General features: G+C 62.3%; 58 protein-coding genes and 1 pseudogene (2 of these 59 only partly in view). 25 read left to right on the top strand and 34 right to left on the bottom strand.

Annotated elements, in window-relative coordinates; all coding sequences use genetic code 11:
• The 4 genes from AB7783_RS13310 to AB7783_RS13295 all read right to left on the bottom strand — a co-directional run.
• Window positions 1-1,118, bottom strand: partial view of a serine hydrolase domain-containing protein gene (locus AB7783_RS13310; protein WP_441277882.1) — the 5' portion only. Its footprint begins 79 nt before the window's first position; the window shows 1,118 of its 1,197 coding nt (coding positions 1-1,118); it begins with the start codon at window positions 1,116-1,118; its stop codon lies beyond the left edge, outside the window.
• The gene (locus tag AB7783_RS13305; RefSeq protein ID WP_441277881.1) at window positions 1,115-2,023 is read right to left on the bottom strand and encodes a PhzF family phenazine biosynthesis protein; all 909 of its coding nucleotides are present in this window, start codon (window positions 2,021-2,023) and stop codon (window positions 1,115-1,117) included. Before AB7783_RS13305 ends, AB7783_RS13310 begins: the two co-directional genes overlap by 4 nt.
• Before the next feature lie 114 nt (window positions 2,024-2,137).
• Entirely contained in the window at window positions 2,138-2,884 is a 747-nt protein-coding gene (locus AB7783_RS13300; RefSeq protein WP_441277880.1) for a helix-turn-helix domain-containing protein, read from the bottom strand.
• A 196-nt stretch (window positions 2,885-3,080) separates the two neighbouring features.
• Window positions 3,081-3,560: a PaaI family thioesterase gene (locus AB7783_RS13295; RefSeq protein ID WP_371419948.1), complete on the bottom strand. Its 480-nt coding sequence runs from the start codon at window positions 3,558-3,560 to the stop codon at window positions 3,081-3,083.
• Between the two features lie 222 nt (window positions 3,561-3,782).
• Between AB7783_RS13295 and purL the strand changes: the two genes are divergently transcribed.
• Window positions 3,783-5,990, top strand: a complete 2,208-nt coding sequence (gene purL, locus AB7783_RS13290) for a phosphoribosylformylglycinamidine synthase subunit PurL (protein WP_441277879.1) — start codon at window positions 3,783-3,785, stop codon at window positions 5,988-5,990.
• A 176-nt stretch (window positions 5,991-6,166) separates the two neighbouring features.
• Here the strand turns inward: purL and AB7783_RS13285 are convergent, their stop codons facing one another.
• The 3 genes from AB7783_RS13285 to AB7783_RS13275 all read right to left on the bottom strand — a co-directional run bounded on the left by AB7783_RS13285 (window position 6,167) and on the right by AB7783_RS13275 (window position 8,830).
• Window positions 6,167-7,126, bottom strand: coding sequence for a 2-hydroxyacid dehydrogenase (locus AB7783_RS13285; protein ID WP_441277878.1), 960 nt, complete (start codon window positions 7,124-7,126; stop codon window positions 6,167-6,169).
• Between the two features lie 59 nt (window positions 7,127-7,185).
• Window positions 7,186-8,358: an acyltransferase family protein gene (locus tag AB7783_RS13280; protein WP_441277877.1), complete on the bottom strand. Its 1,173-nt coding sequence runs from the start codon at window positions 8,356-8,358 to the stop codon at window positions 7,186-7,188.
• A 109-nt stretch (window positions 8,359-8,467) separates the two neighbouring features.
• Window positions 8,468-8,830: a DUF427 domain-containing protein gene (locus AB7783_RS13275; RefSeq protein WP_441277876.1), complete on the bottom strand. Its 363-nt coding sequence runs from the start codon at window positions 8,828-8,830 to the stop codon at window positions 8,468-8,470.
• A 181-nt stretch (window positions 8,831-9,011) separates the two neighbouring features.
• Here AB7783_RS13275 and AB7783_RS13270 point away from each other — a divergent pair, with 181 nt between their 5' ends.
• Together AB7783_RS13270 and AB7783_RS13265 are read left to right on the top strand one after the other, a co-directional pair.
• Window positions 9,012-9,248: a BolA family protein gene (locus tag AB7783_RS13270; protein ID WP_068735968.1), complete on the top strand. Its 237-nt coding sequence runs from the start codon at window positions 9,012-9,014 to the stop codon at window positions 9,246-9,248.
• Window positions 9,249-9,312: 64 nt separating this feature from the next.
• A complete protein-coding gene (locus AB7783_RS13265; RefSeq protein WP_349636619.1) occupies window positions 9,313-9,624 on the top strand; it encodes an endonuclease domain-containing protein in 312 nt (103 codons plus the stop codon).
• A 160-nt stretch (window positions 9,625-9,784) separates the two neighbouring features.
• On the opposite strand, the gene egtD is transcribed toward AB7783_RS13265, so the two are convergent.
• Both egtD and egtB read right to left on the bottom strand, forming a co-directional pair.
• Window positions 9,785-10,750 carry an L-histidine N(alpha)-methyltransferase gene (gene egtD, locus AB7783_RS13260; protein ID WP_089265017.1) on the bottom strand — a complete coding sequence of 322 codons (966 nt, stop codon included), beginning with the start codon at window positions 10,748-10,750 and terminating at the stop codon, window positions 9,785-9,787.
• A 43-nt stretch (window positions 10,751-10,793) separates the two neighbouring features.
• On the bottom strand, window positions 10,794-12,029 hold the full coding sequence (gene egtB, locus AB7783_RS13255) for an ergothioneine biosynthesis protein EgtB (RefSeq protein WP_441279692.1): 1,236 nt from the start codon (window positions 12,027-12,029) through the stop codon (window positions 10,794-10,796).
• Window positions 12,030-12,388: 359 nt separating this feature from the next.
• On the opposite strand from egtB, the gene grxD reads away from it, so the two are divergent.
• The 4 genes from grxD to AB7783_RS13235 are packed head-to-tail and all read left to right on the top strand — an operon-like array spanning window position 12,389 to window position 15,872.
• Complete coding sequence (gene grxD / locus AB7783_RS13250; protein ID WP_068736311.1) at window positions 12,389-12,724, top strand: Grx4 family monothiol glutaredoxin; 336 nt, start codon at window positions 12,389-12,391, stop codon at window positions 12,722-12,724.
• The gene (locus AB7783_RS13245) at window positions 12,724-13,266 is read left to right on the top strand and encodes an O-acetyl-ADP-ribose deacetylase (RefSeq protein ID WP_093757278.1); all 543 of its coding nucleotides are present in this window, start codon (window positions 12,724-12,726) and stop codon (window positions 13,264-13,266) included. The genes grxD and AB7783_RS13245 overlap by 1 nt, the downstream gene beginning before the upstream one ends.
• A 46-nt stretch (window positions 13,267-13,312) precedes the next feature.
• Window positions 13,313-14,611, top strand: a complete 1,299-nt coding sequence (locus AB7783_RS13240; protein ID WP_441230146.1) for a serine hydrolase domain-containing protein — start codon at window positions 13,313-13,315, stop codon at window positions 14,609-14,611.
• Window positions 14,592-15,872 carry a serine hydrolase domain-containing protein gene (locus AB7783_RS13235; RefSeq protein ID WP_441277875.1) on the top strand — a complete coding sequence of 427 codons (1,281 nt, stop codon included), beginning with the start codon at window positions 14,592-14,594 and terminating at the stop codon, window positions 15,870-15,872. Before AB7783_RS13240 ends, AB7783_RS13235 begins: the two co-directional genes overlap by 20 nt.
• Before the next feature lie 171 nt (window positions 15,873-16,043).
• On the opposite strand, the gene AB7783_RS13230 is transcribed toward AB7783_RS13235, so the two are convergent.
• The 7 genes from AB7783_RS13230 to purB form a co-directional block, all read right to left on the bottom strand.
• Window positions 16,044-17,111 carry a threonine aldolase family protein gene (locus tag AB7783_RS13230; RefSeq protein WP_441277874.1) on the bottom strand — a complete coding sequence of 356 codons (1,068 nt, stop codon included), beginning with the start codon at window positions 17,109-17,111 and terminating at the stop codon, window positions 16,044-16,046.
• A 247-nt stretch (window positions 17,112-17,358) separates the two neighbouring features.
• Complete coding sequence (gene rpsD, locus AB7783_RS13225) at window positions 17,359-17,976, bottom strand: 30S ribosomal protein S4 (protein ID WP_441277873.1); 618 nt, start codon at window positions 17,974-17,976, stop codon at window positions 17,359-17,361.
• Window positions 17,977-18,285: 309 nt separating this feature from the next.
• Window positions 18,286-19,056, bottom strand: coding sequence for an HpcH/HpaI aldolase family protein (locus AB7783_RS13220; protein ID WP_441279691.1), 771 nt, complete (start codon window positions 19,054-19,056; stop codon window positions 18,286-18,288).
• A gap of 17 nt (window positions 19,057-19,073) precedes the next feature.
• A complete protein-coding gene (locus AB7783_RS13215) occupies window positions 19,074-19,481 on the bottom strand; it encodes a cupin domain-containing protein (protein ID WP_184518352.1) in 408 nt (135 codons plus the stop codon).
• An 82-nt stretch (window positions 19,482-19,563) separates the two neighbouring features.
• Window positions 19,564-20,355 carry a glutamate racemase gene (murI, locus tag AB7783_RS13210; protein ID WP_184518349.1) on the bottom strand — a complete coding sequence of 264 codons (792 nt, stop codon included), beginning with the start codon at window positions 20,353-20,355 and terminating at the stop codon, window positions 19,564-19,566.
• A gap of 321 nt (window positions 20,356-20,676) precedes the next feature.
• Complete coding sequence (locus tag AB7783_RS13205) at window positions 20,677-21,231, bottom strand: MOSC domain-containing protein (RefSeq protein WP_441277872.1); 555 nt, start codon at window positions 21,229-21,231, stop codon at window positions 20,677-20,679.
• An 82-nt stretch (window positions 21,232-21,313) separates the two neighbouring features.
• Entirely contained in the window at window positions 21,314-22,624 is a 1,311-nt protein-coding gene (gene purB, locus AB7783_RS13200) for an adenylosuccinate lyase (protein ID WP_120292744.1), read from the bottom strand.
• Window positions 22,625-22,830: 206 nt separating this feature from the next.
• On the opposite strand from purB, the gene AB7783_RS13195 reads away from it, so the two are divergent.
• Entirely contained in the window at window positions 22,831-23,589 is a 759-nt protein-coding gene (locus tag AB7783_RS13195; protein WP_089265008.1) for a DUF3800 domain-containing protein, read from the top strand.
• A gap of 80 nt (window positions 23,590-23,669) precedes the next feature.
• Here the strand turns inward: AB7783_RS13195 and AB7783_RS13190 are convergent.
• The 3 genes and pseudogenes from AB7783_RS13190 to rpe all read right to left on the bottom strand — a co-directional run.
• A pseudogene (locus AB7783_RS13190) lies at window positions 23,670-23,851 on the bottom strand (ribulose-phosphate 3-epimerase); the annotation flags it as partial.
• On the bottom strand, window positions 23,851-24,639 hold the full coding sequence (locus tag AB7783_RS13185) for a DUF2259 domain-containing protein (protein WP_441277871.1): 789 nt from the start codon (window positions 24,637-24,639) through the stop codon (window positions 23,851-23,853). The pseudogene AB7783_RS13190 and the gene AB7783_RS13185, both read right to left, overlap by 1 nt.
• Before the next feature lie 541 nt (window positions 24,640-25,180).
• Window positions 25,181-25,882, bottom strand: coding sequence for a ribulose-phosphate 3-epimerase (gene rpe / locus AB7783_RS13180; protein ID WP_441277870.1), 702 nt, complete (start codon window positions 25,880-25,882; stop codon window positions 25,181-25,183).
• A gap of 279 nt (window positions 25,883-26,161) precedes the next feature.
• Here rpe and AB7783_RS13175 point away from each other — a divergent pair, with 279 nt between their 5' ends.
• Window positions 26,162-26,908 carry an EF-hand domain-containing protein gene (locus AB7783_RS13175; RefSeq protein WP_441277869.1) on the top strand — a complete coding sequence of 249 codons (747 nt, stop codon included), beginning with the start codon at window positions 26,162-26,164 and terminating at the stop codon, window positions 26,906-26,908.
• Here AB7783_RS13175 and AB7783_RS13170 read toward each other — a convergent pair.
• Window positions 26,873-27,124, bottom strand: coding sequence for a KTSC domain-containing protein (locus AB7783_RS13170; protein WP_441277868.1), 252 nt, complete (start codon window positions 27,122-27,124; stop codon window positions 26,873-26,875). The genes AB7783_RS13175 and AB7783_RS13170 overlap by 36 nt on opposite strands.
• Before the next feature lie 65 nt (window positions 27,125-27,189).
• Window positions 27,190-28,182, bottom strand: coding sequence for a P1 family peptidase (locus AB7783_RS13165; protein WP_441277867.1), 993 nt, complete (start codon window positions 28,180-28,182; stop codon window positions 27,190-27,192).
• 138 nt (window positions 28,183-28,320) lie between these two features.
• Here AB7783_RS13165 and AB7783_RS13160 point away from each other — a divergent pair, with 138 nt between their 5' ends.
• Together AB7783_RS13160 and AB7783_RS13155 are read left to right on the top strand one after the other, a co-directional pair.
• Window positions 28,321-29,055, top strand: coding sequence for a cytochrome c biogenesis CcdA family protein (locus AB7783_RS13160; RefSeq protein WP_231080061.1), 735 nt, complete (start codon window positions 28,321-28,323; stop codon window positions 29,053-29,055).
• Window positions 29,056-29,457: 402 nt separating this feature from the next.
• Complete coding sequence (locus tag AB7783_RS13155) at window positions 29,458-30,123, top strand: outer membrane protein (RefSeq protein ID WP_441277866.1); 666 nt, start codon at window positions 29,458-29,460, stop codon at window positions 30,121-30,123.
• Window positions 30,124-30,325: 202 nt separating this feature from the next.
• On the opposite strand, the gene AB7783_RS13150 is transcribed toward AB7783_RS13155, so the two are convergent.
• Window positions 30,326-30,988, bottom strand: coding sequence for a DUF3313 domain-containing protein (locus tag AB7783_RS13150; RefSeq protein ID WP_441277865.1), 663 nt, complete (start codon window positions 30,986-30,988; stop codon window positions 30,326-30,328).
• A gap of 84 nt (window positions 30,989-31,072) precedes the next feature.
• Complete coding sequence (locus tag AB7783_RS13145; protein WP_441277864.1) at window positions 31,073-31,651, bottom strand: DUF2147 domain-containing protein; 579 nt, start codon at window positions 31,649-31,651, stop codon at window positions 31,073-31,075.
• A 221-nt stretch (window positions 31,652-31,872) separates the two neighbouring features.
• On the opposite strand from AB7783_RS13145, the gene AB7783_RS13140 reads away from it, so the two are divergent.
• Window positions 31,873-32,547 carry a TetR/AcrR family transcriptional regulator gene (locus AB7783_RS13140; protein WP_068736006.1) on the top strand — a complete coding sequence of 225 codons (675 nt, stop codon included), beginning with the start codon at window positions 31,873-31,875 and terminating at the stop codon, window positions 32,545-32,547.
• Between the two features lie 154 nt (window positions 32,548-32,701).
• Here the strand turns inward: AB7783_RS13140 and AB7783_RS13135 are convergent, their stop codons facing one another.
• From AB7783_RS13135 to AB7783_RS13110, 6 genes are all read right to left on the bottom strand, one after another.
• Complete coding sequence (locus AB7783_RS13135; RefSeq protein WP_093756457.1) at window positions 32,702-33,817, bottom strand: branched-chain amino acid ABC transporter substrate-binding protein; 1,116 nt, start codon at window positions 33,815-33,817, stop codon at window positions 32,702-32,704.
• A 306-nt stretch (window positions 33,818-34,123) separates the two neighbouring features.
• Entirely contained in the window at window positions 34,124-35,233 is a 1,110-nt protein-coding gene (locus AB7783_RS13130; RefSeq protein WP_439088391.1) for a branched-chain amino acid ABC transporter substrate-binding protein, read from the bottom strand.
• A gap of 139 nt (window positions 35,234-35,372) precedes the next feature.
• Window positions 35,373-36,095, bottom strand: a complete 723-nt coding sequence (locus AB7783_RS13125) for an ABC transporter ATP-binding protein (protein ID WP_175365835.1) — start codon at window positions 36,093-36,095, stop codon at window positions 35,373-35,375.
• Between the two features lie 11 nt (window positions 36,096-36,106).
• On the bottom strand, window positions 36,107-36,937 hold the full coding sequence (locus AB7783_RS13120; RefSeq protein WP_089264997.1) for an ABC transporter ATP-binding protein: 831 nt from the start codon (window positions 36,935-36,937) through the stop codon (window positions 36,107-36,109).
• Window positions 36,934-38,256, bottom strand: a complete 1,323-nt coding sequence (livM, locus tag AB7783_RS13115; RefSeq protein WP_120292726.1) for a high-affinity branched-chain amino acid ABC transporter permease LivM — start codon at window positions 38,254-38,256, stop codon at window positions 36,934-36,936. The genes AB7783_RS13120 and livM overlap by 4 nt, the downstream gene beginning before the upstream one ends.
• A 10-nt stretch (window positions 38,257-38,266) precedes the next feature.
• Complete coding sequence (locus AB7783_RS13110; protein WP_089264995.1) at window positions 38,267-39,184, bottom strand: ABC transporter permease subunit; 918 nt, start codon at window positions 39,182-39,184, stop codon at window positions 38,267-38,269.
• 318 nt (window positions 39,185-39,502) lie between these two features.
• Here AB7783_RS13110 and AB7783_RS13105 point away from each other — a divergent pair, with 318 nt between their 5' ends.
• Together AB7783_RS13105 and AB7783_RS13100 are read left to right on the top strand one after the other, a co-directional pair.
• Entirely contained in the window at window positions 39,503-39,655 is a 153-nt protein-coding gene (locus AB7783_RS13105) for a hypothetical protein (protein WP_170849538.1), read from the top strand.
• Between the two features lie 238 nt (window positions 39,656-39,893).
• Window positions 39,894-40,508 (top strand): hypothetical protein, encoded by a 615-nt coding sequence (locus AB7783_RS13100; RefSeq protein WP_441277863.1) that lies wholly within the window; start codon window positions 39,894-39,896, stop codon window positions 40,506-40,508.
• Between the two features lie 12 nt (window positions 40,509-40,520).
• On the opposite strand, the gene AB7783_RS13095 is transcribed toward AB7783_RS13100, so the two are convergent.
• Genes AB7783_RS13095 through AB7783_RS13085 form a run of 3 tightly spaced genes read right to left on the bottom strand, consistent with a single transcriptional unit; the run spans window position 40,521 to window position 43,076 of the window.
• Window positions 40,521-40,910, bottom strand: coding sequence for a carboxymuconolactone decarboxylase family protein (locus AB7783_RS13095; RefSeq protein ID WP_120292724.1), 390 nt, complete (start codon window positions 40,908-40,910; stop codon window positions 40,521-40,523).
• Between the two features lie 13 nt (window positions 40,911-40,923).
• Complete coding sequence (pcaD, locus tag AB7783_RS13090) at window positions 40,924-41,703, bottom strand: 3-oxoadipate enol-lactonase (protein WP_231080065.1); 780 nt, start codon at window positions 41,701-41,703, stop codon at window positions 40,924-40,926.
• Window positions 41,704-41,726: 23 nt separating this feature from the next.
• On the bottom strand, window positions 41,727-43,076 hold the full coding sequence (locus AB7783_RS13085; RefSeq protein WP_441277862.1) for a 3-carboxy-cis,cis-muconate cycloisomerase: 1,350 nt from the start codon (window positions 43,074-43,076) through the stop codon (window positions 41,727-41,729).
• Window positions 43,077-43,287: 211 nt separating this feature from the next.
• On the opposite strand from AB7783_RS13085, the gene AB7783_RS13080 reads away from it, so the two are divergent.
• The 10 genes from AB7783_RS13080 (at window position 43,288) to AB7783_RS13035 (ending at window position 52,061) form a co-directional block, all read left to right on the top strand.
• Entirely contained in the window at window positions 43,288-43,734 is a 447-nt protein-coding gene (locus tag AB7783_RS13080) for an SRPBCC family protein (protein WP_089264991.1), read from the top strand.
• A gap of 171 nt (window positions 43,735-43,905) precedes the next feature.
• Window positions 43,906-44,391, top strand: coding sequence for a (2Fe-2S)-binding protein (locus AB7783_RS13075; protein ID WP_089264990.1), 486 nt, complete (start codon window positions 43,906-43,908; stop codon window positions 44,389-44,391).
• Window positions 44,392-44,437: 46 nt separating this feature from the next.
• Window positions 44,438-45,244 (top strand): FAD binding domain-containing protein, encoded by an 807-nt coding sequence (locus AB7783_RS13070; protein ID WP_089264989.1) that lies wholly within the window; start codon window positions 44,438-44,440, stop codon window positions 45,242-45,244.
• Window positions 45,245-45,282: 38 nt separating this feature from the next.
• Window positions 45,283-46,191: an AAA family ATPase gene (locus tag AB7783_RS13065; RefSeq protein ID WP_175365819.1), complete on the top strand. Its 909-nt coding sequence runs from the start codon at window positions 45,283-45,285 to the stop codon at window positions 46,189-46,191.
• A gap of 190 nt (window positions 46,192-46,381) precedes the next feature.
• A complete protein-coding gene (locus AB7783_RS13060; RefSeq protein ID WP_175365834.1) occupies window positions 46,382-47,548 on the top strand; it encodes a vWA domain-containing protein in 1,167 nt (388 codons plus the stop codon).
• Between the two features lie 11 nt (window positions 47,549-47,559).
• The gene (locus tag AB7783_RS13055) at window positions 47,560-47,889 is read left to right on the top strand and encodes an XdhC family protein (RefSeq protein WP_068736040.1); all 330 of its coding nucleotides are present in this window, start codon (window positions 47,560-47,562) and stop codon (window positions 47,887-47,889) included.
• Window positions 47,886-48,602: an XdhC family protein gene (locus tag AB7783_RS13050; RefSeq protein WP_120292711.1), complete on the top strand. Its 717-nt coding sequence runs from the start codon at window positions 47,886-47,888 to the stop codon at window positions 48,600-48,602. Before AB7783_RS13055 ends, AB7783_RS13050 begins: the two co-directional genes overlap by 4 nt.
• Window positions 48,599-50,203, top strand: coding sequence for an NTP transferase domain-containing protein (locus AB7783_RS13045; RefSeq protein ID WP_441277861.1), 1,605 nt, complete (start codon window positions 48,599-48,601; stop codon window positions 50,201-50,203). The genes AB7783_RS13050 and AB7783_RS13045 overlap by 4 nt, the downstream gene beginning before the upstream one ends.
• 155 nt (window positions 50,204-50,358) lie before the next feature.
• Window positions 50,359-50,685, top strand: a complete 327-nt coding sequence (locus AB7783_RS13040; protein ID WP_315844185.1) for a DUF4189 domain-containing protein — start codon at window positions 50,359-50,361, stop codon at window positions 50,683-50,685.
• A gap of 53 nt (window positions 50,686-50,738) precedes the next feature.
• A complete protein-coding gene (locus AB7783_RS13035) occupies window positions 50,739-52,061 on the top strand; it encodes an adenylate/guanylate cyclase domain-containing protein (RefSeq protein ID WP_441277860.1) in 1,323 nt (440 codons plus the stop codon).
• 8 nt (window positions 52,062-52,069) lie between these two features.
• On the opposite strand, the gene bcsS is transcribed toward AB7783_RS13035, so the two are convergent.
• Together bcsS and AB7783_RS13025 are read right to left on the bottom strand one after the other, a co-directional pair.
• Window positions 52,070-52,852, bottom strand: coding sequence for a cellulose biosynthesis protein BcsS (bcsS, locus tag AB7783_RS13030; RefSeq protein WP_441277859.1), 783 nt, complete (start codon window positions 52,850-52,852; stop codon window positions 52,070-52,072).
• Between the two features lie 193 nt (window positions 52,853-53,045).
• On the bottom strand, window positions 53,046-53,510 hold the full coding sequence (locus AB7783_RS13025; RefSeq protein WP_439064349.1) for a DUF488 domain-containing protein: 465 nt from the start codon (window positions 53,508-53,510) through the stop codon (window positions 53,046-53,048).
• Window positions 53,511-53,654: 144 nt separating this feature from the next.
• Between AB7783_RS13025 and AB7783_RS13020 the strand changes: the two genes are divergently transcribed.
• On the top strand, window positions 53,655-54,180 hold the 5' portion of the coding sequence (locus tag AB7783_RS13020) for a Bug family tripartite tricarboxylate transporter substrate binding protein (protein ID WP_175365811.1). It continues 437 nt past the right edge of the window; only the first 526 of its 963 coding nucleotides appear in the window; it begins with the start codon at window positions 53,655-53,657; the stop codon falls past the right edge of the window.

Raw genomic sequence — 54,180 nt, 5'->3', positions numbered from 1 at the left:
GAGAATTTTGCGACGACCATTTCGGCGCGCGGATTCACATAGAGATATTGCCCGTGAATGCCGAGCGCGAAGAATGCGCCGCTCGCATCGCCCGTCTGGTACCATTTGTTGCGATAGCGGCCTTCAGGCAGCCATTCGACGAATTTGCCCGCGCGCCAGGCCTCGGCGGAGCCGTTCGTGATCGTATCCGACACCCAATCCTGTGCAACGATCCGGCAGCCGTTTGCCATGCCGCCCAGTCGCATCATCTCGCCGATGCGGGCGAGATCGCGCGGTGTCATGCAGAAACCACCGCCGGTCCGGGCGCTGCCGGTCGCATCGACCGTAATATAGGCATCCTGCCGCGCGCCGAGCGGCTGCCACAAACGCGCGGCGGCAAAGTCGGCGAAACGCTGGCCCGAGGCGCGCTCGATCACCAGACCCAGCACGTCGGAATTCGGCGAGCAGTAGTGGAAGGGGCCCCCGTGATCGCCGGGGCCCTTTTGCAGCGTAGCGAGGAAAGCGATCAGTGAGTCCGGAGTATCTCCGGGCTTGGAGGGTTCGAGCAGGCCGGCGCGACGATATCTGGCGAAATCACCGCGGGGATCCTGATAGGTTTCCTCGAAATCCAGGCTCACCCGCATGTCAAGAACATCGCGGATGCGTGCATCCGCAAAAGCGGAGGATTTCAGCTCGGGCACGTAATGCGAGATCGTCTCGTCGAAATCGATCAGCCCGTCGCTGTATAAAATTCCCGCGACGATCGATGTCACCGACTTGCTCGCGGAGAACAGAATGTGCCGCGATGGCGCAGTAAAATTCGGCGCATGGTAATCTGCAACGACACGGCCGGATTTCATCACGACGAGGGCGTCGGTTGAGGTCCTGCGCAGAACGTCTTCGATCGTCGCGGTTTCTCCATCGGTGGAAAAAGCCTGCTTGATGAGGTCTCCGGCGTCTACGGACGGATCCTCGATCAGTCCCGGCACCGCAGGGATGTGCGCCGTCGGAATGAGCTCGGACACGTGACGGAATGCCCAGACATTCCAGGGGGGCTGACGCCAGTTATCGAGACGAACGTCGCTTCGCGCAAAGCCATAGTCGGCTTCGAAGGCCGATGGCTGTCCCTTGCTCGTCATGACGCAATCTTCTCGCATTCGGTGGGCTGAACGGCGCCGCCGAGCCAGCAGCCGTTGAGATCGCCGTCGTCGAAGCTGAAGCGCACCTTGATCGCGGAGGGGCGATTCATGGCGCGTCCCTGGCGAATGGTGATCTGGCGCTCCGACGCATCCACGATCCGGTTCGCGAGGAGACCGAAGGACAAAGCGGAGGCCGCAATGCCTGTTGCCGCATCTTCCGGATAGCCCGACGAGCTCGGAAACTGCCGCGCATCGATGACCTGCGCCTGCTGGTCGGAAACCGCGTAGGGATAGAGACCGGTGGAGTCGATGCCATTGCACAGGCGCTCCATCCTCGAGAAGTCAGGCTTGAGACCATCAAGGATGGACACGCTCTTCAACGGAATGAGGGTCTTGACCCGGCTGGTGCGTGCATTCTGGATCGGGAACGGCGCGAGACCGTCGGAGCCGATCCCGAGGACGTCAAGAATGTCATCGACGCTTCGGGGCGTATCGGGAAGCGGCTCGATAACACCCGCAGGCTGCGAGACCTCGACCGAGATATCCTGTTCGTCTGATTGGCTGATCCGCGCATGGACGCGGCCGCTCTTCGTCAGGATCGTGATCCGATCGCGCTGCAGCCGGCCGATCCGTTGAAGCAGCCATGTCGCGCCGACGGTGGCGTGTCCGCACATGGACATCTCATGATTGGGCACCCAGAAGCGAAATTCGAAATCGCAGTCCGAGTCCGGAGGAGGCGGTAATACAAATCCGCTCTCGTGACCGTAGGTACGCGCGACCTGCTGCATCTCCGCATCACTCATGCCGGCTGCGTCGATCACAATCGGGGCGGGATTGCCGCCCTGCGGACCTGCCGCAAAGACACTGACAAATCGAACCTGCGGTTCGGGAGATGTCGTCATCATGTTTGCACCCTCTAGCAGCCTCGCGCGTTCGCAAGACGCCTCAGCCAACGCTGCACGGAATTCACCGGCATCAAGCTACGGAGGATGTTGCTGCGGCGCGCGTTCCGGCGGGCCCTAGATTTTGATCGGCCGGGCCATGCGCTTGCGCATCTGGGTCGGCGACTGGCCATCGGCCCGGCGCATCGCGTGGGCCAGCGCCGCACCGCTGTCGAAGCCGACGCGGAGCGCGATCTCGCCGATCGGGAGATCGGTTGCTTTCAGCAGCTCGCTTGCATTGTCGAGGCGGACACGTTGCTGGAATTCGCCGATCGACGCGCCGGTCCCCGCGCGGAACAGTCGGGTGATGTGACGCCGCGAAACGCCGAACCGTTCTTCCAGGGCGTCGAGCGGAACATCCCGGTCGGCATGAAGGGTGAGATAGTCCCTCAGCTCCGCGACCAATGTCATGCCGTGTTCGCGATGTGAGGCACTGGATACGGCATCGCCGGTCAAAGCCTCGGCGATGCACTGAACGAGCAGGGCGGAGGACAGTTCGTGTCGGACATGGGCATTGCCATAGGCATGCCTGCCATCCCCGACCAGCAGCGCCTGCAGGGCGCGCAGTCTGTCTGACCGGCGAAACAGCCGGGTCGTTGATGTCCTGCGGCGGAATTCGCTCAGCGAGCCGTTCTCTCTTTCGAGGCGCTTCAGGACCGAGCCGGTTGCGTAGATCGCGACATGGCTGTGTGCACCGATACCCGCGCGCGTCTCATGCGCCTGGTTCGGCGGAACGATCGCGAACCGGTCCTGCGACAGCCAGCTGCCTTCACGTCCAGCTTCGTGCTTCAGCTCGATCGTCCCGCGGCTCGGCAGGATGAACATCAGGCAGTCATGCCAGTGCCACGGCATGGCGTAATCGCCGCGACCGGCGACAGCCGCGTGCTCGTCGTCCGCGGCGATCAGGAGATCTGCGTTTGCCGGATGACGCAGCCGTTCGAATGAACTCAGCATGTTCGGGCCCACATGTGTTGTCGACGAACCTAGCAGGGGGCGCCCATACCCGCCAATCGACGCCCGGTTACTCCGCCGCGATGGCCGCGGGCTTCGGGCGCTTCTTCACGCGCTTGATGGTGCCCGAGAAGGTCAGCAGCGAACGTTCGCCGGCTTTCAGGATTCCCCGCAGGAAGATCAATGAGCCGCCGATCCGGGTCATTTCGCCGTGGCATTCGACCAGCTCGCCTTCGCGGGCGGCATCAAGGAATTCGCAGCCGAACGAGACGGTGATGCCGGGGCCCTGCAGCTCGCGGGAGGCCAGCGCGAACAGGCAATAATCGGCGAAGGTCATGAAGCAGCCGCCATGGACGTTTTTCATGCCGTTGAGGTGCTTTTTCTCGACCCGGAAGGCGCAGCGGACGGAGCCGTCGGCCTCGACCTTGTGCCAGAACGGGCCGGAGACCGATTCGAAAGAATCCCGCTTCCAGGTGGTCCAGCCCGCAAATTCCCCCTCCGTCGCGGTATAGGCGTCGGCATGGAACGGGATGGTGGCATCGGCGGGCACATTCACGGTCTGAACTCCTTGGATTGGCTGCGAAAAGTGTTAAATCCGATCCATCCGGCGGGCGCAATCCGGCGCCGGCGCAGGGCCTTATGCAGGCTGTTTTTCGAGCAGTTCGGGCGTTGCCCGGGCAAAGCTTGGGACATGCGGGGAACGGGCCGGAATAGGCCTTTTCCGCATGCTCCGATCTCCCTATGAAGAAGCCTTACAGAGCCAAGAGACCCCATGACCGAGCCAAAGATCACTCCCGAACTCGTCGCCAGCCACGGCCTCAAGCCCGACGAGTATGAGCGCATTCTCAAGCTGATCGGGCGCGAGCCGACTTTCACCGAGCTCGGCATCTTTTCGGCCATGTGGAACGAGCATTGCTCGTACAAATCCTCGCGTATCCATCTGAAGGGGCTGCCGACCAAGGCGCCTTGGGTGCTGCAGGGCCCGGGCGAGAATGCCGGCGTCATCGATATCGGCGACAATCAGGCCATCGTGTTCAAGATGGAGAGCCACAACCACCCGAGCTATATCGAGCCCTATCAGGGTGCGACCACGGGTGTCGGCGGCATCCTGCGCGACGTCTTCACCATGGGCGCGCGCCCGATCGCCTGTTTGAACGCGCTGTCGTTCGGCGCGCCGGAGCATCCGAAGACCCGCCACCTCGTATCGGGCGTCGTCGCCGGCGTCGGTGGCTATGGCAATTCCTTCGGTGTGCCCACCGTGGGCGGCCAGACGCGTTTCCACACCCGCTATGACGGCAATAACCTCGTCAACGCGATGGCCGTCGGTCTCGCCGATGCCGACAAGATCTTTCTCGCCGCGGCGTCCGGCGTGAACATGCCGATCGTCTATCTCGGCTCGAAAACGGGCCGCGACGGCATCCACGGCGCGTCGATGGCCTCGGCCGAGTTTGATGAGGATTCCGAGGAGAAGCGCCCGACCGTGCAGGTCGGCGATCCCTTCGCCGAAAAACTGCTGCTGGAAGCCTGTCTCGAAATCATGGCCGCCGATTGCGTCATCGCGATCCAGGATATGGGCGCGGCAGGTTTGACCTGTTCGGCGGTCGAGATGGGCGCCAAGGGCGACCTCGGCGTCGAACTCAATCTCGATGCGGTGCCGACCCGTGAAGAGGGCATGACCGCCTACGAGATGATGCTCTCGGAGAGCCAGGAGCGCATGCTCATGGTGCTGAAGCCCGAGAAGGAAAAGCAGGCCGAGGATATTTTCCGGAAGTGGGGACTCGACTTCGCCATTGTCGGCTACACCACGCCAACGCTGCGCTTCGTCGTGAAGCATGGCGGCAAGGTGATGGCCGATCTGCCGATCAAGGAACTTGGCGACGAAGCGCCGCTCTATGATCGTCCGCATGTGCCGTCGCCGGTACTACCGGTGATCCATGCGCGCGACATCGCCGCGCCGTCGTCGATCCCGGATGCACTGGAGAAGCTGATCGGCACGCCCGAACTGTGTTCGAAGCGCTGGGTGTGGGAGCAGTATGACCACGTCATTCTCGGCAACACCGTGCAGCGCCCCGGCGGCGATGCCGCGGTGGTGCGCATCGAGGACGGCCCCAAGGGTCTCGCGATGTCCGTCGATGTCACGCCGCGCTATTGCGAGGCCGATCCGGTCGAGGGCGGCAAGCAGGCCGTCGCCGAAGCCTGGCGCAACATCACCGCTGTCGGCGGCAAGCCGCTGGCAGTCACCGACAATCTCAACTTCGGCAATCCGGAGCGGCCGGAGATCATGGGCCAGCTCGTCGGCTGCCTGAAGGGCATCGCGGAAGCCTGCATCACGCTCGACTTCCCGATCGTGTCCGGCAACGTCTCGCTCTACAACGAGACCAACGGCCGCGGCATCTTGCCGACTCCATCTATCGGCGGCGTCGGCGTGCTGGATGATTTCACCAAGTCGGCGACGTTGGCCTTCAAGGCGCCGGGCGAAGCGATCCTGCTGATCGGCGAAACCAAGGGCTGGCTCGGCCAGTCGGTCTATCTGCGCGACATCTGCGGCAAGGAAGAGGGCGCTCCGCCGCCGGTCGACCTCGCCACCGAGAAGCGCAATGGCGACGTGGTCCGCGGCATGATCCATGCCGGCACCGCGACCGCCGTGCATGACATCGCCGATGGCGGCTTGCTGGTGGCACTCACCGAAATGGCGATGGCCTCCGGCATCGGCGTCAAGCTCGACGCCGCGCCGTCATCCACGGTGCCGCATGCCTGGTGGTTCGGCGAGGATCAGGCGCGCTACATCGTGACTGTCGCGGAAGATCAGTTGCTGACCGTGCTGTCGAAACTGAAGAATGTTGGCGTGCCCTGCGTGCAGATCGGCAAGACCGGCGGCCATGCGGTCGCGATTGCCGGTGAGCGTGCAGTGGATATCAAGGCGCTCGTGCATGCGCATGAAAGCTGGCTGCCGAACTATATGAGCGGCAAGGCGTCGTAACAGGCGCTGATCTTTTCCCTCCCCCGTGCGGGGAGGGTGGCCGGCCGAAGGCCGGACGGGTGGGGGTGCCACAAGCGACGGCGTTTGCGGAGACACCCCACCCCGGCCTATCGGCCGACCCTCCCCACTGCGCTTCGCTTGGGGGAGGGGAGGCCATGAGCGTTCGTGCAACCGTCTCAATAGCTCAGCGTCCGATCGACCAAATTCATCAGCAGCGTGCCGCTTTCCGCGCGTGCGATATTGTCGGCGATGTTTTCGGCGGCCGATGCAACACGCGTGGCTGCTGCGACGTGGGGCGAGACCGTGACGCCCGGATGCGACCAAAACGGATGGCCTGATGGCACTGGCTCGGTGCGGAAGACATCGAGCGTCGCCTGTGCCACGCGTCCGCTGTCGAGTGCCGCGATCAGCGCATCGTCGTCGATCAGCGTGCCGCGTCCGGCATTGATGATGAAGCTGCCCTTCGGCAGCAGCGCCAGTCTCTCCGCATTCAGGAGATCAATAGTCTCCGGCGTTTGAGGCAGGAGGCCGATGAGGATTTCCGCCGCGGCCAGCGCTTGCGGCAGGTTCTCCATCCCTGCGAGGCAGCGGACACCCGGCACCTCGCGCAGGCTCCGACTCCAGCCGGTGACGCGAAAGCCGAGTTGCACAAGTGCGCTCGCCGCAGCCGATCCCAATTCGCCGAGACCCAGCACTGTCACCGATCGGTCCGTGGCAAGGGGCGGGACATGCTGCTCCCATGTCAGCGGCTTCTGGCAGACATAGCGGTCCATCCCGAGATGCGCGCGCAGGGTGTGACCGACGACCCATTCGACCATGCCCTGCCGGAGGCCGTCATCGACCATGCGGCACAGCGGCTGCGTCAGCGTCGCGTTGCCGACGATCTTCTCGACACCGGCCCAAAGGCTCAATACGGCGCGCACATTGCTGAAAGGGGCGAAATCGGTGATGGGACCGCCGGTCGCGTGGATGATGTAGTCCACGTCATGATGCGCAATGTCACCCAGGAGACTGGCTCGCGCGTCGATGCTCCGGCGCCAAAGCGCATCCAGAATGGGTTCGCGATAGTCCTCGAACAGCGCCGGCGTGACGTTGAAAAGAAGATTGATCGCCTTGTCGCCGTTGCGCGCGCGCATGCTGGTCTCCTGCAGATCACTGTCAATGTTGGTTGTCGGAAAAGGGCGGCGTGAACGGATTACAAAATCCGTTTCACGCCTGGGATCGCCCGCAGCGCCCCTGTCGCTGCCCAGCTTGCCGCCAGCGTGCCCGCGAAGGCGATCAGTGCTTTCGAACCGGCATTGAGCGGCGCATTCAGCAGCGCATATTGCAGCCACAGCATCGGGATGTAGTGCAGCACGAAGATGCCATAGGCATCGCCGCGCAAGGGATCGAAGATGCTCTTCTCGCGTTGGCCGAAGCGCAGGAACAGCGCCAGCACCGCGAGGCAGATCAGCGTGCAGGCGACCGCGTAGATCACGCCATAGCTCGACTGCCACCAGAACGGCGGCGCGCCGGTGAGATTGGCGAGCTTCATGCGGCGAAAATTGACGAGAAAAGCGAGCGAGCCAAAGGAGGCCGCGGCGGCGATGGTCCACCACAGCCATTGCCGCGCCAGCGCGCCGGTGCGGGCCAGCAGGCCCTGATCGATATTGGCAGCGCCGATGCCCATGCCGGCGAAGAAGAACACGCCATAGATCGCCATGCGGCTGAACTGCACCTGCAGCGGACCCCAGCTGAACCAGCGGACAGCGCCGACCGTAAACAGGAACGGCACATAGGAGATCACGGCGACGACGGCGAGCACCGCGGCGAACAACCACGGTCGTTCGAAGGCACGGATCGACAGCCGGTTGATGCCGTCCACCAGTCGCGGCGCGAGCAGGAAGACCGGGATCGCGACGAGATCAAGAAACAATAGATACCAGATGAACCAGCCGGGGCCGGCGAACCATTGGCCCTGTTTGAAATTGTTGACGTAGAATTCGACAAAGCCGGTCTTGTGCGTCGACAGGCTGAACGACGCGTAATAGGCGATCGGCATCAGCACGAAGATCATCGCCAGGAAGGGCAGGCCGAGGCGCAGCGCGCGGTCGCGCAGGAAGTCGGCGATGCCCTTGCGCTTCAGGCTCGGCCACACGAACAGGCCCGACAGCATGAACATCAGACACATGAAGAAGGTGTCGTTGAACAGCGTCAGGATGTTGAAGCCGATCCAGCGCTGGCTGTCGACGATCGGCGCGGTCGACCACAGATAGTGGTTCGGGTAATAGCGCCCGAAGGCGGTGTAAGCGACCGCCGCGTGGTTCGCCAGCACGAGCAGCGTGACAAAGGTGCGGGCGCGATCGAGCGCAGCATTACGGTCTGACATGTGAACGGCGAGCCCCCTCGCTTCCGCGCGCAACAGGCGTCGCCGGGCGCATCAGTGATGCGCGCCGTCATGATAAATGTCGAAAGCCGCTTCGGCAATCAGCCGAGGATCACGCAGGCACTTCCTCGATTTTCACCTTGTCTGGATAAAATGCGAGATAATCCTTGATCTCGGCCATCGCCGGAAACGGCGTCTCATAGGTCCAGATCGCGTTGTCGAGAACCTTCTCGCTGGTCTTGATGCTGTAATAATTCGCGTCGCCCTTGTACGGGCAATGCGTCACACGGTCGGTGCGCGCTACCGCGTCCATATTGGCGTCCGCGCGGGGGATATACAGCACTGCGGGGTAGCTGGCCTCCTTGAGGCTCAGGGCATTGGTCGTGTCGGCGATCACGACGCCCCCGGCAGAAACACGGATGTGTTTGCCGGCGGGCGCAATGGTGATCGGGTGGTCCGGGCCGGGAAGCTTCATGGTTAAACCCTTGTGACGGTCATATTGCACTTCTTCAGATGTGCGATCCCCCTGGCCTTTAAAAGGGGCATGCGAGGGATTATCGTTAGAAAGCCGTGACGTCATGCGGCAGCCGCGATAGGCTCGCAATCCGAGGCGGCACCGACTGGCCGCGATTCGAACCTTTCTGGAGACCCGATTAATGCCGATGGACGCCCGCGATATCGAGACCATGATCAAGGCCGCGATTCCCGACGCGCAGGTGACGATCCGTGATCTGGCCGGTGACGGCGACCATTACGCGGCAACCGTGATTTCGGAATCCTTCCGCGGCAAATCCCGCGTCGCCCAGCACCAGATCGTCTATCAGTCGCTGAAAGGCCAGATGGGCGGCGTCCTGCACGCGCTGGCGCTGCAGACGGGCGTGCCGGAGGCGTAGTTTTCCCTCGCCCCGCTCTTGCGGGGAGAGGGTGGCTTCGCGCAGCGAAGACGGGTGAGGGGCGATGCGAGGTCGTGTTCGTAGCACTCAGATCTCGCGAAAACTTCGCGCTAACCAGACCGATGCCGAGACCAAGCTCTGGCATCGCATACGCAACCGGCAAGTCGGCGGTTTTAAATTTGCCCGGCAGGAAGCGATAGGCCCCTATATCTGCGACTTCGTTTGTCGGGAACAGCGCCTCGTGATCGAGGTCGACGGCGGCCAACACCTAGAATCCAAACGAGATGAAATTCGCGACACGTATCTGCGGGCGGAAGGCTATGGCGTGGTGCGTTCTGGAATAACGACGTCTTGTCCAATATCGACGGCGTGCTGATGCTGCTCGACCAGGCGTTACGTGCAGATGGCCAAACAGCGGATTAGAGCCGACCCGACCCGAGAACATGCCTTCGTTGGAATTGTCTGCCCGGCCCCTCACCCGGATCGCAAGGGCGATCCGACCTCTCCCCGTAAAGGACGGGGAGAGGTTAAGAAGGCTACTCCACCGCCATCAGCGCATGCACCGAGAAATGCTTGTCAGCATCCGTCCATGACGCCTTCGGCTCCCAGCCCGAACCGCGGGCCAGCGTTGCAAAACGCTCGATGCTGTATTTGTAGCTGCTCTCGGTGTGGATGCTCTCGCCGGCACGGAATGCGAAGCTGCGACCGAGCACATGCACGGTCTGCGGCTTCCTGGCGATCAGGTGCATCTCGATGCGGTGGCGTTCCTTGTTGTAGATCGCGCGGTGCGTGAAGGCCGAGAGATCGAAATCGCCGCCGAGTTCGCGGTTGATACGCACCAGCACATTCATGTTGAACTTGCCGGTGACCCCTGCCGCGTCGTTATAGGCGGCGTGCAGCAGCTTCTCGTCTTTCTCCAGATCGATGCCGATCAGCATCAGGGCGTCCTTGCCGAGAATGGCGCGGGCCGAGCGCAGAAAGGCGCAGGCCTCGTGCGGCTCAAAATTACCGAGCGTCGAGCCCGGGAAGAAGCCGACTTTCGGCATCATCCGGATATCGGCGGGAAGGTCGAACGGTGCGGTGAAGTCGGCATTCACCGGCAGCACCTTCAGGCCCGGGAAATCCTTGCGCAGCTCGGCTGCCTGCGCCTGCAGGAAGTCGCCTGAGATATCGACCGGCGCATAGGCGCCGACGTCGCATTCATCCAACAGCAGCCGCACCTTGGTGGTGGCGCCGGCGCCGAATTCGATCAAGGCGGCATTCTTCGGAATGATCGCGTTGATGTCCTTGCCACGCGAGCGGAGAATGCCGAGCTCGGTACGGGTCGGGTAATATTCCGGCAATTTGGTGATCTGTTCGAACAGCTCCGAGCCGGCTTCGTCATAGAAGTATTTCGGCGACAGCTTTTTCGGATGCTGCGACAGCGCTTCGGCGACATCCGCGGCAAATGCGGAGGCCGAGGCATTCAGCAGCGACAGTGCCAACGGGGCATGAACGTTCATGTCAGTCTCCTCAACGCTTTCGAAGCGCCGTGATGTCAGGAAGTCAGTTGCCGTAATCGGCCAGCCGCAGGCCCGTGAATTGCCAGCGATGATGGGGATAGAAGAAATTGCGGTAGGTGACGCGGCTGTGATCGTCCGGTGTTGCCAGCGACGAGCCGCGCAGCACCAGCTGATTGATCATGAACTTGCCGTTGTACTCGCCGAGTGCGCCTTCGATGGCGCGGTAGCCCGGATAGGCGGCGTAAGCGGAGCGCGTCCATTGCCAGACGATGCCGAAGGCGTCGTTGAGCTGACCGGCCCGCGCTGCGACTTCCCATTCCATTTCGGTGGGCAGATGCTTGCCGCTCCAGCGCGCAAAGGCGTCACATTCGTAATAGCTGACGTGGCACACCGGCGCGTCGAGATCTATCGGCTTGAGGCCGGCGAGGGTCATGATCTGCCATTCGCCATTGACCTTGCGCCAGTGGCCAGGTGCCTGCCATTCCTCGCGGGCCGCGGCGGCAAAGCCATCCATCAGCCACAGCGTCGCTTCGTCGTAACCGCCGGCCTCCATGAAGGCGAGCCATTCGCGGTTGGTGACGAGATTCCTTGCGAGCTTGACGGGACCGACAAGCGCGCGATGTGCGGGCTTCTCGTTGTCGAAATGGAAGCTCTCGCTCTGATGGCCGATGGTGTGGATGCCTTCGGTGAGCGTGGTCCACGCATCGCCCGATGTGGTCGAGGCCGGGAAGCGCCAATCAGAGTCATAGGCCGGCGGGATCGGGTTCTGCGCGAAGGCATGCAGGATGTCGGTGAGCATCAGTTCCTGATGCTGCTGCTCGTGATTGAAGCCGACTTCGAGCAACGGGATCAGCGAGGCCAGCTTGTCGTCTGAGGTCTCGTTGAAGAATTTGATGACGGCCGCATCGACATGCTTGCGATAGGCGGTGACTTCGTCGGCGCCGGGCCGGGTGAGGTGCCCGCGCTGCGCGCGGGCATGGCGCGGGCCGGCGGAGACATAATAGGAATTGAACAGATAGGCGTAATCGGGGTGGTAGACCTTGTAGCCGGGGGCGTGATCGCCGAGCAGGAATTGCTCCCAGAACCAGGTCACATGGGCGCGGTGCCACTTCGCCGGGCTGGTGTCGGGCATCGACTGCACCAACTGGTCTTCCGGGGAGAGCGGGGCAGCGCGGCGTTCGGTTTCGTTGCGGACCGTCAGGAAGGCGTCACCCAGTCTTTGGGCCAGTGCGCCTGCGGGGGCGGATTCGGAGGCGGGGGACGCGGTGCCTGAACTCATGCCTGAACTCTTGGCGAAAGCTGGATTCGTCACGAAAGTCTCCGATTTTGGAGAGAACGTTGCTCTTGGTGATGGGTTCCCGAGCAGCCTGTCCTAAATAGGTCATCCGATTGGTTATAAAAGGCCTGTCGTCATATGATCTTTGGCCGGACCGGACTTGGCAAAAACTGCGGAAAAGTGACCGTGGCGGGCCGGCAATAAGCCCCAATGCCTGTGATTTCAGGCTCTTGATCACGTCCATAAGACTTGGGGTGCGGAACGGATTCGGCTACATATATGACAAGTCTGACCGGGCGAGCGCCCGATGGCTGGGCCGCCAACTCCAGACCTTGAATCTGGACCTTGAACAGGGACGTGACATGAGCATTGAGCAATTCATCGAGAACGAAGTGAAGACCAACGACGTGGTGCTGTTCATGAAGGGCACGCCGCAATTTCCGCAGTGCGGTTTCTCGGGCCAGGTGGTCCAGATCCTCGATCACGTGGGTGTCGGCTACAAGGGCCTCAACGTTCTCGAATCCGCCGATCTGCGCGACGGCATCAAGACCTATTCGAACTGGCCGACCATTCCGCAGCTCTATGTGAAGGGCGAATTCGTCGGTGGCTGCGACATCATCCGTGAGATGTTCCAGGCTGGCGAGTTGCAGAGCCTGCTGGCCGAAAAGGGCGTGATCGCCGCCCCGGCTTCGGCCTGATTTCAAGTCGACAAATCGGCACGGCGACGCTCGACGTCGTCGTGGCCGACATTACGACCCTCCGCGTTGACTCCATCGTCAACGCGGCCAATGCGTCGCTTCTCGGAGGCGGCGGTGTGGACGGCGCCATCCATCGGGCGGCCGGCCCCGACTTGCTCGCTGAATGCCGCACCCTCAAGGGTTGCGAGACCGGCGACGCCAAAATCACCAAAGGTTACAAGCTACCGGCAGCGTATGTCATCCATGCGGTCGGTCCGGTCTGGCATGGTGGCCGGAGCGGCGAGGATGAGGCGCTGGCGTCCTGCTACCGGCGGGCGCTGATGTTGTGTCAGGCACATGGCCTGGCCTCCGTTGCGTTTCCGGCCATCTCCACCGGTGTCTATGGTTTTCCCGCGGCGCGTGCGGCTCCCATCGCCGTCGGCTCGGTCATTCAGACGCTGAAAGACGCACCGGTGGTCACGGCCGTCACCTTCTGCTGCTTTTCCGAGCCATCGGCGGATCTGCATCGCCTCGCGCTCGCACGCGCACTTCCCCTTGTCTGAGAACGCCCCGCCGTTACACTCCTTTGATCAGGCAAAAGGAGCGGCGATGAATTTGCGGCACAGACTACGCGCGCTGCTCTGCGGAGCGCTGTTGCTCGCCGGATCGCCCGTCCTCGCCCAGGATCGCTTTGCTGCCGAAGGCACCTTCGACATTCCCGCCGGCGCCAAATTCTCGCAGGAGAAACTGGCGAAGATTGGCGAGTTCTTCCGCAAGCAGATCGCCGACGGCAAGATCCCCGGCGCCATCGTGCTGATCCAGCAGCACGGCAAACCGGTCTACAAGGAATTCTTCGGCGTCCGCGATCCCGACACGAAGCAGCCGATGACGGATGATACGATCTTCCGGCTGCATTCCATGTCGAAGCCGATCACGTCCTTCGCTGCGATGATGCTGATCGATCAGGGCAAGTTGAAGCTCGACGATCCCGTCTCGCAATACATTCCGTCTTTCGCCAAAGCCAAGGTCGGTGTCGAGAAGAAGCTGGAGAACGGCGAAAAGGCGCTGGATATCGTCGCGCCCAACCGCCCGGTGACGATCCGCGACCTGCTGCTGCACACGTCCGGCATCACCTACGGCTTCTATGGCGAAAGCCTGGTCCGCCGCGCCTATGGCAATGCCGATATCTACAGCGGTGATTTCGACAACAAGGAATTCGCCGACCGCATCGCGCAACTGCCGCTCGAGCACCAGCCCGGCACCATGTGGGACTACGGCCACTCCACCGACATTCTCGGCCGTGTGATCGAAGTCGTCACGGGCAAGTCGCTGCTCGGTTACGAGGAGCAGGCGTTCCTCGGGCCGCTGGGGATGAAGGACACCGGCTTCTTCGTGAAGGAGAAGTCGAAGGAGGTCATGCTCGCCAAGCCGATGGCCTGGGACCGCGATTTCCGCACCGGACGACAGGGCCGACCCGATACCTATCAGAAATGGGAATCCGGCAGCGGCGGCATGGTCTCGACGCTGGCGGATTACACCAAATTCGCGCAGATGCTGCTGAACGGCGGCGAATATGATGGCAAGCGCTTCATGAGCGCGGCGACGTTCAAGGACATGACCACGGATCATATCGGCAAGGACTCCGGGGTCGGCCGTGACTATCTGTATTTCCCCGGTGACGGTTTCGGCTTCGGCTATGGCTTTGCGGTGCGCACCGATGCCGGCAATGCCAAGCCGTCGCCGCCGGGATCGCTCGGCGAACTGAAATGGGACGGCGCCAGCGGTTGCTACTTCATCATCGATCCCAAACAGGATTTTTTCTTCATCCTGCTTGAGCAGACGCCGTCGGAGCGACAGCGCATTCAAAGGTCTTTGAAGCTGTTGGTCTATGAAGCGCTGGAGAAATAGGCGCGCCGTACTCCTGCTGCTGACGCTGTGCTGCGTCGGCACCGTTATCGTGCCTTCGCCGCCGGTCCGGGCCGAAAAACCGCAATCCATTGCGCGCGAATTCTCTGCCGAAAAGCTGCTGGCGCTCGATCGCTACTTTCTCGACATGGTCGCGGAGCGGAAGATTCCCGGCGCGGTGGTGTTGGTGCAACAGCACGGCAAGCCCGTCTATTTCGATACGTTCGGCAATCTCGACAGCGGCCATCCGATGACCAGGGATGCGATCTTCCGGCTATATTCGATGTCGAAACCGATCACCTCGGTGGCCGCAATGATGCTGGTCGAGGATGGCAAGCTGCGCCTCGACGATCCCGTTGCGAAATACATCCCGGCTTTCGCGAAGGCGAAGGTGGGCGTTGACGTTAAAGGCGGCGACGAACACGCCACATTCGGCCTCGTGCCGTTGCAGCGGCCGATCACCATCGCCGATTTGCTCAAGCACACATCGGGCATCACTTACGGTTTCTATGGCGACGATCCCGCGCGGAAACGTTATGCGCAGCTCGATATCTTCGGCCGCGACTGGGACAATGCCTCCTGGGCCGACCGCATCGCGCAGCTTCCGCTCGCCGAGCAGCCCGGCACGCTGTGGGACTACGGCCATTCCACCGACATTCTCGGCCGCGTCATCGAAGTGGTGTCCGGCCAGTCGCTCTATCATTTCCTGGAGGAACGGCTTTTCGGTCCATTGGGGATGCGGGACACCTCGTTCTACATCACCGATGGCGAACGGCGCTCGCGTGTGGCCGAGCCGTTCCCGGGAGATCGCATGGTCGGGCCGGTGATCGGCATGCACGATCCCGCGGAGGTCATGCAATGGGAGGCGGGGGGCTCCGGTCTGGTCGGTACGATTTCGGACTATGCGCACTTCTTGCAGATGCTGCTCAATGGCGGCACGCTTGACGGCAAGCGCTATCTCAAACCGGAAACAGTGGCGGAGATGACGCGCGATCACGTCGGTCCGCAGAGCGGCGTGAAGCGCGACTACTATTATTTCCCGGGCGCCGGCAGCGGCTTCGGCCTTGGATTCGCCGTGCGCACGAAGGAGCTGACCAGCGAGCCCGGCCCGGTCGGCGAATATCGCTGGGACGGTGTTGGCGGCACGTTCTTCTGGGTCGATCCGAAGAACGACATGTTCGTGCTGGTGATGGCGCAATCGCCGTCGCAGCGGGTGCGGATGGAGGTGGACGTGCGGAAGATCATCGCTGAGGCGTTGAAGTAAGCGGCAGGGCAGGGCAGGGCAGGGCAGGTCATCGTGGTGCCTGTTCCACATACTCAGTCCTCATCCTGAGGAGCGCGCTCTTGCGCGCGTCTCGAAGGATGGGCCAAACATCTCATGGTTCGAGACGGCGCCAAGCGGCGCCTCCTCACCATGAGGGCCGTCGGGATAAGGCTAAACCGCTCGCACCACGTCCCTGATCAATCCCAGCGTCTCCTCGATCATGTCCGCACTGACATCCAGATGCGTGCAGGCGCGGATGCGGCCGTCCATGGTGGCGAGCAGCACGCCCTTCGCGCGCAAGGCTTTCACCATAGCAGCACCGCTGATGCCTGCGCCCGCGGGATCGAAGAACACGAGATTAGTCTCCGGCTGCTGCACGTTGATGCCGTTGATTTGCGCCAGTCCGCTGGCGAGTGCGCGCGCATTGGCGTGATCGTCGGCGAGGCGCTCGACGTGATGATCCAGCGCGTGGATGCAGGCGGCGGCAACGATGCCGGCCTGGCGCATCGAGCCGCCCAATCCCTGCTTCCAGCGCCACACTGCATCAATGTAGTCGTGTGTGCCGGCGAGCACGGCTCCGATCGGCGCGCCGAGCCCCTTACTGAAATCGATCCACACCGAGTCCCAGCCGTCGGACATCCTGCTCGCACCGATACCGGTGGCGACGCAGGCATTCATCAGTCGCGCGCCATCCATATGCGTGGCAAGGCCGCGGTCACGCGCGATGGTGACGATCGCTTCGAGATCGGATTTCGACCAGATGGTGCCGCCGCCGATATTGGCAGTCTGTTCGACGCTGACCACGGTCTGCGCTGCCTCGTAGCGCGTGCGCGGATGCAATGCGGCGCGCAGTGCGTCGGGTGTGAATTTGCCGTCGGCGCCGTCGAGCCCGGTAATCTGGAAGCCGCCAAGCGCGGCATGGGTGCCGCCCTCGCGCGAGAGGATATGCGCGGTGCGATGCGCGAGGATTTCGTCGCCGGGCCGGCAATGCGCCAGCAGGCCGGCGACATTGCACATGGTACCCGATGGCATGAACACGGCGGCTTCCTTGCCGAGCAGTTCGGCGACGCGGTCGCAGAGCGCGTTGACGGTGGGATCGTCGCCGACCTGCTCATCGCCGACATCTGCCGCAGCCATCGCCGCGCGCATCGCGGGCGTGGGCTTCGTCTGTGTGTCCGACAGCAGATTGATGCGAACCGGCGGCTGTGATGGATCGGGGCGAGCAGGGGTGAAGGGCATTGGGAATTCCACGTTGTTACACACCACAAGCTACCCCGTCATTGCGAGCCCGCAAAATCGTCTTGCGATTTTGCTGAGCGAAGCAATCCAGAGTGAACGAGCGAAGGCTGGATTGCTTCGTCGCTACGCTAAGGGGAAAGTTGCATGCAACTTTCCTTGACCTCGCAATGACGGCTGATGGGACAGAGGCCAAACAAAAAAGGCCCCGGAAAATCCGGGGCCTTGATCTCGTCTGCGCTGTCAGAAATTAGCGCGAATAGAATTCGACGATCAGATGCGGTTCCATCTGCACGGCGAAGGGAACGTCCGACAGCTGCGGAATGCGGATGAACTTGGCGGTCATCTTGCTGTGGTCGGTTTCGACGTAATCCGGGGGGTCGCGTTCGCCGAGCTGGCTGGCTTCCAGAACGAAAGCGAGCTGCTTGGAGGATTCCTTGATCTCGATGACGTCGCCGACCTTCACGAGATAGCTCGCGATGTTGACGCGCTTGCCGTTCACCTTGATGTGGCCGTGGTTGATGAACTGACGGGCCGCAAACATGGTGGCGACGAACTTGGCGCGATACACGACGGTGTCGAGGCGGCGCTCGAGCAGGCCGATCAGGTTTTCACCGGTGTCGCCCTTGAGACGGCCGGCTTCCACATAGATGGAGTGGAACTGGCGCTCGGAGATGTTGGCGTAATAGCCCTTCAGCTTCTGCTTGGCGCGCAGCTGCGTGCCGAAGTCGGAGAGCTTGCCCTTGCGGCGCTGGCCGTGCTGGCCGGGGCCGTATTCACGCTTGTTGACCGGAGACTTGGGACGACCCCAAATGTTCTGGCCCATACGGCGGTCGATTTTATATTTAGCTTCACTACGCTTTGTCATCGCGTCCTCGGTTTTGTCAGCCATCGCGAAGCGATGGCTCTTTTGGTGGATGTGAGGAGACGCGCCCTCCTGTGTACCGTGATCAGTCCAGAGTCTGGAAAATCTCGGCACCGACAGGTTCATTCCCAAAGCTGGGTGGAGAACCACGGGTGCGAAACGCTTCGCGGGCCGAAAACGGCCCGCGAGCAAGGCGGTTTCTAGGGGGAAGGCCCGGTTATGTCAATTGAAAGACAGGCTTTTTGCCGTTTGGCGGGCTTATAGCGCCAATCCGGCCGATTTCGACGCAAAATCAGGTCTGAAAGCCCACTTTTACCGCCTAATGCCCTCGAATGCAGCGGCGATTCCGCGCTGGAACAGTGACCAGTCGAATCCCAGCGCCAGCGCCACATAGCCCCGCTGGATCATGGCGTTGCCCATCTCCGCGTTCAGCGCCGCGCCGCCCAGCGGTACGCCGCTTTTTAGGATGCCGGCTTCCGCCTTGGCGACCAGCGCCTGCACCTCGGGATCGCCCGGCTGGCCGCGTTTGCCGATGGATGTCGCGAGGTCGCCGACGCCGATCACCGCGATGTCGATGCCCGGCGTGGCCATGATCTCGCCGATCCGGTTCACCGCATCGATATGCTCGATGGTGATCATGCAGATCATGCTGTCGTCGGCGCGCGCCATATAGTCGGGCATGCCCACGTTCCAGCGGAACGGCGCATGGAACGGTCCCCATAGCCGCTCGCCCTGAGTCGGATAGCGCAGGCTGCGCGCGGCCTTGTAGGCATCGTCGGCGCTGTTGATCATCGGGAAGTTGATGCCCATCGCGCCGAAATCCATCGGTGCTTTCGCCAGCCATGGCTCGTTGGCGGCGATCCGCACCAATGGCGTGCAGGGCGTGCCCGCGGTGGCCATGATCATGCCATGCGCCGTGTTGAGATCGATCGGGCCGTGTTCGAGATCGACGATGATCCAGTCCAGCGACTGCGCCATGATGCGTACGGTCTGGATCGACGGGATGGTCGCGATGGCTCCGAAAGTGGGGCGGCCCTCGCGCCATTTCTGCTTGAGGTCGTGAAATGGCGCGGGGGTCGTCATCGTCACATGGGATCCTGTTATTTCGGCGCGGGTGTCGCCACCGGCTTGCCGTCTTCCACCACATAGACTGCCATGATCTTCAGGCCCTTGTCGCCGGTCTTCACGTCATGCGGAATCCCGGCCGGGACGGCATAGGAATCGCCGGCCTTGAGCACCTGGTCCGGCTGGCCCTCGACGATCAGCGTCGCGTCGCCATCGAGAACGTAACCGGTATCGACACCTGGATGGGTATGGCGGCCGGCGAGCTGGTTCGGGCCGAGTTCAGCCACGACCGTCACGATGCGATGGCCGGCAGGATATTTGACGTCCTGCAGCGGCGTGCGCTTGATGCCTTGTGCACTGGCAGCGCCGGCGCAGGCCGTGATCGCCGCGCCAACAAGCAGTGTCTTGAGAAGGCCATTCTTCAGAAAATTCGTATCGAGCATGCTGGTCTCCCTTTGCCGTTCTCTTTTCGAAACGGCGCGCCGCAAAGCTAGCAGCGCGCAAGGGAAAGTCGAGATGTCGTCGCTAGGCCGCGACCTGTCCGCCAAAGAACGGCGCCAGTGCCTCCGGCCAGGCGTGGCGCTTGCCGGAGGTGTAGAGCAGCACGGCATCGCCGGGTGGCACGCCGGGCTGATGATCGCCGATCAGGCCGACCACGCGGCGGGCGATTGCCGGGGCCGGATCGATCCATGCCACCGGCCATGGCGCGATGCGATTGAGGTGGTCGAGCAACAGCGGGTAATGCGTACAAGCGAGCACGATCGTATCGGTGCGGGCGCCGGCGGCGTCCTGCACGAAGCAGGGCGCGATCTCGCGAAACAGATCGGCGTCGTCGATGCCCTGGCCGCCGAGTGCGCCTTCCGCCAGTGCGGCGAGTTCGGCGGAGCCGACCAGCGTGACGATGCAGCCGCCGCCGAATTCGCGGATCAGCGTCTGGGTATATTCGCGCTTCACGGTGCCTGACGTGCCGAGCACGGAGACGCGCTTGCTGACCGAGCGCGCGCAGGCCGGCTTGATCGCCGGCACGGTGCCGACAAAGGGCACGGCATAGGCGGCGCGCAGATGGCTGAGCACCAGCGTCGAGGCGGTGTTGCAGGCGATCACCACGAGATCCGGCCGGTGCGCGTCGATCAGCTCGCCCATCAGCGGCACCACGCGGCCGATCAGCGCCTCCTCGGTGTGCTGGCCGTAGGGAAAGAACGCGTCATCGGCCACATAGACATAGCGGGCATCCGGACGCGCCTTGGCGATCTCGCGCTGGACGGTGAGGCCGCCGAGACCGGAGTCGAACACAAGGATGGTGGGACGCGTGGGCATCATGAGAGCCTAGGGGAGGATGGTTACTGCGGAGTTGCTGCGGGTCTGGCAATCAAGACAGGGGCATTCGGGCTTTTTCGGGAAGGGCGGCGGCTCTTAACCTCTCCCCGCTCTGCGCGGGGAGAGGTCGCCCGGCTTAGCGCAGCGAAGCCGGGCGGGTGAGGGGCATGGCACGCGCTCACCGCTTGTTGCGCTCTTTCGGATCGGAATCTTCGATCCGAAAACGAGACGCATAGGACAGGCCAATGCCATGCCCCTCACCCCACCCCTCTCCCCGCGCAAGATGCGGGGAGAGGGAGCGCTCTCACGCATCTCGACTTGTTACACCGGCGCTAGCGGCTGCCGCGCTCCGGCCGGTAGCTCAACCTTGATCGTGTCACCCGGCGCAACCTCACCATCTGCGATCACGATCGCCATCACGCCGGCCTTGCAGACGACATTGCCATCAGCATCGCGGTCCTCCGTCGCTGCCTTCAATCCCTGCTGAAAGCGGTCCATCAGCACACAGGGTTCGCGCAATCCGGTAAGTTCGATCACGGCGGACTCGCCGAGATGCAGCCGCGTGCCGGTCGGCAGTGCGGCGAACTCGATCCCCGATGTGGTGACATTCTCGCCGAGATCGCCGGGCTGGATCGTGAATCCCTCAGCGCGCAATTCGTCGAACAGCTCGCACGGGATCAGATGCACCTGGCGCAGGTTCGGCCTGGCGGGATCGCGGCGGCGGTCGTAGCGATGCTGCACCAATGCGCCCATATGCCCGTCGCCTTCGACGCCGAGACCCGCGAGCAGGCGAATGCTCAGGCTTGGCGTCTTGCTGAAGTGATGACCGCGCCGCAGACATACGGCGACGATGTAGCCAGTGGACTCCGTCCTCATGGTGAGGAGGCGCCGCTTCGGCGCCGTCTCGAACCATGGCGTGTGGCGCTCATCCTTCGAGACGCGACGAAGAGGTCGCTCCTCAGGATGAGGTACCGAACACGCGTGTGAAGATCGTGTCCACATGCTTGAGATGATAGCCGAGGTCGAACTTCTCGGAGATCTCGTCGTCGGTGAGATATTTCTTCACCTCGGGGTCGTTCTTCAGCAGTGTCTGGAAGTCGCCTTCGCCGCGCCACACCGGCATGGCGTTGCGCTGCACGAGCTTGTAGCTGTCCTCGCGCGACGCGCCCTTCTGCGTCAGCGCGATCAGCACGCGCTGCGAATGCACGAGGCCGCCGAGGCGGTCGAGATTCTTCTGCATGTTGGCGGGATAGACCAAGAGCTTCTCGATCACGCCGGCCATGCGGTTGAGCGCGAAGTCGAGCGTCACCGTGGCGTCGGGGCCAAACATGCGCTCGGCGGAGGAGTGCGAGATATCGCGCTCGTGCCACAGCACCACGTTTTCCAGCGCCGGCGTCACATAGGCGCGCACCATACGGGCGAGACCGGTGATGTTCTCGGTCAGCACCGGGTTGCGCTTGTGCGGCATGGCCGACGAGCCCTTCTGGCCCTCTGAGAAGAACTCCTCGGCTTCCAGCACCTCGGTGCGCTGCATGTGGCGGATTTCTACAGCCAAGCGCTCCATCGACGAGGCGATGACGCCGAGCGTCGCGAAGAACATCGCGTGGCGGTCGCGCGGGATCACCTGGGTCGAGATCGGCTCGGGCACGAGGCCCATTGCTTTCGCGACATGTTCTTCGACGCGCGGATCGATCTGCGCGAAGGTGCCGACGGCGCCGGAGATCGCGCAGGTCGCGACTTCCTTGCGCGCGGCGACGAGGCGCTCGCGGTTGCGGGTGAATTCGGCATAGGCATAAGCGAGCTTGAGACCGAAGGTGACCGGCTCGGCATGGATGCCATGCGAGCGGCCGATGGTCGGCGTCATCTTGTGCTCGAAGGCGCGGGTCTTCAGCGCGGCGAGCAGGCGGTCGATATCGGCGATCAGGATATCGGCGCAACGCGTGAGCTGCACATTGAGGCAGGTGTCGAGCACATCCGACGAAGTCATGCCCTGATGCACGAAGCGCGCTTCCGGGCCGACGATTTCGGCAAGGTGGGTCAGGAATGCGATGACGTCATGCTTGGTCTCGCGCTCGATCTCATCGATGCGCTCCACATTGAAGGTGGCGTCCTTGGCCTTGGCCCAGATCGTCTTCGCCGCGTCCTTCGGAATGGTGCCCAGTTCCGCCAGCGCGTCGGCGGCATGCGCCTCGATCTCGAACCAGATCTTGAAGCGGGTCTGCGGCTCCCAGATGGAGGCCATTTCCGGACGGGTATAGCGAGGGATCATGGGCAACTCGGACGTATGAGGGATTTCGGCCGCGGTTTAGCAGATGGGACCGGGAGAGGAAACCGGGAAGGAGCACAAGTACTCGGATAACGCCTGAAATACCTGCTAGTTATTGAGCCGAACGCAATCTACCGGCTGTTGAAGAAAACGGTCTCAGCCTCCGAACGTCCCGCGTTCCAGCGTTTTTAAGTAAGGAGATCGGTTGAATGCTGGCCCATATTGATGCGAGCGGGAATATGGGGCAGCAGCCAGTTTATGTCATGGCTGGCTATTTCGCGCCTGTTAATTCGTGGGAGACATTTTCGCGAGATTGGCGGGTTGCCTTAGAAACTCCGCGGTCTGCTCAGGTGATCAAGGCGTCGCATCTGATGGCCTGTGACAAGGCTTTCAAGGGTTGGAGCGCCGACGAACGTGATCAAAAATTGAAGGTGTTGGCGACTGTCATCAATCGACATGTTCTGGGATCAATAAATATTGTCGTGCCGGTAGAGTCTTGGCGTAAGCATTTCAAAGGCAAGTTAGATAGGGGCTATCATGATCGCCCTTACTACTTCGCTGTTCATAATTTGATGGCCACCTTGGTCAAGTATGCCCATTTCAAAGGCATGAATACCAAGATTGATTTCGTATTTGATTCCGAAGACGCCGAGCCGATTGCAGAGATTCAGTCGACGTACGCTGATTTTGTAAGAACGGCGCCACCGCATTTCAGGCCTTATCTCGGCGGAGCTCCTATTTTTCGCAAAGATGAGGACGTGTTGCCATTGCAGGCGGCGGACCTATTGGCTTGGCACGTTCGAAGGGCTTACGTCGAAGCTCAACGAAAGACCCCCCGTTCGGACACGAGCGTTATTGATCGTGAGCTCTTCTCAGATTGTGAGCGCGTCGAATGTAAGTGGACAGACGCTCACTTGGAGGGCGCTGCAAAATTCATACTCTCGCGGCGAACTTGGATATCACACTGAAATTTAAGCGGACGTGGTTCTCACACGATCTCCCCACGCGCCTTCAGCGCTTCGCTTCGTATCGCATCAATATTCGCCTTTTAGCTCTCCATCGTACCGCCTTTGAATACGGCGGAGCCCGCGACGAACGCATTCGCGCCGGCGCCACAAGCTGTCTGGCCACGGTTGCCGACGCACCGCCATAGACTTCGATGTCCATTGGTCTGGCCGCGGTTACAGCGAAGAGGTCTCTGATAATGCCGACGGCCGACGGCATTTCCGCTATCGCGGCGCCAACCTCGTTGTCACCGCCATGAACCGTCGGTTAGGCCCCGCATGGAATTGATGGGCGTCCACGGTCTCCACCAGCACCGCCAGCGTCTGCGTGCCGTCTTTGGCGTGGTGATGATAGACATCGGCAATTCCGTAGGCGGTCACGCAGCGCCGGCGTTTCGGCAGTTGCTTGTCCTGCTGCAGCGTGATGGGCGCGGTGCCATCGATGCTCAGTTGCAGTGTCATGCCGGTGGCAATGACACTGCCAGTGGTGCCGCGGCCGCCGGCGCCGTAGCATGACGCCTTGCCGAGCGCCTGATCGGAGATCGTCAGCACCAGCTTGCGGCCGTCCGGCAAAGTGATGGCCTGCGTGGTGGCGAGCGGCTTCGGGTCCATCTGATAGATGCCGATCTCGTCGAGATCCATCGACGGTTTGCCGGCGAAGCGCGTGCCGGGCTCGGTGATACCAAGCTTGCCCAGCAGCGGCTTGGCCTTGGCCATCAGCTCGGCGCGCACGGCATCCACTTCGCGCTCGTCATCGTCCTTAGTACGGATGGAGAAGGGCGTGCCCTTCGCAAAGTCGTCGGTGCGGGTGTCGATCACCTGGATCTCGGCGACGATCTCGGTCGCATCATAGAGCTGCGTATAGTGCTCGAAGGCGAAATGCGCGCCGTCCGGGGAAAAGCCGATCACTTTGCGCGCAGCAGCGTCGCCCGCCTGCGCCGTGCCGAGCAAGGCGAGCGAGAGCAGGGGAGCGAGCAGGAAGCGGCGAAAGCCGGCGATTGAATGCTGTGTCATCCCGGTTGGTCGCGCTACGCGGAGCAAAGTTCATGCGCCTATTGCCCTTCGCAGGAGTTGACAACATTCCTTTGAGGACTATTATCCGAATTGTCCGGTTCGCGAGGGGCGCTTCTAGAGGCGTCTTGAGGTGGAACAGGGATGCGGCGCCTGCGGGCGGGAGGGAGACGTTCCCTCACGCACTCGGGAGGCCTTGGGTCACCGTCCGGCCCCACTACGGGGGTCTGCCACTCATGCTGGCTGGACGTGGCATTGGTGAACGGCGGGAAACCGTCGGGATCAGCGGAGTGCGGAGCTCTGCGCCTTTGCCCGGAAGAACGGTCCCGGGGACAGAAATCGCCGCGGTGGCGCGCCGTGAGGCGTTGCGCGGTTGCAGCTTGCCGGCGTTCCGGCGGAGCGGATCGCGACAGAAACCACCCCTTGCGCCTCACGGCGCGCTGCCACCCCTCATCGTTTGAGGGGGACTGCTCACACCTCGGACGCGCAAGCGCCGCGAGAATGCGAGAGCGTGGCTGTTTGATATTTGAATCGGGAGAAGCGACTACACCATCTCGCCGCGCGCATTCGCTGCCGCCGCGCGAATGCCGTCGATATTCGCCTTGTAGCTTTCCACCGTGCCGCCCTTGAACACGGCCGAGCCGGCGACGAAGGCATTGGCACCTGCTGCGGCGAGTTGCCCGGCGACTGCAGCGGACACGCCGCCATCGACTTCGATGTCGATCGGACGGCCCGCGGTCATCGCGCGCAGGTCCGAGATCTTGCCGAGCGCGGACGGAATGAACGCCTGGCCGCCGAAGCCGGGATTGACCGACATCACCAGCACGAGATCGACGAGATCGATCACATATTCGATGGCGGAGATGGGCGTGCCGGGATTGAGCGAGACGCCGGCCTTCTTGCCGAGATTGCGGATCGCCTGCAGCGTGCGATGCAGATGCGGGCCCGCCTCGGCATGAACGGTGATGTGATCGCAGCCGGCCTTGGCGAAGGCTTCGAGATAGGGATCGCATGGTGCGATCATCAGATGCGCGTCGAAGATCTTCTTTGTGTGCGGGCGCATCGCCTTGATGACGTCGGGGCCGTAGGAAATGTTCGGCACGAAATGGCCGTCCATGACGTCGAGATGCATCCAGTCGGCGCCGGCGGTATCCACGGCGCGGACCTCTTCGCCAAGCCTCGCGAAATCAGCCGCCAGGATGGACGGGGCGATCACCAGCGGGCGGGGCGTGAAGCTCTGGGACATCGGGGTTTCCTGAACGTTTTTGGGCGGCGGCGAATGGACCGCCTCGCGTAACATGGGGCCGAGGGACGGGCAACGCGCCAGCCACGGCCGCGCCATCGACGCGCTGCAGCAGGATAGTCCCGGCACATTCTGCCGCAAGGGCACGATTTGCCGGGAAACGCGCGCGGCCCGTGCGACCAAGGCCGTTGTTTTATCGAACTTTTTTCGCTGGCATGGGGCTTGCTCCGTACTCCCCAGGGAATTCACGCCGCACGCTGCGGCATGATCGGGAATTTGACGATGCTGCCAGCCCTTGCTGCTGCCACTACCGCGATCGATGCGCTGCAGGCACTCACCAAGTCGAAGTCGAAGGCCGCGACCACCACGACCGGTGTCACCCAGAAGACCGCCAGCCCGTTCGATGTCGCCAGCACGTCGACGGCGGCGAGCGCCACGTCGTCGACGGCAACCTCCGCCACCAGCAGCACGAACAGTTCCTACAAGCTGGCCCCGGGCACCATGAGCACGCTGCTCGATGCCCAGAGCCAGCCCGCAACGGCAGCCTCTTCGGCGAAACGAGCCGACTCGCTGAAAAGACTGATGGGGATGCTCGACAGCGACGGCAGCGGCGGCATCAGCAAGGCGGAGTTCGAGAAGAAGCTCGGCGCCGGCGGCACCAACACCGCCAATGCCGACAAGGTATTCGCCGAGCTCGACAAGAACGGTGACGGCTCGGTCAATATCGATGAACTGAGCCCGGCGCTGAATGGCGGCAAGGCACATCACGCCGGCGGCGGTATGGGCGGTGGATCTGGTGGTGGCTCTGACACTGCTGGTTCGACCACAACGACCACGGTAAATGCTGATGGCAGCACCACGACGTCTATCGCATATGCGGACGGATCGACGGTGAGTTCGACCACGGCCGTCCCGGCGTCGTCCACGTCATCAACCGCAAGCTCGTCCTATAACGCGATCGAAAAGATGATCGCGCGTCAGGCGCAGCAGATCTCAAACGCGAAGTCGACGCTGGCGATCAGCGCCTGATCTGCGTTCCGATTCCGAACGCGCCAGTTCGCGATAGGCGAACCGATCACGAATACGATGATTGAAGAACGCGCCGCGTGACGCCGCGCTGCTGAAGGCCGCGTGAACTTCCGGCGGCACCTGCGCATAAGCATACCGGCGGCCGCTGGTGAAGGTGATGCGTAGTTCGCGGCTCACCGGATCATAAGTGACATGTCGAATCGCAGTCGACGGCATCGCAATCCTCCGAATGTCTCTTGGGTAGAAACGATTACCGGAGCGATTGGTTGCGGAACGATGACCTAGTTCTGGTCGCGAAACGCCGGAAGCACGCCCGGAAACGGCAGCGCCGTCGCTTCATACACGCCGCGCGCGATGGCGCGGGCGATCACATTGCCCGCGATCATGCCGAGCTCGGTCAAGCCCACCAGCGGATCGATCGGCTTCTCGCCCGTCGCGGCCGCAAACACGATGTCGCCATCGAGCGGCGCATGCACCGGATAGATCGCGCGCGCAAATCCGGTCTGTGCCATCATGGCGAGACGCCGGGCCTGCGCCTTGGTCAGGATCGCATCGGTGACGACGAGGGCGAGGGTCGTGTTCTCGATCGAGGTTGCCGCCGGTCCGCCCTTGATACGCATCGCCAGCACCTCGGGCTTCAACTTGTTCGGCATGCCGTGTCCGCCGAACTCATTGCCGACTTCGAATGGCGCCGCCCAGAAGTGTGGGCCATCGCCGATGGTGACGCTGCCGACCGCATTGACTGCCGCGAGTGCGGCGACGCGTACGCCCGATGGCGTGACGGCGGAGGCCGAGCCGAGGCCGCCCTTGTAGTTGACTGTCGTGGCGCCGAGCCCTGCGCCGACGCTGCCGAGCTTGAAGTCATCGCTGGCTGCTGCCGCGGCGGCATAGCCGAGATCGCGATAGGGCGGAAAGCGGCCCCAGGCCTTGTCGCCGCCATTGAGCAGGTCGAACAGGATCGCGCCCGGCACGATGGGGATGACGGCATTGCCGATCTGATAGCCGCGGTCCTGTTCGGCGAGCCAGGCCTGTACGCCGCCGCCGGCTTCGAGGCCGAAGGCGGAGCCGCCCGCCAGCGCGAGGCCGTGGATGGCGTCTACGGTGTTCACGGGATCGAGCAGGGCGCTTTCGCGCGTGCCCGGCCCGCCGCCGCGTATGTCCACGGAGGCCACGGCTGGCCTGTCGAACAGGATGGCGGTGACGCCGGAGGCCAGTTGGGCGTCGTCCGCGTGACCGACGCGAACGCCGGCGATATCGGTAAGCAGGTTCTTCATGGCGGTTCCCTCTTGGCTCGACCAGACCGCAGCAAGGCTGCCCGGTCAACCGATCACGCGTGATCACAACAGCCGGAAGTGGCGGGCATTTGATCCATCCCGCTTGCATCCCGTCATGTCAGCGGTGCATCTAGCCGCATGATCTCCGATGTCACGATCCCCGCCGCATTGATTGCCGGCATTGTCTCGTTTCTGTCGCCCTGCGTGCTGCCGCTGGTGCCGCCCTATCTCATCTATCTCACGGGCGCGACCATCGAGCACGTCGCCAATGACGAGCAGGAAGCGGCCTCCAGGCGCGCGGTGATGATCTCGGCGGCCGTGTTCGTGCTGGGCTTCTCCACGGTGTTCGTGGCGCTCGGCGCCAGCGCCAGCCTGGTCGGCAGCGTGGTCCGCTCCTATGCGGCGGAGCTGTCAATCGTTGCCGGCATCCTGATCATCCTGATGGGCCTGCATTTCCTCGGCCTCACGCGCATCGGGCTGCTGATGCGCGAGGGACGCCTGAGCATGCCCAGGCCCGTGGGGCTGTGGGGCGCCTATGTGATGGGTCTGGCTTTTGCGTTTGGCTGGACGCCGTGCATCGGTCCGATCCTCGCGGCGATCCTGTCGGTGGCGGCGGCAGAAGCAACGGTGACCAAGGGCGCGGGATTGCTCGCGGTTTATTCCCTCGGCCTCGGCATTCCGTTCCTGATCGCGGCCTTCATGGTGGAGCAATTCTCTAGCATGTTCGCGCGCATGAAGAAGCATCTCGTCCATGTCGAGCGCGCCATGGGCGTGTTGATGGTGATCACCGGCATCGCGTTTCTCACCGGCGCCGTGTCGAATGCCAGCATCTGGCTGCTTGAGACGTTTCCCGCGCTGCAGAATTTCGGCTAGGCACATCAATCGCCGAGCCTGTCGTCGGTCCGTCGCCATCACGGCGTCCTGCGCACCGTACTAGACCAGATCCCCGATCGAACCCAGACAGCGTGCCGAGCTCCGGCGTGTTCATGGCCGGGCCGTCGGCGTCAGCCTTCTGCGTCGCGCATGGGTGCGCGGTGATCGGGAAGCGACGTCTCGTCCGCTTCGGAATGTAATCCATCGTGATGCATCGGACGGCTTCGGCGCCCGGCAGGGCTGACGACGCGACCTTCGACCGAATTGCGTTTCGATCATCCGATGCCCTGCATTTCGGCTTGCAGTCTCAGACGGTCGAGATTAATAGTACGATATAGTCTGATTAATGGCCGGCGGTCATTTTCGGACTTGGGTGATCAGCAATGTGGGGAGACCGGGTCCATGACCCTCGAAAATTCGATGAATAACTGGAAGACGACTTCTGCTTTGGTCCTGGCGGTCGTCCTTGCCGCGGGCGCCGCGCATGCGGCGGATCTGCCGTATCGCAAGGCCGATCCGGTCTATGCGCCGGCGGTGCCGGCGGCCTTTTCGTGGACCGGCTTCTACGCCGGTGCCAGCGTAGGCGGCGGTTTCAGCGGTACTGACGCTTTCAACAGCTATCTGGGAACGAACGGCAGCAAGGCCGATGGCGTCGTTGGCGGCCTTCAGGTCGGCTACAATTATCAGGTCTCGTCGCGGTTTGTGGTCGGCATCGAAAACGACTTCATGGCTTCGGGCCTCAAGACGGGCCGCACTGGCATCAACGAAGTGAGTTTGCCATTCTACGGGACGGGCCGCGGTCGTGCGGGCGTCACGTTCATGGATTCACATCTGCTCGTCTACGGCACCGGCGGCATGGCTTTCGGAGAGGTGAAGGACTCCGGGATCAACAAGATGCGCATCGGCTGGACCGCGGGCGGCGGCGTTGAATGGGCTTTTCGGCAGAACTGGTCGGCCAAGGTCGAATATCTCTACACCGATCTCTACAGGGATCTCAAAAAGGATAACTTGCCGGATCGCACCCAGAAATTCCAAACGATCACCGTCGGCGTGAACTATCATTTCTGACTTGTTCAAGCTGATCCATGGCTGATCGCTGTCAATCTGCATCGAGCCGTGATCTGACCAAGAGCCTGGCTGCGAGGCTGGCTCTTGGTCATTGGCATGTCGTCGTTATCGAGCCCGACGATCTGTTGGTAGCAGATGAAAACTTGCTCGTGCAGCGCTTTCCTGATCGCGCGACAGGGACGAAGCCCGATACGACGTGGCATCATCTCATTTGTGTAATCAGCGCATCTGCTCCCTGGTCGATCCCGGTTTCTGCCGCAGTCAGCGGTCCGACGGTTGCCTTGATGTTGGTCGGCTTCGGATATTGCTTGGTGACGAATGCGCTGAGCAGGCGGGACGTCGCGGCATCGAAGATCTCGACGGCATAGATGACAGAGCCCGTCATCGATCCCTCGCCATCGCGGGCCGCCTGTACGCCGTTGTAGACGAGGCCCCCAACGTCGATCCGCGACAGGGTGCCGAGCACCGGCGTGGTCTTGACGGCGCCGGTCAGCGTCAGCCTCACACGTAGTGTATTTGGCCCCCGCTGATTTGCGAGCGCGAAGCGGCTGCCCAGCTTCTCCGCGAACCGCGCCTGCATGGTGCGTGCGAGGGATGCCTTGTCCTCTTCGGTCATGTCACCGAATTGCTGGTCCGGACCCCGGTAGATCACGATCGGTTCGATGATCACCTTGTTGTAGGAGCGCCAGTCCACGGTGGTGGAGTAACGATACGGAATACGGCCGGACGTATCGGACGGATTCGGTGCCAGTTGGGATGACGAAGCGACATCCGAATAGGGCACTGGCGCTATGCTCGCGCATCCCGCCAAGGCAGCGCAGAACGCGAGGACCGCCAGACGGTCCACCCGCGAGAGTGTGTACATCTCAAACTCCAGTTTAGATGTTTTGGGTCAATGTGATGAAGGCGGTCGCACCGATACGACGTGGTATCGGAAGCTCCGCAGCCGCTATTTGCTGGGTCGTGTCGTGGTTGGCGGCTTCGCCTGGGCCGTCTGCATCCACTCTTTATCGGCCTTGGGGCCGTTCGGATCGCCTGTCATGCCCACCAACTGTCCGGGCACGGCATTTGTGGTTTGAGTCCAGGTCTGCGTGGCGCAGAAAATCGACATCATGCAGCCCTTGACCTTCAGGTCGATCGCCTCACGCCACAGCGAAATCTCGTAGGATTTGCCGTTCTCTGCATTGTAGATCTGGCCTTCAAAGCGCCCCGCCGGGTTGAGCTTCAGGCCCATGATCAATTGGTGACCGAGAACGGGTCGGGATTGCTTCGTCTTGTCCGGATTGTTCAGGTCTTTGAGTGGTTGCCCATTCGCGTCGTTGGGCTCTTTGGCCCAGACGATATAGCCGCAAATCTGCTCCAGCTTCGATCCACAGCGTTCAATGCGTATGCGCGCGCGACCATCTTCTGTGAGCCATGTGCCGCTCGGATCGGCTGGTGCTGCTGCGACGGGGCTGACGAGAGCCATCTGGCATATGGCGAGAGCGGTACGCACGACTATTCGGGAAACCAATGTCATCTGTCCCATATCTGGTCCTCGGATCACGAAAAGCGCTGGAGCCCGTATTTCCGCGAGGGCTGCCGCTCTTTCGTTACCTCTACAAGATTAATCAAACGATACCGTACTATTTATACTCTACCGTGCGCCGTCGCAAGCCTATATGCGGTGAAATCGAATGATCGATTGCGCGGGCCGGGTGGTAAAAGCAGTCGGGAAGCGTGCAGAGAATGCCCGGAGAGAAAGCCAAGATGACTGTTGCCAAGGCCAAGCCGAGCAAAGCCGCGCCGCGAAGCAGCGGGCGGCCGACGAAGGAACAGGCTGGGCGCATTACCGACCACATCGTTGAGGTGGCGAGAGGGCTCTTCCTGGAGTCGAGTTTCGAGGCGATCAGCGTCGATCTGATCGCGGCGACAGCGCGGATCTCGAAGCAGACCTTCTATGCCCGCTTTGCCTCCAAGGAGGCGCTGTATGCGGCGGTGATCCGGAAGGGAACGAATGATCTTCTCAAGCCGGCCGTCACCGACTCCAATCGCGACGGTCCGATCGAAGCGACCTTGGTCAAACTCGGACTGGAGCTTTCAAAGCGTGCACTCGCGCCAGCGGCCATCGCGCTGGAACGGCTGGTGATGGCCGAAGCACATCAATTCCCGGAGCTGGCGTCTGCCTATCACGGGACTGGCCTTCACGTGCGAGAGCAGATCGCCGGCATTTTCACCAACGCCATGCGCGACGGACAGATAAGATCAGGGGATGCCAGTTTCATCGCCGAGCAGTTCGTCTACGCGGTGGCCGATGGCCCTGTGCGAGCCATGGTCCTCAGCGGCAAGATCGTCAAATCGGAGAAGGAGCTGCGCGAGCGTGTCACCGCCGCCGTCAGGCTGTTTCTGGATGGATGTCGCGATCGTCCTGCGCGGCACAGCTAGATCAGTCCGGACTCCGGCCAGCATGGTGTCCAATGCCGGCATCTGGCTGCTGGAGACATTTCCAGTGTTGCAGAATTTTGGGTGAGGCTGTCTTTACCTCGCCCCGCCTGGCAAGCTTCACTTCGCCGGGGCGGGGAGAGGTTAGAAAAGCGCCTCAGGTTCCCTTCGCGTCGATCTGGGTGTAGTTGCCCTTGGCGTCCCACTTGTAGACGACATAGTCGATCGCCTTGATATCGCCCTTGGCGTCGAACGCCATCTTGCCGAGTACGGTGTCCCATTCGCCGGCCTTGATCACATCCATCACCTTCTTGGTATCAGTGGAGCCGGCCTTGGCGACGGCCTGCGACCAGACCTGGAACGCCGCATAGGTGTAGAGTGTGTAGCCTTCGGGATCGATGTTCTTGGCCTTGAACTTCTCGACGATCGCCTTCGCGGTCGGCTTGTTGCGCGGGTCGGGACCGAAGGTGAACAGCGTGCCTTCCGCAGCCGGGCCGGTGATGGAGGCGAATTCCTTGTCGTTCATGGCGTCGCCGGCCATCAATATGGTCTTAAGGCCCTGGTCGCGCATCTGGCGCAGGATCAGACCGGCTTCCTGATGATAGCCGCCGACATAGACCAGGTCGATGTTGTCGCGCTTCAGGCGCGAGACGATCGAGTTGAAGTCCTTGTCGCCCTTGTTGTAGCTCTCGAACATCTTTTCGGTGAAGCCGGCCTTGTTGAGCGCCTTCTTGGTCTCGTCGGCGAGACCCTTGCCGTAAGTGGTCTTGTCGTTGAGGATCGCGACGTTCTTGCCCTTGAAGTTCTTGGCAATGTAGTCGGCGGCGACCAGGCCCTGCTGGTCGTCACGGCCGCAGACGCGCAGCACATTGGCGAGCTTGCGTTCGGTGAACAGTGGGTTGGTCGAAGCCGGCGTGATCTGTAGCACATTGCCATCGGCATAGGCTTCGGAGGCCGGGATCGACGATGACGAGCAGAAGTGGCCGGCGACGAACGGCACCTTGGAGCTTGCGAACTTCTCGGCGATCGAGCGGGCCTGTTTGGGATCGCAGGAATCGTCACCGACCTGCAGCGCCAGCTTCTTGCCGAGCACGCCGCCAGCGGCGTTGAGATCGGCCACAGCCTGGTCGGCGCCGTTCTTCATCTGGCGGCCGAAGGCCGATTCGCCGCCTGTCATCGGGCCGGCGACCGCGACGTTGATGTCCTGTGCAAAAGCTGCGGTTGAGAGCAGCGACGCGGCAAAGGCCAGACCGATCACATTCAATGGTTTCATGGGGATGATCCTCGCAAAGAGTTTTCGGCCACAAGCGCAATCCGGCCGCCCGAACGATAGGATCATTCTCAACTTATTTTGATGCCGAGTCATCGGCAATTTTCGGCCGCAAACAGCCAGCCTGTGAGTCCGGCTGCGGCAGGTCGTCGCAATAGCTTTCGCGGTGCGAGCCCGCTCCGGCGGATCAAAAAAGATGCCGAAGCCGCCCTGGTGTGGCAGTCGCGTCACATTGGCTCAGGCATCGACATCATGACGTGAGGCGAGCCGCACCTCTCCTACGCGCGGAGAAGTGCGGCTCTACAAGGGTTACTGCTTCAGTTCGGCGTAGTCGCCCTTGGCATCCCACTTGTAGACGACGTAGTCGATGGCCTTGATGTCGCCCTTGGCGTCGAAGGCCAGCTTGCCGAGCACGGTGTCCCATTCGCCGGCCTTGATCGTGTCCATCACCTTCTTGGTGTCAGTGGTGCCGGCCTTGGCGACGGCCTGCGACCAGACCTGGAATGCCGCATAGGTGTAGAGCGTGTAGCCCTCGGGATCGATGTTCTTGGCCTTGAAGCGGTCGACGATCGCCTTGGCGGTCGGCTTGTTGCGCGGGTCGGGGCCGAAGGTGAACAGCGTGCCTTCCGCAGCCGGGCCGGTGATCGAGGCGAACTCCTTGTCGTTGATGGCGTCGCCCGCCATCAGCACCGTCTTGAGGCCCTGGTCGCGCATCTGGCGCACGATGAGGCCGGCTTCCTGGTGATAGCCGCCCACGTAAACCAGATCGATATTGTCGCGCTTCAGGCGCGAGACGATAGCATTAAAATCCTTGTCGCCCTTGTTGTAGCTCTCGAACATCTTCTCGGTGACGCCGGCCTTGTTCAGCGCCTTCCTGGTCTCGTCGGCGAGGCCTTTTCCATAGGTCGTCTTGTCGTTCAGGATCGCGATATTCTTGCCCTTGTAGGTCTTGGCAATGTACTCGCCGGCGACAAAACCCTGCTGATCGTCGCGGCCGCAGACGCGCAGCACATTGGCGAGCTTGCGTTCGGTGAACAGCGGATTGGTCGAGCCCGGCGAGATCTGCAGCACATTGCCGTCGGCATAGGCCTCCGATGCCGGGATCGACGACGACGAACAATAGTGACCGGCGACGAACGGAATGCGCGCGCTGGCGAATTTCTCGGCAATCGAGCGGGCCTGCTTGGGATCGCAGGCATCATCGCCGACCTGTAGCGCCAGCTTCTTGTTCAGCAGACCGCCAGCGGCGTTGATATCGGCGACGGCGAGTTCGGCGCCATTCTTGAACTGGCGGCCGAAGGCGGATTCGCTGCCGGTCATCGATGATGCGACGGCGACAGGAATATCCTGCGCCAGTGCAACGGACGCCAGCGCAATCGAAGCACCCGCCGTCAGGCCGATGAGTTTGATGAATTTCATAGGAAGTCCCCGTGTTCCGTTCGAATGCAGACAAACGCGACGCCGTGACGGAATCGCGATTGGCGCATCATTCTACCTTCAGAATAGTGTCGATTGTTTGCATCGCGCTGCGCGTCATTTGATGAAGGATATCGATCCGTCAGCCGTGCCGGCCGCCTTCGAGATAGGCGGAACGGATCTCCGGGGCCTTCAGCAATTCGGCGCCGGTGCCCGAGAGGGTGATCAATCCATTGACCATGACATAGCCGCGATGGGCCAGACGCAGCGCGTGATTGGCGTTTTGCTCGACAATCAGCACCGTCAATCCGTCCTGCTTGTTGAGCACGCGGATTGCATCGAAAATCTGCTTGGCGATCAGCGGTGCCAGACCCAGCGAGGGTTCGTCGAGCAGCAGCAGGCGCGGACGGCTCATCAGCGCGCGGCCGATGGCCAGCATCTGCTGTTCGCCGCCGGACAGCGTGCCGCCGCGCTGGGTCATGCGCTCCTTGAGGCGCGGAAATAGCGCCAACACCTTGTCGAGGCTTTCAGCGCGTTCGGCCGGCGTGCTCTCATTGACGTCGGCGCCCATCTGCAGATTTTCCGCCACGCTCATACGCGGGAAAATCCGGCGGCCTTCGGGTGATTGCGCGATGCGCATGCGCGCGATCTCGTGGGTCGGTAGATCGGTGATATCAATGCCGTCATAGATGATTGCGCCAGCGCGCGCCCGCGGCTTGCCGAAGATCGTCATCATCAGTGTCGACTTGCCGGCGCCATTGGCACCGATCAGTGCGACGATCTCGCCGCGCTTGATGTCGAGATCGACGCCTTTCAGCGCTTCGATCTTGCCATAGGATGCGTGCAGGCCAGTGACGGCGAGCATGGGCGCGGCGCTCACGTCTCGCCCTCCATCACTGCGATAGCTTCTTCCTCGTCGGCACCGAGATAGGCGGCGATGACTTTGGGATTGTCGCGGATCTGCTGCGGCGTTCCGTCGGCGATCTTCACACCGTAATCGAGCACGTTGATATGGTCGGAGATTTGCATCACGACGGACATGTCATGCTCGATGAGCAGGATCGAGGTGCCGTGCTCGGCGCGGATCTTCAGCAGCAACTCGTTGAGCGCGGCGCTTTCGCGGGCATTGAGGCCGGCGGCGGGTTCGTCGAGGCAGAGCAGTGCAGGTTCGGTACACATCGCACGCGCGATTTCAAGGCGGCGCTGATCCCCATAAGGCAGGTTGCCGGCGGCATCGTCAGCGCGCTCCAGCAGGCCGATCTGATCGAGCCAGTAGCGCGCTAGGTCGATCGCAGCCTTCTCGGCGGCGCGATAGCTGGGCACGCCGAACAGGCCGAGAAGAGTGAAGCCAGAAGCGCGCATTAGCGTGTTGTGCTGCGCCACCATCAGGTTTTCCAGCGCGGTCATGCCGGGAAACAGCCGGATATTCTGGAAGGTGCGCGCGACCTTGGCGATCTTCGAGATGCGGAAGTCGTTCAGCCGCTCCAGCCGCCATTCACCGTCGCTGTGGCGCAGCTTGATGGTGCCGGATGTCGGCTTGTAGAAGCCGGTGATGCAATTGAAGACGGTGGTCTTGCCGGCACCGTTGGGGCCGATCAGCGCTGTGATCTTGCCACGCTCGGCGGTGAAGGAGAGATCGTTGACGGCGACGATGCCACCGAAGCGCATCGTCAGATTTTCAACGCTGAGAATGTCGTTGATGTTCATCCGTGCCCCTCTTTGACGAGGTCGGACGAGATCACCGTGTTGCGTTCGAGAAAGACGGTTGGCGCGCGGTGGCCGATCAGGCCGCGCGGGCGCCAGATCATTAGCAGCACCATGGCGCCGCCGAACACCAGCATGCGGAATTGCTCAAGGCCTCTGAACAGTTCGAAGCCGCCGATCATCGCGAGCGCTGCGAGGGCCACGCCGAGTTGTGAGCCCATGCCGCCGAGCACGACGATGGCCAGCACCAGTGCGGATTCGTGGAAGGTGAAGGATTCCGGGCTGATGAAACCCTGACGGGTCGCAAAGAACGCGCCGGCGAAGCCGCCGAACATGGCGCCGGTGGCGAAGGCGGTGAGCTTCGTCGTCGTCGTATTGATGCCGAGCGCGCGGCAGGCGACTTCGTCTTCGCGCAGCGCCTCCCAGGCCCGGCCAATGGGTAGGCGGCGCAGGCGGATGGTGACCCAGTTGGTGAGCAGTGCGAGCGCGAGGATCAGATAGAACAGGAAGACGATGCGGTGGGTCGGCGAGAACTCGATGCCAAGGCGGTCAGCGAGGCCGCCATCGCCCGGCGTCAGCGGAATGCCGAACATGGTTGGACGCGGAATGCCGGAGATGCCGTTGGGACCACCGGTGAGAGTCTGCCAGTTGATGATGACGAGGCGGATGATCTCGCCAAAGGCCAGTGTAACGATGGCGAGGTAGTCGCCGCGCAGCCGCAGGACTGGAAAGCCGAGCAGCACACCGAAGAACGCCGCGAGGATACCGGCGAGTGGCAGGCAGATCCAGAACGACAGGCCGAAATTGGTGGCCAGCAGCGCGTAGGAATAGGCGCCGACGGCATAGAAGGCGACATAGCCGAGATCGAGAAGACCGGCGAGGCCGACAACCACATTGAGGCCCCAGCCGAGCATCACGTAAGTCAGCACGAGAATGCCGAGATCGAGGATGTAGCGCTCGTCGTAGAAGATCACCGGGACGAGGAAGGTGAAGATCAACAGCGCCGGCACCAGTGCACGGCCGGCGAAGGAGAATGCCTTGGCCGCCGATGGCGGCACGACACGCACGGTGTCCACCGGTCCCCACCAGTGTCGCAGCAACTCCATCACGATACTGCCGCCGAACACCACGGCGACCATGGCAGCGAGATCGCCGAAGCGGGTCCACCAGGTCAGTTGTCCGTCGGAGCCGGCCTCGGTGCGGATGCCGATCATCAGCGAGAACAGCACCAGCGCGACCAGTGCGGAGATCACGGCCTTCTTCAGGATGAATGCGGCGTCCGGCCCGCGGGCAGTCTTAGCTTGTGATGCGTTTGCTGCCACTTGGATCCCGTCAGACTTTTTCGACTTCGGGACGGCCGAGCAGGCCGGTCGGCAGGAAGATCAGCACCACGATCAGAATCGAAAAGGCGGCGACATCTTTGTATTCGGTGGAGAAGTAGGCGGCCCACAATGTCTCGATCAGGCCGATCAGCAAGCCGCCGAGCATCGCGCCAGGTAGCGAGCCGATGCCGCCGAGCACGGCGGCCGTGAAGGCCTTGATGCCGGCGACGAAGCCCATGAAGAAATCCACGAGGCCGTAATAGAGCAGGTACATCATGCCCGCGACCGCAGCCAAGGCTGCGCCGATCACGAAGGTCATGGAGATGGTGCGGTCCACATCGACGCCGAGCAGCGAGGCCATGGTCTGGTCCTGCTCGCAGGCGCGCATGTCGCGGCCGAGGCGCGTGCGCGCGACCAGCCAGGTGAACAGCGCCAGCAGCACGATGGTGGTGATGACGACGATGATCTGGATGTTGGACAAGCGTACGGCGAAACCGTCGGCGCCTTCATGCAGTGTGTAGCCGCCGGTGATGATCGGTGGCACCGGCTTGACGCGGGCGCCCTGTGCGACCTGCGAGAAATTGGTCAGCACAAAAGACATGCCGATCGCTGACAGCATCGGCGCTAGGCGGAAGGAATGGCGCAGGGGACGGTAGGCGATGCGCTCGATGGTCCAGCCATAGAGCGAGGTGATCGCCATCGAGACCAGGAGCACCAGCAGCAGGATCACCGGCACCGCGGTAAGGCCGATCGACACCAGGATGAGAAAAGTGATCAGCGCGATGAAGCCGCCGATCATGAAGATATCGCCATGGGCGAAATTGATCATGCCGACGATGCCGTAGACCATCGTGTAGCCGATCGCGATCAGGCCATAGATGGAGCCGAGCACGAGACCGTTGATCAGTTGCTGGGCGAAATAATCCATGCGCTGCCGAATTCGAGTGAGGCGCCACCATGATCCGGCAGCCGGATCATTGCGTCGTTGTATCGTTTTCTAACAGCGGCCATTGGAGGCGGCAACAGGGGCTGGTGCGGCTAAAGTAGCCTGTACATGCTGTTTTTCGCGGCGATTGGCGTCCGTTCGCTTGCGCCGCAGCGCACACAAATCCGCGCCTTATTTGCGGCTGTTCCGGTGTCACAGTTGCGCCGCGCAACGGCCTTGCAATCATCACGCGGGAACCGAAACGAAGATCGGGGCTGCACGTTGTCGGGCGTTGAATGGTTCAACACAGGAGATTGAAGAATGTCCAATCAGAACCAGCAAAAGCCCGGTCAGCAGAAGCCAGGCCAGCAGAGCCAGAACCCCGGGCAGCAGGGCCAGAAGCCCGGTCAGCAGCAGGGCGGTGGAATGAAGCCCGACCATGAGCAGGACCCGGGCCGGCAGGGCCAGAGATAGGCCGTCAGGCAGCCATCAATCGAGATTTGGGGCGTTCTCAGCGACCCATGTGGAAGGCCCCGCCGAAAGGTGGGGCTTTTCGTTTGGCAAGTCCTGATCGTATTCTCCCGCCGTTTATCCCGGCAATTTTCGAATTAAGGTTACCAATTGGTTTACATTGTCCGTCTGATTGAACGGGCGTTACGTCGGCGCAGGCGTGCGACTCCTGCGAGTCGCCGGCAGAGCGATGGACGACGTGATGGATCAGAGCAGCGCAGACCAGACCGGAGCCCATCAGGGTGGAACTCTCCAGGCTGCTGGCACGTTTCAGACCGGTACGTTTCAGACTTGGCGGATCAGCACGTTCACGGGCGCGCTGATCGCCTGCTATTTCATCCCGACCTGGACCATCTTCGCGTTCCGCATCATGGTCTCGCCGATCCAGGGCTTCTATGAGCGGCCCAATATTTCGCTGGCGCTGTTTCTCAGCGACTACATGCAATTTTCCAGCATGGGCACGGTGCGCTATGCGTGGCTGCTCGCCGTCGGCAAGCTGACGGTGGTTGCTTTCTTCATGGTATTCCTGGTGTTCATCACACGGCCGAAAATCCGCAAGACGGGCGGCTGCGATGAGGCGTTGATGATGGCGCTCGGTATCGGCGGCGTGATCTCGTTCGCCAGTATGATCATGGCATCGAAAGTCGGCGAGATCGCCGCAATGCGCCTGCACATCACAGAATTGCTGCTGCTGCTGGGCACCGCGGTGCTGATGGCGATCGAGCCGCCGCTACGCCGCGCGGCGGCGCAGGAGCTTGATCCCGGGCAGCCGGGCAAGGCAGCCAACGACGCACAGCTTCTGCAAAAAGTCGCCTAACTAGAAGGTCGCCTAAATGGCGAGTCCGAGTTCTTTAATGATCGCGCCGGCTTCCTTGGTCGCGTGATTGGCCGCCGGGACGCCGCAATAGATCGCCTGCTGCAACAGGATTTCCTTGATGTCGTCAGGTGTGAAGCCGCCTTCGGTGAGGGCGGCGCGCACATGCATGCGAAATTCGTCCCACTGGCCGAGCGCCAGCATGGTGCCGATCACCAAGACGCGGCGCGTGCGATCATCGAAATGCGGCCGCGTCCAGATCTCGCCCCAGGCGTAGCGGCTGATCAGATCGAGAAAATCCGCATTGAATGCGTTCTTGCCGGCGGCCGATTTGTCGACCCAGGCATTGCCGAGAACCTTACGGCGTTTTGCAGTGCCTTCAGCGGCGCGCTGTTGCTCGTCCATCTTAGGTCTCCGTTCAGCGCTGCGTCAGGAAGCCAACGACGGCGTCAGTGAAAGCGTAGGGCTGTTCGACGTTCGAGATGTGTGCGGCATCCAGGAGCGTCATGCTGGCGCCGGGGATGTTGCTGCGGATCAGTTCACCAGCCGCAACCGGTGTTGCGTTGTCCTGACGGCCGGCGATCACCAGCGTTGGGCTTTTGATCTTGGGCAGCAGCGCGCGCTGATCGAGCGTGCTCAGTGCCTCGCAGGCGGCGAGATAACCTTCGACCGGCGAGGCGATCAGCATCGCCTTCATCTTCGCGGTGGTCTCTGGCTCGCGCTCGCGGAAGTCGGCGGTGAGCCAGCCGCCGATGACGGCATCGGCCACCGCTTTGAGGCCACCCTCGCGCACCGCCTTGATGCGGTTATGCCAGTTGGTCGGATCCGGATAGTAGCAGCTGGTATTGGCCAGGATGATCTTGTTGAAACGCTCAGGCGCGTTGGCGCCTAACCACTGGCCGACCATGCCGCCCATCGATAACCCGCACCAGTGCACCTTATCGATGTTGAGGTCGTCGAGGATCGCCAGCACATCCTTGCCGTAGCGTTCCATCGAGGTCGGGCCGTTCATGCCGGACTTGCCGTGGCCGCGGCGATCGTAGCGGATCACGCGAAACAGCTTTGTCAGCGCCGGCATCTGCGGCTCCCACATCGCCATGGTGCAGCCAAGCGAGTTCGACATCATCAGCGTCGGCCCGCTGTCGCGGCCCTCCACGGAGACATTCAGCAGGCAGCCGTCGGCGTCGATCATGGGCATGGTGTGTCTCCCGCGTTTCTTTATTACTTGAGTGAGGCGAGCATGCGGTCGATCAGGGCCTGCGAGACACCCTGATAGTCCATCGGCTCGAACAATTTGGCGATGGCGGCGGCGTTGAGCTGCGCGCTGACCTTGGGATCAGCCGTGAGCACATCGCGCAGATGTTTCTTCTCGGCAACGGCGCGCTTGGTGGCGGCTTCGACCAGATGATGGGCGTCGCTCTTGCCGAGCTTTTCGGCGAGCGCGAAGGTCACGGCTTCCGCCATAATGAGGCCGTGGGTGGTGTCGAGGTTGCTGCGCATCCGCTCGGCATCGACCTCGAGCCCTTCGGCCATATCGACGATGGCGGCAAGGGCGCCCGATGTCACCAGCAGCAGCGTCGGCAGCGTCGGCCATTCGGCGTGCCACGGTCCGGCACTGCGCTCGTGATCCTGGATCTGCGCGGCAAAGATCGTTGCAGCCAGATTCGGAGCCATGGTCGCGGCGCCAAGCGCGGAGGCCGATGCCACCGGGTTGCGCTTGTGCGGCATGGTGGAGGAGCCGCCGCGGCCTTCACCCGACGGTTCAAACGCTTCGCCGACATCCGTCTGCATCATCAGCGAGACGTCACGGGCGATCTTGCCGCAACTGCCGGACAGGATCGCCATCACTGAAGCCGCTTCGGCGATACGGTCGCGATGGGTGTGCCATGGCGCATCGGGCAGCGGCAACTGCAATTCCTTGGCGAGCTGCTCTGCAACGACGAGGCCCTTGTCGCCGAGCGCAGCCAGCGTGCCGGCAGCGCCGCCGAATTGCAGTGCGAGGCCTTCGGCGCGCAATCGTTTCAGCCGCAGGCGCGAGCGGTGCAGTGCCGAGGCATATTCGGCGAGCTTCAGCCCGAATGGCATCGGCAGCGCGTGCTGCAACCAGGTCCGGGCGACGACAGCGGTGTTGCGGTGCTTGACCGCAAGGGCTGCAAAGCCGGCGATGGCGCGGTCGCAATCCGCGAGCAGAGCGTCGATGGCGGCGCGCAGGCCGAGCATGGTTGCGCTGTCGATGACGTCCTGACTGGTGGCGCCCCAATGCACGTAGCGCGCGGCCTCGGCATCGGCTTTCACCACTTTGGCGGTGAGCGTCTTGACCAGCGGGATGGCGAGATTGCCGGAACGCGTGGCTGCATCGGCGAGTGCAGCGAGATCGAACTGGTCTGCTTTGCAGGCGGCCTCGATGGCCGCCACCGCGCTGGCGGGAATCACCCCGACTGCGGCCTCGGCCCGCGCCAGTGCGGCTTCGAAGTCCAGCATATGCTGCAAATGGGCGGTATCATCGCAAACCGCACGCATCGCGGGGCTCGACAACAAGGGTGCCAGCAAAGGGGACAGGGATGTGCTCATCTGTGCGGGACCCTAACCATTCCGGGCAGAGTCTGCCAATCCCCCGCAATCTTCTTGCCGCCGTCGCCTGTTGCACTGCGAATAGGCATCGCCCCATCTCGCCAGGCGGTCTTTCCTTTGCGCCGTCCGTGCATTACTTGGGATTGAGGGTTCAATCCCTTGGGGATGACAGCCTCAATTCCGGACGGCGACAAATTCAGGAGACAGACCCATGGCCATGACGATGAGCGGTGAAGTCCAGCTTGCCGCGCCCCGCGAAGTGGTATGGGGAAAGCTCAACGACCCCGCAGTGCTGAAGGCCTGCATCCCGGGCTGCGAAGAGCTCGAGACCACAGAGGAGGGCGGCTTCCGCGCCACGGCGAAGATCAAGGTCGGCCCGGTCTCCGCGCGCTTCAAGGGCAAGGTCACGCTGAGCGATCTCGATCCGCCCAACGGCTACAAGATCACCGGTGAAGGCGAGGGCGGCGTTGCCGGCTTTGCCAAGGGCGGCGCTGTCGTCGGCCTGACCGACAAGGACGGCGGCACACTCCTGACCTACAATGTGGAAGCCCAGATCGGCGGCAAGCTGGCCCAGCTCGGTCAGCGCCTGATCAACGGTTCAGCCAAGAAGATCGCCGACGAGTTCTTCGCGAACTTCGCCAAAGCCGTTCAAGGCTAAGGTTCGGAGCGTCTGATAGCGGCGATCAAGTGTGCTTGATACCGCAGAAAAACACACCAGAGACCGTCCCGACTTGAGGTTGCTCATTGCCGGGATGGGCCATATTATGCATTTGGAATGATTTTAATGACCGTGTCGCCACGCAATGGGACGCGGACCAAGAGAGTGCATATGGCCAAAATCTCGATGATCGTGAACGGCAATCCCGTCACCGGCAATATCGATCCGCGCACATTGCTGGTGCAGTTTCTGCGTGAAAATCTGCGGCTCACCGGCACCCATGTGGGTTGCGACACGTCGCAATGCGGCGCCTGCGTTGTGCATCTCGACGGCAAGGCCGTGAAGTCCTGCACCACGCTCGCTGTCATGGCCGACGGTCACGAGGTGAAGACCATCGAAGGCCTCGCCGCCGACGGTGCGCCGCTGCATCCGATGCAGGAAGCGTTTCGCGAGCATCACGGTCTGCAGTGCGGCTTTTGCACCCCGGGCATGATCATGACCGCGGTCGACCTCGTGCATCGCAAGGGGCATGATCTCAGCGATCACCTGATCCGCGAAGAACTCGAAGGCAATCTCTGTCGCTGCACCGGTTATCAGAACATCGTGGCGTCGATCGCAGCCGGCGCCAAGGCGATGGCGAAGTCCGATCTCGCATAACGACGCACAACGATAATCGCGCACCGCGAATTAGGGATCCCCACCCATGTACGAATTCAAATATCATCGTCCGTCGACCGTGCGGCAGGCCGCCAATCTCCTCATCAAGAACGAAGACGCCAAGCTGATTGCCGGCGGTCATACGCTGGTGCCGGTCATGAAGCAGCGTTTGGCGGCGCCGCCGCATATCATCGATCTCTCGCATATCGAGGGTGTCGACGGCATCGAGATGAAGGGCCGCTCGCTGGTGATCGGCGCGCTCGCCAAGCATGCCGCCGTCGCGGCATCGCCGATCGTTGGTGAAGCCATCCCGGCGCTGGCCGAACTCGCCGGCCTGATCGGCGATCCCGCTGTGCGCCACAAGGGCACCATAGGTGGTTCGCTCGCCAACAACGATCCCACCGCCGACTATCCAGCGGCTGTGATGGCGCTTGGCGCCACCATCACCACCAACAAGCGCAAGCTGAAGCCGGAAGAGTTCTTCCAGGGCTTGTTCACGACCGCGCTGGAGGCCGACGAGATCATTACCAAGGTCTCCTTCCCCGTGCCGAAGAAGGCCGCCTATATCAAGTTCCGCAACCAGGCCTCGCGCTACGCGCTGGTGGGGGTGTTCGTGGCGCGTCTGCCCTCGGGCGTGCGGGTCACGGTCACCGGTGCAGGCTCGGATGGCGTGTTCCGCGTCGAGGAGTTCGAGGCTGCGTTGCAGAAGCGGTTCTCGCCAAAGGCGCTCGACGGGCTTACGGTGCCGGCCGAAGGCCTCAACAGCGATCTCCATGGCAGCGCTGAATATCGGGCGCATCTGATCGGCGTGCTGGCCAAGCGTGCGGTCGAAGCTGCCAACAACCGGGCCTGATATTTGTCAGGTCCGCACTTTTCCGGATTGGTTCTCTCATGACTAAGCCATCGGCGCTCCCCACTTCCGTCGATGGCATGCTGGAATTGCTGACATCGCGCGGCTATCTCGCCGAGCGTTCGCTGGCGACAGTCACCTATCTCTCGCTGAAAATGGGCCGGCCGCTGTTTCTCGAAGGCGAGGCCGGCGTCGGCAAGACCGAGATCGCCAAGGTGCTGTCGGCCGCGCTTGGTCGCAAGCTCATCCGGCTGCAGTGCTACGAAGGCCTCGACGTGTCTTCCGCTGTCTATGAGTGGAACAGCGCATCGCAAATGATTGCGATCCGTCTGGCGGAAGCTGCCGGCGATACCGACCGCGATCAGCTGGCCAGCGACATCTTCGCCGAGCGCTACCTGATCAAGCGTCCGCTGCTGCAGGCGCTGGAGCCGGACGTCAACGGCGCGCCGGTGCTCCTGATCGACGAGCTCGATCGCGCGGACGAGGCGTTTGAAGCCTATCTTCTCGAAATCCTTAGCGACTTCCAGGTGACGATCCCCGAGCTCGGCACGGTCAAGGCGCCATCGCCGCCCATCGTCATCGTCACTTCGAACCGCACCCGCGAGATTCACGACGCGCTGAAGCGGCGCTGTCTGTATCACTGGGTCGACTATCCCAACGCCGAGCGCGAACTCGCAATCGTCAAGTCGCGGGTGCCGGGCATCTCCGCAAAGCTCTCGCAGCAGGTGGTGAGGTTCGTGCAGGCACTGCGCGACCAGGATTTCTACAAATCGCCGGGCGTCGCCGAGACTCTGGACTGGGCGACCGCGCTGACCGAACTCGACGCCCGCTCGCTGACGCCGCAGGTGGTGGGCGATACGCTGGGCGCGCTGTTGAAGTATCAGGACGACATCCAGCGCATGCAGGGCGATGCGCTGGCGAAGGTGATCAAGGAAGCGACGAGCGATTAACACTCGTCATTCCGGAGCGCGGGCGGCGATAGCCGAACGCGAACCCGGAATCCCGAAGTAGTTGAACACATCGAGGTTCCCCACCACTCCAATTGGAGTGGCTGAGGTTCGGTCGCGCAAGTGGCGCGCCCGCCCCGGAACGACGGAGTTAGGTTTGCCCATCGACCATCTCAATCCACCGACCGGCCAGATGGCAGACAATGTCATCGGCTTCGCGCGTGCGCTGCGCGCCGCCGGGCTGCCGGTCGGGCCGGGTGCGGTGATCGATGCGCTCAATGCCTTGCAGATGATCGAGATCGGCAAGCGCGCTGACGTGTTTACGACGTTGGAAGCAATCTTCGTCAAACGCCACGAGCACGCGTTGGTGTTTGCCCAGGCCTTCGATCTGTTCTTCCGTGCGGCCGACGAATGGAAGCAGATGCTGGATTCGGTGCCGCTGCCCGACGATGCCAAGCGCAAGCCGCCGCCGGCCTCGCGCCGCGTGCAGGAGGCGATGGCGCAGCCGGCGCAGGGCACAGAGCGAGAGGCGCCGCAGGAGCAGGAGATCAGGCTCTCGGTCTCCGACCGCGAAGTGCTGCAGAAGAAGGATTTTGCGCAGATGAGCGCAGCGGAGATCGCCGAGGTCACGCGCGCTATCGCCAATATGCGGCTGCCGCAAGCTGAACTGCGCACGCGCCGCACCCAGCCGGACAAGCACGGCGCGCGGCTCGATCTGCGGCGCACGCTGCGCGGCAGCTTGCGTACGGGCGGCGACATTATCGATATCCGCAGACTAGGCCTGATCGATAAGCCGGCGCCGATTGTCGCATTGCTCGATATCTCCGGCTCGATGAGTGAATATACCCGGCTGTTCCTGCACTTCCTTCATGCCATTACGGACGCCCGCAAGCGCGTCTCGGTTTTTCTGTTTGGCACAAGGCTGACCAATGTGACGCGGGCGCTGCGGTCGCGTGATCCCGACGAGGCGCTGGCCTCGTGCTCGGCCTCGGTAGAAGACTGGGCCGGCGGCACGCGCATTTCCGCGTCGCTGCACAACTTCAACAAGCTCTGGGGACGCCGCGTACTCGGCCAGGGCGCCATCGTGCTGCTAATTTCCGACGGTTTGGAGCGGGAGGCGGATTCCCAACTGGCCTTCGAGATGGACCGGCTGCATCGCTCCTGCCGGCGGCTGATCTGGCTCAACCCGCTATTGCGCTTCGACGGCTTCGAGCCGAAAGCGCAGGGCATCAAAATGATGCTCCCGCACGTTGACGAATTCCGCCCGGTGCATAATTTGAGTTCGATCGACGGACTGATTAAGGCGCTGTCATCGGCGCCCCCGGTCCATCACCGCAGCCTGATCCGGCCCGCAGCTTAAGAGAGGCTTCCATGCTCAATCGCGATGAAGACATCCTGCAGGCCGCGGAAGCGTGGCAGAAGGCCGGACACGGCGTGGCGCTGGCCACCGTGGTTGAGACCTGGGGTTCGGCGCCGCGTCCCGCAGGCTCGAATCTCGTCATCAATGACGACGGCACCTTCTTGGGCTCGGTCTCCGGCGGTTGCGTCGAAGGCGCCGTGGTCACCGAGGCGCTCGATGTGATTGCGAGTGGCGAGCCCAAATTGCTCGAATTCGGCGTGGCTGACGAGACCGCGTGGAATGTCGGCCTGTCCTGCGGCGGCACCATCCGCGTGTTCGTCGAGAAGGTGGGCCAGTCGTGAAAGCCGAGACACTTGCCACTCTGAACGCCGAGCGCGCCGCCCGGCGTCCTGTCATTTTGATCACCGATATATCCGATGGAACACAACGCCTGGTGAAGGCCGCCGATTTCGGCGCTGATCCCCTGCATGCGGAGCTGGAGAAGCAGCTCCGCATGGGCAAGAGCGCGATGGTCGAGGTGGACGGCAAGAAGCAGTTTCTCAACGTCTATGCGCCGACCGCGCGGCTCGTGATCATCGGCGCTGTCCATATCAGCCAGGCTTTGGCGCCGCTGGCGCGGTCGCTGGATTACGATGTGACGGTGGTCGATCCGCGCACGGCTTTTGCCAGTCCCGAGCGTTTTCCGGACGTGAAGCTGATCGCTGAATGGCCCGAAGAGGCGCTGCCGGGCCTCAACATCGATCACTACACAGCCTTCGTCGCCGTGACCCACGATCCGAAGATCGACGATCCCGCGCTGCTGCACGCGTTCGAGAAGAACTGCTTCTATATCGGCGCGCTCGGCTCGCGGAAAACCCACGCGAAGCGCGGCGACCGGCTGAAGGCACAGGGTGTCAGCGAGGCTGACTTCGCGCGGATCAAGGCGCCGATCGGTCTCAATATCGGTGCTGTTTCGCCATCGGAGATCGCGGTCTCGATCATGGCCGAGATCACCGCCGAATTGCGCATGCCCAAGACGATACCCGCCGAATTGTCCAAAGTGAGCAACCCATGAAGTTCGGTCCCGCCAGTCCGGCGGATGCACTTGGCGGCGTGACCGTCCATACGCTGCGTCAGGGTTCGCTCGTTCTCAAGAAGGGCACCACTATCGGTCCCGATGAAGTCGCCGCGCTGACCGGCGCCGGCGTCAAGGACGTGGTCGTCGTACGTCTCGAAGAGGGCGACGTGTCCGAGGACGTCGCAGCCGCCAGCATCGCGCAGGCAGTGGCGGGCGAGGGCGTCAATGTTGAGCGCGCCTTCACGGGCCGCGCCAATCTGTTTGCGGGGGCGCCGGGCGTGCTGGTCGTCGATCGCGCCATCGTCGATCGCATCAATGCGGTCGATGAAGCGATCACCTTTGCAACGCTGGCGGCCTACAAGCCGGTGGTCGAAGGCGAGATGATCGCGACCGTCAAGCTGATCCCGTTCGGCGTCGCCGGTACGCTGCGCGACGCGGCCGTCCAGGCTGCCTCGGGCGGCGCAATGAGAATCGCGGCTTACACGGTCAAGAAAGTCGGCATCGTCTCGACGCTGTTGCCGGGGCTGTCGCCGAAGGTGATCGACAAGACACTGCGTGTGACCGAAGAGCGCCTTGCGCCTGCTGGTGCGAAGATCATCGCCGAGCGCCGCGTGCCGCACGACGAGAAAGTGCTGGCGAAAACAATCAAGGAATTGCTCGGGCTCGGCGCCGAGCTAGTGATCGTGTTCGGCGCCTCGGCCATTGCCGACCGCCGTGACGTCATTCCGTCGGCGATCGAGCAAATCGGCGGCGCCATCGAGCATTTCGGCATGCCGGTCGATCCCGGCAATCTGCTGCTGATCGGCAGGGCCGGCAACGTGCCGGTGCTCGGCGCGCCGGGCTGTGCGCGCTCCCCAGTCGAGAACGGCTTCGATTGGGTGTTGATGCGGCTGCTGGCCGGCCTCAAGGTCACGCGTTCGGATCTCACAGGCATGGGCGTCGGCGGTTTGCTGATGGAAATCGTCACCCGACCACAGCCGCGCGTGCCCGTCGGCAGCGATGGCAACAGCAACGTCGCCGCCGTTATTCTGGCCGCCGGCCGTTCGACCCGGATGGGGGGGCCGAACAAGTTGCTCGCCGAACTCAACGGCAAGGCATTGGTCCGGATCGTCGCCGAACAGGCGATCGCATCGAAAGCGTCCAGCGTAACGGTGGTGACAGGTCATCAGGCGCCAGAGGTCGAGAAGGCGCTGGCCGGGCTCAAAGTCACGTTCGTCTACAACCCTGATTTTGCCGATGGCTTGGCCAGTTCGGTGAAAGCCGGCATCGCGGCAGTCCCGGCCGATGCCAATGGAGCCGTGGTCTGTCTCGGCGACATGCCGCTGATCGATGCCCGCTTGATCGACCGGTTGATCGAAGCCTTCGCGCCGGATCGCGGCAACCTCATCGTCGTCCCTGTAAGCGATGGCCGGCGCGGTAATCCCGTGTTGTGGTCTCGGCGCTTCTTCAACGAGTTGATGACGCTGGACGGCGATATCGGCGCGCGGCACCTGATCATGAAGCACGCCGAAGCCGTGGCCGACGTGGCGGTCGAAGGTCACGGCGCCTTCCTCGATATCGATACACCGCAGGCGCTGGAAGACGCGCGGAGCGGCTAACACATGGCGCATGCGGCGGGCCACCGCATTGCACTTTCGTTCACCAAGTTGAAACGCCCTTCCTTTAGCGTCTGCCTCGATCGACCTCGGGGGAGGGGAAATTGTCACTGTTTGTTGCCGCGCGTCGTCGCGCGATTCTCGCCGTTGCCTTGTTGATGAGCGTCGGTGCCATGGACGTGGCTTCGGCCGCTGGTGCCCTCGCCGTGGGCAAGTGCGGTGCCTATGGTCAGGCATTCGACTACCCGGCACAGGGGGCGGCGCTGGCGGCCGCTAAAAAGCAGTGCAAGGGCGAATGCACGACCGTAACGATGAACCGTGCCTGTGCAGCCTTCGCCGTGGATATGAAGAATCCCTGCGGCGCACACGGCTATGCCGTGGCGCCCCGTATTTCGAGTTCGCTGAACCAGGCGACCAAGAAATGCTATGACTACGGCGGTAAGGAATGTGTCATCCGCGCCTGGGCCTGCGACGCCAAGGGCTAGAGCTCCCCGACAAATATCTCGTTCAATGCGCCTGCGGCAGCTAGACTGCTGCAATGATTCAATTTTTCCGGACACTTCTGAAGTCTGCCGCCGACGCCGATCCGTCCGTTCGCGAATTTCGCAAGGCGCTGAGCCGCGAGATGCTGTTGACCGAACGGTTGCGGGTCAAGACGGTCATTGGCACCGTGGTGATCGTGACGCTGTCGCTGTCCATCGCCTATCTGCTGGCGCCGTCGAGCTTCGCGCGCATATCCAATGGCCAGTTCGATCTTAAATCGTCTTTTATGATCACGGGCCCGCTGCTGCTGTTCGAATTCTTCGTTCTTTACAAGATCAATCAGCGCATCGCCGCAGGGCAGGATATTGCGCAGGGGCGGCGCTATCTGAGCGCACTCATCGAGACCAGCATTCCAACGGCTGCACTGCATCTCCATATGGGCTGGATGGGGCCGGCGGCGGCGTTGGCATTTGCGGCGCCTTTGTCCTATTTCATCTTCATCATTCTATCCACGCTTCGGCTCGATTTCTGGCTGTCGACGTTTACCGGCTTTGTCGCGGCCGCCCAGATGCTCGCGCTGGCCATGCTGTATCATCCGGTGCAATTCGCCTCGGAGCCGGCACCGGATTTTGCGTTTCAGCTTATCCGCAGCGCCATGGTCCTGCTCTGCGGTATTCTTGCAGGCGCGGTCGGCTTGCAACTCCGTCGCCAGTTCGAGGCGAGCATCGCGGCAACTTCGGCGCGCGATCGTGTCACCAATCTGTTCGGTCAGCATGTCTCGCCGCAGGTTGTGGAGCAGTTGCTGGCGTCGGGAACGAGCTCTACGACCGAGATGCGTCAGGTCGCGGTGATGTTCGTCGATATCCGTAACTTTACCGCAGCGACCCGTGTGCATTCGCCCCGCGAGGTGGTGGATCGGCTCGACGAGACCTTTGCTCTATTGGTCGACGTGCTGGATCGACATTCCGGGATCGTGAACAAGTTTCTCGGTGACGGATTTCTCGCGCTGTTCGGAGCGCCCATTGAGGATCCGAATGCGGCGCATGGCGCCGTGCAGGCGGCACGCGAGATGCTCATAGCTGTCGAGAAAAGCAATCAGAACAGCGAATGGCCCCTGCGCATCGGCATAGGGCTTCATATTGGGGCCGTGATTGCCGGCAACGTTGGCTCCCCGCGCCGCAAGGAATACACCGTCATCGGCGATACCGTGAACTTCGCGGCCCGGCTTGAGGCGCTCAACAAACAGTTCGGCTCGCAACTGCTGATCTCTGCTTCCATACGCGATGCCTTGGGCGACACTTGCAGCGATGCGGAGCTGCTCGGCGATGTGCCGATCCGCGGCTATGATCTGCCGCAGGCTATCTGGCGCTTGGGCTGAGTGCTGCGTCAGTTCTCGAAGAATGGCGCGCGGGGCGGTCGCATGACCATGCCGAAGCGCGCATAGACTCCCTGGCGCTCGAAATTGTCTCGCACATGTCCCGCGGCGAATGACCATTCGTAGGGGCCGGTGCGCAAGCCAGTCAGATGGCCGCCGATCCGGGTCTGCTGGCTGAAATAGTCGTTCGACAGTGCGGCCTCCGGGCCGATCCAGAACAAATCGAACAGGCGCCAGCCGGCTGCAATGCGCGTGGTATAGCCAGTATCGATGGTCGTGCCCGAGATGGCATATTGCAGCATCAGCTCGCGTGTCGGCTCCCACCAGACATCCATCGTGCCCCGCGCGCCGAGCATCGCGCGAAGCCGGGAGCGGCGCTGATCGTGGTAAAAATAGTCGGCTTCCATATCGAGGCCAGCCAATAGCTGAACTTCCAGATTGCCGCTTCGGATGAGGTAGCCCGGCAGGATCGCCGCGCGGCTGATCTGGGTGTAGTCGGAGCGCGTGCCTGTCGTGTAGCGTTCGAGGTTTTCCGACAGAAAGAAACGCAGAATGAAACCGTCCTTGTTCAGGCCGGCAGGGGCCCATTGCAGGCCGCCATAGGCGCCGAGGCTCCAATGCGACGCATCGACACCGCCGAAATACATCAGGCGGTCCGGCATGCCCCCGGAGAGAAAATCGAAGGCGCGCCGTTTTTTGATACGCGTGTCGAACAGGGATGACCAGAAGCTCGATGAGCCGGATACCGGTTCGATCGTGGCGTCGATCTCACCGATATCCTGAGCCGAGGCCATGCCGCAGGAATATGCGGCCGCCGCAACGCATAAAGCGCGTAACGCCAGTCCCCAACGCATCGAGCCCCCACCCAACGCAACAGAAACACAACACAATAATACAACTTAAGGTAGATTATCTTGGGGATAAGCCTACGTCCAGTGTGGATAAGTAATAATCTGAAAAAAACTGCTGTGAGATCGTCGCGCGGCTTCAAAGCTGCGACGGCAGCAGGTTCTGGACCTTGGCACCTTCGCGCTCCTCGATGATCTCGGCGATCCAGCGCCGATGACAGTGCTCGTGGTCGCGCTCGTAGCAGAGGATGCAGACCGGTCCGGACTTCGTCACCAGCGCCGCCAGCTCATCCATCGCCTCGCGTGCCTGCGGTGTCTTGAGATGAGCCATATAGATCTTCTCGAGCGCTGCGAGCTTGCCGCTACGTGCGGCTTCGCGGCCGTCCTTGGGCGTGCCCAGTCCGCGCAGATGGATGTAGCCGATGCCGCGCTCGTCGAGGCCGGCAGCGAGCTGATTCTTGGAGAAGCCCGGTCGCCGCGATGCGGCGACGGCACGCACATCGACCAGCAGCTTGACGCCGGCATTTTGCAGTTCATCGAGCACGGCTTTCGCTGGCGTCTGCTCGTAACCGACGGTGAAGAGGCGAGGTATCTTGCGGGCCATGTGAGCCCCCCGTGATCGACAGATGATTGGCACAATGTCGCGGCCAGCCGCGAGGCGTTGCTCCCATTTGCAACATGGCACATAGTCAACTCAACAAACTCCGCCAGTTCAATGGCCGATATTACCGGGGGAATGATGGCTCGCATGGTTGGTGCGTTAGGCGTAATCGCGCTCGCGCTTGTGTCGTTTCAGTCCACATCTCTGGCGCAAGGCGCATATCCGGATCGTCCGGTCAGAATTATCGTGCCGATCGCGCCCGGCGGCAGCTACGATCTGGTCGGGCGGCATCTCGCCGATGCGCTGGCGAAGCGAACGGGGCAGGCGTTCTTTGTCGAGAACAAGCCAGGAGCGGGCACCGTCGTGGGCACGCAGGCTGCGGCCCAGAGCGAGGCCGACGGCTATACGCTGATGGTCGGCGGCCTTTCCAACATGGCCTTCAACTCCGCACTTTACGCCAAGCTCGCCTATGACCCGTTGAAGGATTTCGTGCCGGTCGCGCTGGTCTACAAGTTTGGCTACATCATGGTCGGCCGCAAGGATCTGCCGCAGCAGACGCCGAAGGAGATCGTCGCGGCCGCATTGGACAAGCCGGGGTCGATCACTGTGGCGACGGCCGGCGTCGGGACCGGCCAGCAATTGGTGGCCGCGGCCTTCATGAAGTCTGCCGGCG

Origin of the sequence: Tardiphaga sp. 172_B4_N1_3 (assembly GCF_052076035.1) — a bacterium.
GTDB classification, from domain to species: Bacteria; Pseudomonadota; Alphaproteobacteria; order Rhizobiales; family Xanthobacteraceae; genus Tardiphaga; species Tardiphaga robiniae.
The sequence above is the reverse complement of the archived record's forward strand: the minus strand, read 5'-3'. Positions and strand labels throughout refer to the sequence as shown.

What these genes read in the sequence shown, in the direction of transcription:
- AB7783_RS13305 (WP_441277881.1), bottom strand. Translation starts at nt 2,023, where the DNA reads ATGATGACGACATCTCCCGAACCGCAGGTTCGATTTGTCAGTGTCTTT.
- AB7783_RS13300 (WP_441277880.1), bottom strand. Translation starts at nt 2,884, where the DNA reads ATGTTCATCCTGCCGAGCCGCGGGACGATCGAGCTGAAGCACGAAGCT.
- purL (WP_441277879.1), top strand. Translation starts at nt 3,783, where the DNA reads ATGACCGAGCCAAAGATCACTCCCGAACTCGTCGCCAGCCACGGCCTC.
- AB7783_RS13285 (WP_441277878.1), bottom strand. Translation starts at nt 7,126, where the DNA reads ATGCGCGCGCGCAACGGCGACAAGGCGATCAATCTTCTTTTCAACGTC.
- AB7783_RS13280 (WP_441277877.1), bottom strand. Translation starts at nt 8,358, where the DNA reads ATGTCAGACCGTAATGCTGCGCTCGATCGCGCCCGCACCTTTGTCACG.
- AB7783_RS13275 (WP_441277876.1), bottom strand. Translation starts at nt 8,830, where the DNA reads ATGAAGCTTCCCGGCCCGGACCACCCGATCACCATTGCGCCCGCCGGC.
- AB7783_RS13270 (WP_068735968.1), top strand. Translation starts at nt 9,012, where the DNA reads ATGCCGATGGACGCCCGCGATATCGAGACCATGATCAAGGCCGCGATT.
- AB7783_RS13265 (WP_349636619.1), top strand. Translation starts at nt 9,313, where the DNA reads ATGCGAGGTCGTGTTCGTAGCACTCAGATCTCGCGAAAACTTCGCGCT.
- egtD (WP_089265017.1), bottom strand. Translation starts at nt 10,750, where the DNA reads ATGAACGTTCATGCCCCGTTGGCACTGTCGCTGCTGAATGCCTCGGCC.
- egtB (WP_441279692.1), bottom strand. Translation starts at nt 12,029, where the DNA reads ATGAGTTCAGGCACCGCGTCCCCCGCCTCCGAATCCGCCCCCGCAGGC.
- grxD (WP_068736311.1), top strand. Translation starts at nt 12,389, where the DNA reads ATGAGCATTGAGCAATTCATCGAGAACGAAGTGAAGACCAACGACGTG.
- AB7783_RS13240 (WP_441230146.1), top strand. Translation starts at nt 13,313, where the DNA reads ATGAATTTGCGGCACAGACTACGCGCGCTGCTCTGCGGAGCGCTGTTG.
- AB7783_RS13235 (WP_441277875.1), top strand. Translation starts at nt 14,592, where the DNA reads ATGAAGCGCTGGAGAAATAGGCGCGCCGTACTCCTGCTGCTGACGCTG.
- AB7783_RS13230 (WP_441277874.1), bottom strand. Translation starts at nt 17,111, where the DNA reads ATGCCCTTCACCCCTGCTCGCCCCGATCCATCACAGCCGCCGGTTCGC.
- rpsD (WP_441277873.1), bottom strand. Translation starts at nt 17,976, where the DNA reads ATGACAAAGCGTAGTGAAGCTAAATATAAAATCGACCGCCGTATGGGC.
- AB7783_RS13220 (WP_441279691.1), bottom strand. Translation starts at nt 19,056, where the DNA reads ATGACGACCCCCGCGCCATTTCACGACCTCAAGCAGAAATGGCGCGAG.
- AB7783_RS13215 (WP_184518352.1), bottom strand. Translation starts at nt 19,481, where the DNA reads ATGCTCGATACGAATTTTCTGAAGAATGGCCTTCTCAAGACACTGCTT.
- murI (WP_184518349.1), bottom strand. Translation starts at nt 20,355, where the DNA reads ATGCCCACGCGTCCCACCATCCTTGTGTTCGACTCCGGTCTCGGCGGC.
- AB7783_RS13205 (WP_441277872.1), bottom strand. Translation starts at nt 21,231, where the DNA reads ATGAGGACGGAGTCCACTGGCTACATCGTCGCCGTATGTCTGCGGCGC.
- purB (WP_120292744.1), bottom strand. Translation starts at nt 22,624, where the DNA reads ATGATCCCTCGCTATACCCGTCCGGAAATGGCCTCCATCTGGGAGCCG.
- AB7783_RS13195 (WP_089265008.1), top strand. Translation starts at nt 22,831, where the DNA reads ATGCTGGCCCATATTGATGCGAGCGGGAATATGGGGCAGCAGCCAGTT.
- AB7783_RS13185 (WP_441277871.1), bottom strand. Translation starts at nt 24,639, where the DNA reads ATGACACAGCATTCAATCGCCGGCTTTCGCCGCTTCCTGCTCGCTCCC.
- rpe (WP_441277870.1), bottom strand. Translation starts at nt 25,882, where the DNA reads ATGTCCCAGAGCTTCACGCCCCGCCCGCTGGTGATCGCCCCGTCCATC.
- AB7783_RS13175 (WP_441277869.1), top strand. Translation starts at nt 26,162, where the DNA reads ATGCTGCCAGCCCTTGCTGCTGCCACTACCGCGATCGATGCGCTGCAG.
- AB7783_RS13170 (WP_441277868.1), bottom strand. Translation starts at nt 27,124, where the DNA reads ATGCCGTCGACTGCGATTCGACATGTCACTTATGATCCGGTGAGCCGC.
- AB7783_RS13165 (WP_441277867.1), bottom strand. Translation starts at nt 28,182, where the DNA reads ATGAAGAACCTGCTTACCGATATCGCCGGCGTTCGCGTCGGTCACGCG.
- AB7783_RS13160 (WP_231080061.1), top strand. Translation starts at nt 28,321, where the DNA reads ATGATCTCCGATGTCACGATCCCCGCCGCATTGATTGCCGGCATTGTC.
- AB7783_RS13155 (WP_441277866.1), top strand. Translation starts at nt 29,458, where the DNA reads ATGACCCTCGAAAATTCGATGAATAACTGGAAGACGACTTCTGCTTTG.
- AB7783_RS13150 (WP_441277865.1), bottom strand. Translation starts at nt 30,988, where the DNA reads ATGTACACACTCTCGCGGGTGGACCGTCTGGCGGTCCTCGCGTTCTGC.
- AB7783_RS13145 (WP_441277864.1), bottom strand. Translation starts at nt 31,651, where the DNA reads ATGGGACAGATGACATTGGTTTCCCGAATAGTCGTGCGTACCGCTCTC.
- AB7783_RS13140 (WP_068736006.1), top strand. Translation starts at nt 31,873, where the DNA reads ATGACTGTTGCCAAGGCCAAGCCGAGCAAAGCCGCGCCGCGAAGCAGC.
- AB7783_RS13135 (WP_093756457.1), bottom strand. Translation starts at nt 33,817, where the DNA reads ATGAAACCATTGAATGTGATCGGTCTGGCCTTTGCCGCGTCGCTGCTC.
- AB7783_RS13130 (WP_439088391.1), bottom strand. Translation starts at nt 35,233, where the DNA reads ATGAAATTCATCAAACTCATCGGCCTGACGGCGGGTGCTTCGATTGCG.
- AB7783_RS13125 (WP_175365835.1), bottom strand. Translation starts at nt 36,095, where the DNA reads ATGCTCGCCGTCACTGGCCTGCACGCATCCTATGGCAAGATCGAAGCG.
- AB7783_RS13120 (WP_089264997.1), bottom strand. Translation starts at nt 36,937, where the DNA reads ATGAACATCAACGACATTCTCAGCGTTGAAAATCTGACGATGCGCTTC.
- AB7783_RS13110 (WP_089264995.1), bottom strand. Translation starts at nt 39,184, where the DNA reads ATGGATTATTTCGCCCAGCAACTGATCAACGGTCTCGTGCTCGGCTCC.
- AB7783_RS13105 (WP_170849538.1), top strand. Translation starts at nt 39,503, where the DNA reads ATGTCCAATCAGAACCAGCAAAAGCCCGGTCAGCAGAAGCCAGGCCAG.
- AB7783_RS13100 (WP_441277863.1), top strand. Translation starts at nt 39,894, where the DNA reads ATGGATCAGAGCAGCGCAGACCAGACCGGAGCCCATCAGGGTGGAACT.
- AB7783_RS13095 (WP_120292724.1), bottom strand. Translation starts at nt 40,910, where the DNA reads ATGGACGAGCAACAGCGCGCCGCTGAAGGCACTGCAAAACGCCGTAAG.
- pcaD (WP_231080065.1), bottom strand. Translation starts at nt 41,703, where the DNA reads ATGCCCATGATCGACGCCGACGGCTGCCTGCTGAATGTCTCCGTGGAG.
- AB7783_RS13085 (WP_441277862.1), bottom strand. Translation starts at nt 43,076, where the DNA reads ATGAGCACATCCCTGTCCCCTTTGCTGGCACCCTTGTTGTCGAGCCCC.
- AB7783_RS13080 (WP_089264991.1), top strand. Translation starts at nt 43,288, where the DNA reads ATGGCCATGACGATGAGCGGTGAAGTCCAGCTTGCCGCGCCCCGCGAA.
- AB7783_RS13075 (WP_089264990.1), top strand. Translation starts at nt 43,906, where the DNA reads ATGGCCAAAATCTCGATGATCGTGAACGGCAATCCCGTCACCGGCAAT.
- AB7783_RS13070 (WP_089264989.1), top strand. Translation starts at nt 44,438, where the DNA reads ATGTACGAATTCAAATATCATCGTCCGTCGACCGTGCGGCAGGCCGCC.
- AB7783_RS13065 (WP_175365819.1), top strand. Translation starts at nt 45,283, where the DNA reads ATGACTAAGCCATCGGCGCTCCCCACTTCCGTCGATGGCATGCTGGAA.
- AB7783_RS13060 (WP_175365834.1), top strand. Translation starts at nt 46,382, where the DNA reads ATGGCAGACAATGTCATCGGCTTCGCGCGTGCGCTGCGCGCCGCCGGG.
- AB7783_RS13055 (WP_068736040.1), top strand. Translation starts at nt 47,560, where the DNA reads ATGCTCAATCGCGATGAAGACATCCTGCAGGCCGCGGAAGCGTGGCAG.
- AB7783_RS13045 (WP_441277861.1), top strand. Translation starts at nt 48,599, where the DNA reads ATGAAGTTCGGTCCCGCCAGTCCGGCGGATGCACTTGGCGGCGTGACC.
- AB7783_RS13040 (WP_315844185.1), top strand. Translation starts at nt 50,359, where the DNA reads ATGAGCGTCGGTGCCATGGACGTGGCTTCGGCCGCTGGTGCCCTCGCC.
- AB7783_RS13035 (WP_441277860.1), top strand. Translation starts at nt 50,739, where the DNA reads ATGATTCAATTTTTCCGGACACTTCTGAAGTCTGCCGCCGACGCCGAT.
- bcsS (WP_441277859.1), bottom strand. Translation starts at nt 52,852, where the DNA reads ATGGCCTCGGCTCAGGATATCGGTGAGATCGACGCCACGATCGAACCG.
- AB7783_RS13025 (WP_439064349.1), bottom strand. Translation starts at nt 53,510, where the DNA reads ATGGCCCGCAAGATACCTCGCCTCTTCACCGTCGGTTACGAGCAGACG.